Raw genomic sequence first — 55,750 nt, 5'->3', positions numbered from 1 at the left:
CCGCCTGTGGCCGGGCCTGCGCGAGACGTTCAAGTCCGGCAGCGCGGAAATCCCGTTGCAGGACATGATCGATCGCATGCTGTTCGCCGAGGCGCTCGAGACACAGAAATGCCTCGACGAGGGCGTGCTGACGTCGACCGCCGACGCCAACATCGGGTCGATCATGGGCATCGGCTTCCCCCCGTACACCGGTGGTAGCGCGCAGTTCATCGTGGGTTACGAGGGTGCGCACGGTGTCGGCAAGGAAGCCTTCGTGGCCCGGGCCAAGGAATTGGCCGCCAAGTACGGCGACCGCTTCTTGCCGCCGGCGTCGCTGAGCTAGCCCTGCGTCACGCGGGCGCAAAAGCCCCCGAAACAACGAGGTTTCGGGGGCTTCTGCGTGCTTGGCCGCGAAAGGCTAAGGGCGCCTTTGGAACAGGTAGTACCACGCCGAGGTCTTCTCGGCGCGGTCTAACTCGCGTTCGGCGCCTGCCGACAACAGCGCCCAGCTTTGCGTGAATCGTCGTTCCATCTCGGTGCGGTCGACTCCGCGCACCCCGACCCGACCGCCCGGGACGAACGCGACGATCAGCAACCTTGCGTCCGGTGCCGCCAGGGCGCTGATCTCACGGACGTAGGCGTCGCGGTCGGCGTCGCTCATGTTGTGCAGGCAGCCGTTGTCGACGATCAACTCGAAGTTCGCGCCGATGCCCGCCCGACTCAGCTGCGTGACGTCGGCCCGGAGGAAGTCGACGGCGGCGCCGGCCGCGCTTGCCTTGGCACGTGCCCGTTCGAGGGGCTTGGCCACGAAGTCGACCGCAGTGACCTGCCAGCCGTGTTGGGCGAGGTAGATGGAGCAGTCGCCGGTACCGCAGCCGACTTCCAGGGCCGCCCCGGCGGGGAGTGCGGCGGCCTCGCGCGTTCCCTCGACGAGATCCCGCAGGCTCTGCGCGAGCGGATGCCCATCCCATGGGGTGAAACCGATGCGGTAAAAGATCCGAAACAGCGTTTGTTTGGAAGCCATAGCTCACCCTAAGCCCGGCTGGTCATCCCTATCTGGAGGCAGCGGCGATGCGTCGCCATTCCTCCCGCGGGAATGCCCGGGGATCGGCCCGCAGCACCTGGACGCAGACGTGGTCGGCACCCGCGGAACGATGCTCGGCGACGCGACGCATGATGGCCTCTTCATCACCCCACGCGATGATCGCGTTGAACAGCCGATCGCTCACCTGCGACAGATCGTCTTCGGAGAAGCCGGCGCGCAGCAGGTTGTTGGCATAGTTGGGTAAGGCCAAATATGCCCGGAGCCATTCGGTTCCGATCTGGCGGGCCTCGTCGGCGCTGTCCGTCAGGATCACCGTCTGTTCCGGCAACAGCAATGGGCCCCGGCCCAAAGTCGAACGGGCAGAGGCGGTGTGCACAGGGGTAACGAGGTACGGGTGGGCGCCGCTGGCGCGCGTCGCTGACAGCGTCAGCATCTTTGGACCGAGCGCGGCAAGTACCCGGCGCGCGGTGGGAACCGGCCGCGGCGCGGCGTCCAAGCCGTCGAGGAAGGATGCGGTCGCCGCCAGCGGTTTGCGGTATCGCCCGGGCTGGCCGGCATCGATCAGCGGGGCGTGGCTGACACCGATCCCGAGCAGGAAGCGGTCGCCGTGCTCGGCGGTCAGGGTCGCGTAGGAGTCGGCGACATCGCCGGGCGAATGCATCCACAGATTAAGGATTCCCGTGGCGATGACGGTCCGTTTGGTCGCGCCGAGCAGATGCCCCACCGCGTCGAACACCGGCCCGCCGACGTCGGGTATCCACAGCGCCGGGAACCCCAGTTCGTCGAGTTCGGCTGCGGCCTCGGCGGATTCGGCCGGGTCGCCGTAGCGCAGTTGACTGCTCCAGATTCCAACGCCGGTCAGTTCCATGTGAAGCCTTCCGTTGGTGGCGTGCGCCTGCCGCGGTGGCTCATGGCCGCGGCTCTACAGGACATGCTGTCAGACGTCGCTTCCGGTGTATTCGGGCACCGGCATCGAATCGTGCATCCGGATGCCCTTTGTGTTGAGCCTGGCCACGGACCGCGACAGCGACCCGGGCATCGCCGAGATCAGCTGGGCTCCACGGGTCAACGCCCACACTCCAACTCGTGAACCGGGAATGATGCCCTTGGCGGCGGCGCGGGCGAAAGTCCGGCTGCGCTGCACCGGTTCGTGCATCCGCAGTTCGTAGGCGGCGAAGGCACGCAGATGATCGCCGTTCGCCTCGGCGAGTTCTCCGGCCAGCACGTAGGCGCCGAGGACGGCGAGGCTGGTGCTGCCGCCTACCGCGGGTCCCGGGCAGTATCCCGCGTCGCCGACCAGGGTGACTCGGCGCCGCGACCACCGGTCGGTGCGCAGTTGGGTGATCGAGTCGAAGTAGAAGGTAGGCGTTCGCTGTAGTTCTGCGAGCCAGCTGTCCACGTGATCGTGTATCCCGGCGAACGCCTCGCGCAGTAATTCCTTCTGCCGCAACGCATCGCGATGGTCATAGTCCAATTCCTCTTTGCTGCGAAACATGAACACCGCACGGGCGTCGTCCAGGTGGTCGGCCGTGTAAATCCCGGCGAAGCGGCCGACACCGACGTGAGCGACCATCTCGCCGGGTTCGACCAGCGCTTTGGGCGCTGACAACACCGCCAGATATCCGCCGAGGAAGCGCGTCAGGTTGGCGTCCTCACCGAAGGTCAGGCGCCGAACGTTGGAATGCAACCCGTCGGCGCCCACGATGACGTCGAAGGTACGCGCCGGCAAATGCTCGAATGTCACGGTGCCGTCGTGCTCGATCGCGGTGATCGAGTCACCGAACACGTACTCGACGTCGTCGCGGGCGGCCTCGTGGTAGATCTCGCTCAGGTCGTCGCGCATGATTTCCACGTGCGAGTCGGAGGTGGCGGCGTAGATCTTGGTGAGGTCGATCTCGATGGCCTTCGTCCGGCCTTCCCGGTACATCGTCAGGCGTTCCGTTCCGGTGGCCCGCGCCTCAATGTGCGGGAGGACGCCCATCTTCGTCGAGATTTCCATTGCGGGACGGAACAAGTCGACGGCGTGTCCACCAGTTTTGCGCAGCGTCGGTGCGCGCTCCACTACGGTGACGTCGAAGCCGTACCGGGTCAGCCAGTACGCCAGGACCGGGCCGGCGATGCTCGCACCCGAGATGAGTATCCGCATGATCACCTCCCACGCTTACTTAACGTTCGGTAAGCTTAACATCCCACTTACCTATCGGTAAGTCAGATAAACTCGCGCGGGTGAGCAGGCCCCGGTCGGACACCCGTGAGCGCATCCAAGAAGTCGCCCGCGAGCTGTTCTTGCAGCGAGGCGTGCAGCGCACCAGTCTGCAGGACATCGCGAACCAACTGGGTATCACCAAACCCGCGTTGTACTACCACTTTCCATCACGCGAAGACCTGGTGCGCAGCATCCTGGTGCCGCTGATCGACGAGGGTGAGCAGTTCGTCGCCGACCACGAGGGCCGCCGCCGCAACGATGCGCGCGAGCTGCTGGAGGGTTATTTCGATTTCCACTACCGGCACCGCCGGGACCTGGTGCTGCTGTTGACCGAGCTGTCGACGCTGATCGACCTCGACCTCATCGACACCGTGCTGGCGTGGCGTGAACGGCTGGCCAGGCTGGTGTTCGGCAAGAAGCCGACGCTCGCGCAGTCCACGCGGGCGGTGGTCGCGTTCGGTGGCTTGCAGGATTGCTGCGTGCAGTTTCCCGATGTGCCCCACGAAGAGCTACGCGAGAAGTCGGTTGCGGCCGCGCTCGACGCGCTGGGTGGCTGAGGGGCGGGCTACAGTTCCTGATATGCGCTTTGGTCTCTTCATTCCGCAAGGCTGGCGAATGGATCTGGTCGGCATCGAGCCCGCAAACCACTGGACGGTGATGCGCGACCTGGCCACCTATGCAGACCGCAGCGCCTGGGACTCGCTATGGGTCTACGACCACTTCCACACCGTGCCGGTCCCGACCGATGAGGCCACGCACGAGGCATGGTCGCTGATGGCCGCCTACGCGGCCACCACGTCGCGGATCAAACTCGGCCAGATGTGCACGGCGATGAGCTACCGCAATCCGGTCTACCTCGCCAAGGTCGCCGCGACCGCCGACATCATCTCCGGTGGCCGGGTTCAGATGGGTATCGGCGGTGGCTGGTACGAACATGAATGGCGCGCTTACGGTTACGGATTCCCGTCGGCGGGCATGCGGTTGGGCCGGCTCGACGAGGGCGTACAGATCATGCGTGACGCCTGGCGCGACGGCAAAGTCAGCTTCGACGGCAAGCACTACCAGGTTGACGGGGCGATTGTTGCGCCGAAGCCACTGCGGGACAACGGAATTCCGCTATGGATTGCCGGAGGAGGTGAGAAGGTGACGTTGCGCATCGCCGCCAAATACGCTCAGTACACCAACTTCACGCCAGAGCCGGAGGCGTTCGCGCACAAGTCGGAGGTGCTGGCCGAGCATTGCCGCAGCGTTGGCACCGACTTCCATGCGATCGTGCGTTCCGTCAACATCAACGCGATCGTCGGCAACTCCGAGGCCGACGTCAAAGACCGGCTGCAACGAGTCCGCGACCGTCTGGTCGGCTACGTGGGCGAGGCTTCTGCCGATGCGATGATCGCCGGCACCAGCGGACCGGACTCGGCGACGGGCACACCGGAACAGGTGATCGAGCGGCTCGCGAAGATCCGCGACCTCGGGTGCGAGTACGCCATCTGCTACTTCCCCGAGGCCGCCTACGACCGTTCCGGTATCGAGATGTTCGAAAGCCAAGTCATACCCGCGCTGACTTAGCCAACGTCCAATCCCCTGAAAGCCTCAGATATCGGTAGTCGTGTACCTGGTCTTGGCCGGCGGCGCGGCGAGCAGGGGAGGAAGCTGCGTCAGCTTGCCTTCGCCGGCGCGAAACGCGCGGTAGGCCTCGTCGTTTTCGACGGTCTCCCAGATCTCATAGATGAGCCAGTGCGCCTCGTCGTCCTCGTCGACAAGCACGTCCGTGCGGACATTGCCCTCGAACGCCCGAGTGTCCTGCAGCGCCCGGCCCATCAGCTCGCGCCCCGCGGCGACCTCGTCGGGCTTAAACCTGAGCTCAAGTATCACCGTGACCGTCATGGGCCCAACATATCTTCCGCACCCTCAAACCGCCGATGTCCTGGCCTTCCTCACTCAGATGAGAATGCGGTTTCCACTTTTCGGAAAGCTGTTATACGGTTCAGTGAGCAATATTCTGTTGGCGGATTGTGGACAATCCTGGAGGATCCCTCGATGCAGAAGGCACTAGCCCCCGAGATCTCTACCTGGCCCGCTGAGAGCCCGCAGCTGATCGGCAGCCGATGCCGCAGCTGTGCGGCCACCACCTTCCCGGTGCAGCAGTGGTGCCCGCGGTGCAGCGGCGGCGAGATGTCCGACGTGCTGTTGCCCCGCCGCGGGACGCTGGTGGCGTGGACCACCCAGGGCTTCCCGCCCGGAGCTCCCTATGCCGGCCCGACCGGCAAGGACTTCGTGCCGTTCGGTGTGGGGTTGGTCCAGCTCGGTGACGTTATCCGCGTGGAGGGCCGGTTGACCGAGAACGACCCGGCCAAGCTGCAGTTCGGCCAGGAAGTCGAACTCACCATGGTGCCGTTCACCACCGATGACGAGGGCGCCGAAATCATGACCTTTGCATTCCAGCCGGTCTGACGGACCCAGGAGGATTTGAGATGACCAACGATGTCGCCATCATCGGCGTGGGCCTCCACCCGTTCGGCAGGTTTGAGAAGACCGCGATGCAGATGGGCGCCGAAGCCATCCAAAGCGCGCTCACCGATGCCGGCGTGGAGTGGAAAGACATCCAGTTCGGTTTCGGGGGCAGTCACGAAGTGTCCAACCCGGACGCGGTGACCCGTTTGGTCGGGCTGACCGGCATCACTTTCACCAATGTCTTCAACGCTTGCGCCACCGCGGCCAGCGCCATTCAGCAGACCGCCGACACCATCCGGCTGGGCAAGTACGACATCGGCATCGCGATCGGCTTGGACAAGCATCCGCGGGGAGCGTTCACCGACGACCCCGCCAAGCTGGCGCTGCCGCAGTGGTACGCGCAGAACGGGCAGTTCGTTACCACCAAGTTCTTCGGGATGAAGGCCAACAAGTACCTGCACGACCACAACATCTCGCAAGAGACGCTGGCGCGGGTAGCCAACAAGAACTTCCGCAATGGCGCGCTGAACCCGAATGCCTTCCGGCGCAAGGAGATCTCCATCGAGGAGATTCTCAACTCGACTGTGCTCAACTATCCGCTGACGCAGTACATGTTCTGCGCGCCCGACGAGGGCGCCGCGGCCGTCATCATGTGCCGCGCTGACATCGCGCACAAGTTCACCGACAAGCCGGTGTACGTGCGCGCCTGTGAGATCCGCACCCGCACGTTCGGGGCGTACGAGGTGCATGCCACCTTCGCGCCGCTCGACGAGGACGTCTCCCCGACGGTGTACGCGTCCAAGGCCGCCTACGAAGCCGCGGGCATCGGGCCCGAGGATGTCGATGTCGCCCAACTGCAGGACACCGACGCCGGCAACGAGGTTATCCACATGGCCGAGACCGGTCTGTGCGCCGACGGTGAGCAGGAGAAGCTGCTGGCCGACGGCGCCACCGAGATCCACGGCTCGATCCCGGTCAACACCGACGGCGGGCTGATCGCCAACGGCGAACCGATCGGCGCATCGGGACTGCGGCAGATGCACGAACTGGTGCGGCAGTTGCGCGGCGAGGCGGGGGAGCGCCAGGTACCCGGCAACCCGCGCGTCGGCCTGGCCCAGGTGTACGGCGCGCCCGGCACTGCATCGGCGACCATCCTGTCGCTCTGATCGCCTGCGCCCCAGGCTAAATCGCCGGGCCCAGGAGGTCGTCCGCGTCGCGGATTATGTAGCCGTAGCCCTGCTCGGCCAAGAAGCGCTGCCGGTGCGCGGCGTACTCGGCGTCCAGGCTGTCGCGCGCCACCACGGAATAGAAGATGGCGCCCCCACCGTCGGACTTGGGCCGCAGGAGCCGGCCCAGCCGTTGTGCCTCCTCTTGGCGTGAGCCGAAGGTTCCCGAGACCTGCACTGCGACAGAGGCTTCCGGCAGGTCGATGGAGAAGTTCGCGACTTTGGACACCACCAGGGTGGACAACTCGCCGCGACGGAAGGCGTCGAACAGCTCCTCGCGTTCGTTGGTTCGGGTGGACCCCTGGATCACCGGGGCGTTCAGCTCGGCGCCGAGCTCGTCGAGCTGATCGAGGTAGGCGCCGATCACCAGGGTCTGCTCGCCGGGATGTTTCGCCAGGATCGATTTGACCACAGCGATTTTGGTGTGCACCGTCGAGCACAGCTTGTACCGCTCTTCGGGTTCGGCCGTGGCGTAGATCATCCGCTCGTTGTCGGTCATGGTGACCCGCACTTCGATGCACTCGGCCGGCGCGATCCACCCCTGCGCCTCGATGTCCTTCCACGGCGCGTCATAGCGCTTCGGGCCGATCAGCGAGAACACGTCGCCCTCGCGACCGTCCTCGCGGACCAACGTCGCTGTCAGGCCCAGACGCCGCTTGGACTGCAGATCCGCGGTCATCCGGAAAACCGGCGCCGGCAACAGATGGACCTCGTCGTAGATGATCAGTCCCCAGTCCCGGCTGTCGAAGAGCTCCAGGTGTCGATACTCGCCCTTGGTGCGGCGAGTGATCATCTGATACGTCGAGATGGTGACCGGCCGGATTTCCTTGCGCTCGCCGGAGTATTCGCCGATCTCGTCCTCGGTGAGCGACGTGCGCGCGATCAGCTCGCGCTTCCATTGCCGTGCCGCGACGATATTGGTGACCAGAATCAGCGTCGTCGCACCGGCTTTCGCCATGGCGGCCGCGCCCACCAGCGTCTTACCGGCACCGCACGGAAGCACCACCACCCCGGATCCGCCGGACCAGAACGAGTCGGTCGCCATCTGCTGATAGTCGCGCAGGTGCCAGCCGTCCTGGGCCAGGCTGATCGGATGTGCCTCGCCATCGACATAGCCCGCGAGATCTTCGGCGGGCCAACCGATCTTGAGTAGCATCTGCTTGACGCGGCCGCGTTCGCTGGCGTGAACGATGACGGTGTCGTCGTCGATCCGGGCGCCGAGCATCGGGGCAATCTTCTTGTTGCGCAACACCTCTTCGAGCACTGCGCGATCCAGGCTCACCAGTGTCAGGCCGTGCGCGGGGTTCTTCATCAGCTGCAAACGACCGTAGCGGGCCATGGTGTCGACGATGTCGACCAGCAGCGGCTGGGGCACCGCGTAGCGCGAGAAGCTGACCAGCGCGTCGACCACCTGTTCGGCGTCATGACCGGCGGCGCGGGCGTTCCACAGCGCCAGCGGCGTGATGCGGTAGGTGTGCACGTGTTCGGGTGCGCGTTCCAGCTCGGCGAACGGCGCGATGGCGGCGCGCGCCGCGCCGGCCAGCTCGTGGTCCACCTCGAGCAACACCGTCTTATCGGACTGCACGATCAACGGTCCGTCAGACATATTCAGCGCCACGCCTCCTGTTCTGTGTTCACGTCGGCAGGCATGCCAACCATTATCGGCCGGTGGCCGACACAACCGACGTGATGCGGTGGATGGCGAAGTCACGCAGCCGTCCGGACGCGGAGTCAAAGGCCACCAGCTGACCGCCCTTGATGGTGATGGGCGACACCACTCGCTGGGTGGCCACGCCGGCCGCATCCAGATAACCGATCACCAGGGTGTCTTGTTCCTTGGCCGCGCGCTGCAGCAGCGTCATCGCGACCGCGGGATCGACTCGGATATTGCCGAACGGTGCGGCGGTCACCTTGCGCAGCACCGCCACCACCGCGTTGAGGCTTTCGCTGTTGGGACGCCGCACCGGGCGATAGGGCCGGCGCTGCTGGGGTGCGGCCACCCGGGCGCCGCGCGGACGTACGTCGACGATGGCGCCGGAGGAATCCTCGGCCGCCGGAGCGAAGCCCGCGGCCCGCAAGGCGGCGAGGACCTCGCCGATCGGAGCCGGCGACACCGCGACCGTCGGCGCCAAGGCCCGCAACTGCACCCCTTCGGTCGCCGGTGCGGCCACGGCCTGGGCCAGCAGGGCGGGGTCCTCGCAACGCACGAACGACGCGGCCATGCCGATCCGCAGCTGCCCATGGCGGCGCGCAACATCGTCGATCAGGTAGGTAAGCCCTTGGGGCACTGGCGTTTTAGAATGCTTGGCGAACAGGGAATGCATCCAGTCGCTGGTCTTGCCGACATCGAGTGCGTGCCGGATCGACTGCTCGCTGACGCGGTACACCATTGCGGTGCCGGCCGATTCGACGGTGGCAACGACGGCGAGTTGCTCGGCCAGGTCGCGTTCCAATGGCCCGGGCACGACCACGGTCAGGTCCGCCTGCAGCAGGAAGTGGTCGACCGGTTTGGGCAGCGCCCGGTTCATCGCCTCGATCGCGACCTGTGGATCGTCGTCGTCCAGTAGCGCACGACCGGATCTGCTGATCGCGCCGCGGCCCACCAGACCCAGGGCGTTGCTCTCGGCGAGCAGGTCCCCGACGGGTCCGGGCTGCAACCGCTTGGCCCAGCGCGGACGCCGCCAGATCAGCGCCGCCGAGGCTTTCGCCGCGTTGACGCCGGCGCCGGGGGACAGCTCGGCCAGCATGCCGAGCAACAGCCGGCGATCCAGCGGTGCGGCCGTCGAGTACAGGCCGTCGGTGAGGGCCCCATAGGGTTTGGCGTCGGGCCCGCGACTGCCGATCAGCGCAGGCCGACCGGGAAGGTCGAGCCAGCTGCTGGCCAACAGCTGCCAGCGTTCGGCGACCGACATCGCGGTGTACCGGTCGGCGGTGATCGTCGGTGCCCAGTACGGTGCCTCGCCGGTCACCGGCTCGGGGTCGGGCATGCCGCTGGCGATCAATCCGGCCGCGGCCGCGACTTCCAGGATCAACCCCAGCCGAGGCTCGTCGATGCCGGTCACCTTGCTCAGCCGCTTGACATCGCGAATTCCCAGGCCGCCGCTGCGCAACTCGGAAACCGGTGTGCTGGACAGCGTTTCAAGCAGGACGTCGACCTCGTGGAGCAAGTCGATGACGGCCCCGGCGGCCACCGCGTCGGCGTCGTTGGCCGTGGTGGTCGATACCACCGGGTCGGGTGCGGTCAGCTGCATGGGGCCGGGCTGCTCGCCGCGCAGCACCTGCCCGACGTGGCGGGGCAGGATCACCGTCTCGGCGTCGATGCGCCGCAACAGGCCCATGGCCAGCAGCTGGGGCACCGGCCGGTCGGCGGGCGCGCCGGGCGCGGCGTCGCGGGTGCGGCCCATCGGGGAACCTTCGAGAAGTTTCTCCAACACGTCGAGCTGCGCCTGGTTGAGCCCGTCTATCAGGCCGGCGATCTGCTCGGCGCTGCGCGAGGTGTCCTCGAGAATGACCTGGCCCGGGTGCCACGGCATTCCCGTCGCGGCGTCGGCGGCCACGCGCAGCGCGGCCTCGCCCCAAACCAAGGCGCGTTGCCGGAGGTCGTCGACCGCGTCGAGGACGTCGGTTTCCGGGGCGCGGTCACCGATCAGCGCCAGCAGCTTCGCGGTGGGCACCGGCTCCGCGTCGGCCTGGAGCACCAGCAGCGCATCGAGTACGGCCAGCCGCAGGAAGTCCAGGTCGTCGGTGCCGGCCTTGATCGACTGGCGGGCCTGGGCGCGCGCGGCCAGTGCGGCGATGCTGCCGGGTGGGGGCTGGGCGAGGTCCGGCCGCAATTCCAACAGTCGGATCAGCCGCTCATCGGATAACTCGGCCAGCCACGACCCCAGCGGGATATCCGGGGTGTTGTCGGTCATTGCTGACCAGCGTAAAGCAGGTGGCGGTGCCCAGCAGACCTGAAGGGTCATCGCCTCACCGGCACGGTGACCAGCGGCGGCGGCGACGACGCGTCTCCGAAACTCCGGTCTTGCGCCGCGTGCTGTTGGGCCACCTGTCAGAATGGACCTCGTGGCTGACACTGCTGAGGGCAAAGCACGTAAAACCAAGTATGTCGACAACGGCTGGCCGACGACGGACCCCGACGACCACGCGGTCAGTGAACTCGTGACCGATCGCACGGGTGCTCTGTCGCCCTTCGGCGAGCTGGTGTTCCCGCTGCCCCCCACCGATCTGCCCTACCTGCACCCGGTCACCGTCGTCAATCGGTAGGCCGCCAGATGGCTAACGCCTCTGAGGACTCCAAAGCCTCGGCGAGCTGGGCGTCGGACGACGCCGGCTCGGGCGCCCTGTCACACCTGGACGACCATGGGGCGGCGCACATGGTCGACGTCAGCGAGAAGGTAGCCACCAAGCGGACCGCGGTGGCCGCCGGCGTCCTGCGCTCGTCGGCGCAAGTTCTGGCGCTGATCTCTACTGGCGGCCTGCCCAAGGGCGATGCGCTGGCCACGGCGCGGATAGCCGGCATTCAGGCCGCGAAGCGCACCAGCGAACTCATCCCGCTTTGTCATCAACTCGCGCTCACGGGGGTCGACATCGACTTCACCGTGCGGGAGTCTGAAATCGAGATCATCGCAACGGTGCGAAGCACCGACCGCACGGGGGTGGAGATGGAAGCGCTGACGGCGGTCAGCGTCGCGGGCCTGACGCTCTACGACATGATCAAGGCGGTGGATCCGGCCGCACGAATCGACGACATTCGCGTGCTGCGCAAGGAAGGCGGCAAAACCGGAAGGTGGGCGCGCCCATGAGCACTCGTTCCGCCCGCATCATCATCGCCTCGACCCGCGCGTCGTCGGGAGTGTACGACGACCGCTGCGGCCCGATCATCGCCGAATGGCTGGCGGATCGCGGCTTTTCGACCCAAGAGCCGCAGGTGGTTGCCGATGGGCCGCCGGTCGGCGACGCGCTGCGCACCGCGATCGACGCCGAGGTCGACGTCGTCATCACCTCCGGCGGCACCGGCATTTCGCCCAGCGACAGCACACCCGACCACACCGTGGCCGTCGTCGACTACATGATTCCGGGGCTGGCGGAAGCCATCCGTCAGTCGGGCCTGCCGAAGGTGCCGACGTCGGTGCTGTCGCGCGGGGTGTGCGGTGTGGCCGGCCAGACCCTGATCGTCAACCTGCCTGGTTCGCCCGGAGGGGTGCGCGACGGCCTCGGGGTGCTCGCCGATGTGCTGGACCACGCACTCGACCAGCTCGCTGGCGAAGATCACCAGCGATGACGCTCGTCGTGCGCGCCGCCATGACCGCGCACCCGATTTCACTGGCCGAGCATGAAGAGTTGGTCGGCCATCAGTCGGCCGGGGCCATCGTCGGGTTCGTAGGCATGATCCGCGACCACGACGGCGGACGGCGGGTGGTGCGGCTGGAGTACTCCGCGCATCCGTCGGCCGACCAGATCATCGCCGATGTGGTGGCCGATGTGGCCGAGCAGTCCAGCGGCGTGCGTGCCGTCGCCGCCAGCCACCGCATCGGCGCGCTGCGCATCGGAGAGGCGGCGCTGGTGGCGGCCGTCGCGGCCGACCACAGGCAGGCGGCATTCGCCACCTGCGCGCACCTGGTGGACACCATCAAGGCGCGGCTACCGGTGTGGAAGCACCAATTCTTTGCCGACGGAACCGAAGAGTGGGTGGGCTCGGCCTGACGCGCTCGGCACGCCGGCCACCGGAAGGGTGCGCCGTGCCCGACACGCCCCGAAAAGGAGGGGTTTCGGGGGCGTGCGGGGGGTTAGCGGTGTGTGTCAGGCGTTAGGTGACGGCTGAGCGAGAGCGTCCAGCGCGTCGTTTCCTTGCACGTCCTGGGCCCGGATCGCGTCCCACAGCTCCATGAGGTAGTTAGCTTCAGAAACATGCTGCGGCATGCCTTCCGGTACGAAACCGTGGAAGTCCGTGTCCACGACCGGCGGTGCGTCCACCGGAGGTGCGGGCGGCATCGCGTCGGCCGGCGGCGGGGCGTCGGCCGGGGGTGCCGGCGGTAGGTCCACGGGAGGCGCGGGCGGGACGGCGTCCGCCGGGGGAGCCGGCGGCAGGTCCGCCGGGGGAGCGGGAGGCGCGTCCTGCGGTGCCCACCGGTCAAACGAGGCCAGTTGCACTGGAGCGGGCGGGGGCGGCGGAGGAGGAGCGTCCGCGGGCGGGGCCAGCGGCGCCGGGGCGCCGTTGAGGCCGGGCGCGTCCAGGCCGGCCGGCGCTGGCACGTCGCGATGGGTGGGACCCGACAGGGGGCCACCGCACACGGGCCAGGCGCCACGGCCCTGGGTGGCGAGCACCCGCTCCGCGACGGCGATCTGCTGTTCCCTACTGGCGAGTTCGGCCGACGGGGCGTACTGGCCCCCGCCGTGTGCGGCCCAGGTGCTTGCGCTGAATTGCACGCCACCGTGGTAGCCGTTGCCGGTGTTGATGCCCCAGTTACCGCCGGATTCGCAATGGGCTACCTGATCCCATTCACCGTCGGTGGCCGCGGCCGCTTGGCCGGCAAGGGCGATGCTGCCGCCACCAAGAACCGCGCCGGTGAAGGCGATCTTGGCGACGCTGATGTTTGAACTGCTGGGCTTGCGGTGACGTCCACTCATACGCGCCGGTTTATTCCTCTCTCGTCACGCGCCTGCGAGGTCAGCTGTCGGGTTCGGGTTGGAGAGGCCACCCGGCCGACGAGGTCTCAAACGAGACGACGTCGACTTCACCCCTAGGAGCCGCGAGCGGCCCCAATCCGATCACGGTGGACCGGTGGGTCCCCCGTCTCCATCCATGTATTTCGGAGGCCCCCGCCTATTGGATGGAGCTCGGCGCGATAGGGAGGGGAGGTCCGCCAATCGGGATGGCTGGCGAGCCTTCGGAGACGGTAACCGTTTCTGTTGGTCGCGTCACGTCTGGCGAAACCTGGCGTTTCCCTCTCAGTCATCCGCGAAAACCGCAGGAACACATAGTGTTTGCGCAGGTCGTAATGCGCGATATCGGAGCGTGATCGCGCCGTTATCGTTCCGTTACGTGAGATATGTCACAGTTTCAACCGCCAGAAAAGGGCGGCAGGACGTCGATCGTGTCACCGGACTGCAACGCCGCGGTCTCGTCGCGGACGGCGATCCCGTCCCGCAGATACGAGCACCGGGTCAAAACGGTGGCCAGGCGAGACCCTCGAACGGCGAGCCGCTCGACGAGTTCACCGACCGTGGTGCCGGGGCGCAGCACCACGGCCTCCGAATCGACGCCCGCGGCCGCTCGGGCGGCCGCGAAGTAGCGCACCGTCACCTGGATTCCATGGGCTTGGACAGGGGTCTGTCCCATGGGACTAGCCACCGATCGCGCTCATCGGGCGGTCGGGCTGGATGAAATTCGGATCGTTGATGCCGTGACCGGCGGGCTTGCCCCACATCGCGGTGCGCCACGCCGCCTCGATCGCGTCGTCGGGCGCACCGCCGCGCAGCAGCCCGCGCAGGTCGGTCTCCTGTTCGGCGAACAGGCAGCTGCGGATCTGGCCGTCGGCCGTCAAGCGGGTGCGGTCACACGCCCCGCAGAAGGCATGCGAGACCGATGCGATAACCCCGAATTTGCTGCTCGGCGTGCCCGGACCGGTGTCGACCAGCCAGAGCTCTGCGGGGGCCGATCCGCGCGGCGCCGGGTCGGGCCGGAGCCGAAAGTGCAGGCGCAACGCGGCCAGCACGTCGTCGGCGCTGAGCGCAGCGTCCCGTCGCCATTGGTGCCCGGCATCCAGCGGCATCTGCTCGATGACGCGCAACTGGTAGCCGTGCTCGAGGCAGAACCGCAACAGCCCCACCACGTCCTCGCGGCCGGTGCCGGGATCCAGCACGGCGTTCACCTTCACCGGCGTCAGGCCGGCCTTGTTGGCGGCGGCCAGGCCGTCCAGCACGTCGGCGAGCCGGTCGCGACGGGTGATGGCCGCGAAATTCTGGCGATCCACGCTGTCCAACGAGACATTGACCCGATCCAGGCCGGCCGCGGCGAGCCCGGTGGCGCGCCGCGCCAGCCCGATACCGTTGGTGGTCAGCGAGATCTCGGGGCGGGGCTGCAGAGCGGCGGCCGCGGCGACCACCTCTTCGAGGTGGCGCGCCAGCAGGGGTTCGCCGCCCGTGAACCGCACGCTGGTCACGCCCAGCCGGGTGACCGCGATGCGCATCAGCCTGGCCAGCTCGTCGGCACCCAGCAGTTGCTCGCCCGGCAGCCAGTTCAGGCCTTCCGCCGGCATGCAATAACTGCACCGCAGGTTGCAGCGATCGGTCAGCGAGACCCGCAGATCGGTGGCGACCCGCCCATAGGTGTCCACCAGCGGGCCGGTGGCCGGCGCATCCGCGGGAACGGTCGGGCCGTCGTCGCGGCTCGGCACCGACGGGAAGCCCAGCGTCGTCAGGGTCATGCGGCCGCCGGCGGCGCGTAGTGAGTCGGCGAGCCGATCGGGACAATCTCCTTGCCCAGCGGCATCAACGACACCGGAATCAATTTCAGGTTGGCCAGCGCCAGCGGAATGCCGACGATCGTGAGCGCCATCGCCGCCGCGCTGACCAGATGGCCGATCGCCAGCCACACGCCGAACAGCACCACCCAGATGACGTTTCCGACCAGGACGCCGGACCCCGCCGTCGGCTTGTCCACAATCGTGCGGCCGAACGGCCACAGCGCGTAGGAGGCGATGCGCAGCGACGCGAAGCCAAAAGGAATGGTGATGATGAGCACGAAGCTGATGATCGCCGCAGCCAGGTATCCGACGGCCATCCACAGGCCGCCGAAGACTAGCCAGATGACGTTAAGGATCAGGCGCATATCTCCTCCGCGGTTATTACCAAGCGTACCGAGTGCCCGATAACGGGGGTGCTCGTTACCCGGGCATCCGAGTAGGATCAGACTCCTAATACGGCGTCCTGCGCAGGCGGGACGCTTATTGTGTTGCCTATTTCTATTGATTCGTTAGACAAGCAGGTGAGACCAGTGCCGACGGGCAAGGTGAAGTGGTACGACGCTGACAAGGGCTTCGGCTTCCTGTCGCAAGAGGACGGCGAAGACGTGTACGTTCGCTCGTCGGCGTTGCCCGCTGGGGTCGAGGGCCTCAAGGCGGGCCAGCGTGTCGAGTTCGGCATCGCCTCCGGACGGCGCGGACCGCAAGCGTTGAGCCTCAAACTGATTGAGCCGCCGCCCAGCCTGACCAAGACGCGTCGCGAGGTGCCCGCCGAGCACAAGCACAGCCCCGACGAGCTGCACGGCATGGTCGAGGACATGATCACGCTGCTGGAAAGCACGGTGCAGCCAGAGTTGCGCAAGGGTCGCTACCCGGACCGCAAGACTGCCCGCCGGGTGTCCGAGGTGGTCAAGGCCGTCGCCCGGGAGCTCGACGCCTGACGCTGACACCCAGCCTCCCGCGTTAATGTGCGGCCCACGGGCATCAACTGGCGCGCAGCTGACGGCGTGGCGAGCGTCGAACGGGGTACTCCGCCCTCACGACTAGCAAGGAGGCTGCATGGCACAGCAGGCGCAGGTCACCGAGGCACAGGCGAGAGCTCTCGCCGAGGAGTCACGCGAAACGGGGTGGGAAAAGCCATCTTTCGCCAAAGAATTGTTTCTTGGTCGTTTTTCGCTGGAGTTGATCCACCCGTTTCCCACACCATCGGAGTCTGACGAGGACCGCACCCGTGCGTTTCTCGACCGGCTACGGGAATTTCTGGGCACCGTGGATGGCAGCGTCATTGAACGCGATGCGCAAATTCCTGATGAGTACGTGAAGGGTTTGGCCGACCTGGGCTGTTTCGGGATGAAAATACCGTCCGATTACGGCGGCCTGAATATGTCGCAAGTCGCCTACAACCGGGCTCTGATGATGGTGACGAGCGTTCATCCCAGCCTCGGCGCATTGCTGTCGGCTCATCAATCGATCGGCGTGCCCGAGCCGCTCAAGCTTGCCGGGACACCCGAGCAGAAACGGAAGTTTCTGCCGCGGTGCGCAGCTGGGGCCATATCGGCATTTCTGCTGACGGAACCCGATGTCGGGTCCGACCCGGCACGCCTGGCCTCGACGGCGACACCGGTCGAGGACGGGAAGGCCTACCAACTCGATGGCGTGAAGTTGTGGACCACCAACGGCGTGGTCGCAGAGCTGTTGGTGGTGATGGCCCGGGTACCCAAGGCCGACGGACATCGAGGTGGCATCAGCGCCTTTGTCGTCGAGGCCGATTCGCCGGGCATCACCGTGGAGCGACGCAACAAATTCATGGGGCTGCGCGGCATCGAGAACGGTGTGACCAGGCTGCACAAGGTTCGGGTCCCGAGCGATAACCTGGTCGGCCGAGAAGGCGACGGCTTGAAAATCGCGCTGACCACGCTCAACGCCGGACGGTTGTCAATTCCCGCCAGCGCGACGGGTTCGTCGAAGTGGGCGCTGAAGATAGCGCGCGAATGGTCGGGTGAGCGTGTGCAGTGGGGCAAACCACTGGCCGAACACGAGGCGGTGGCAAGCAAGCTCTCCTTCATCGCCGCGACCAACTACGCCCTTGACGCGGTACTCGAACTGTCCGCCCAAATGGCCGATGAGGGCCGCAACGACATCCGCATCGAGGCGGCGCTGGCCAAATTATGGTCCAGCGAGATGGCCTGCCTGATTGCCGATGAGGTGATGCAGATTCGGGGTGGGCGGGGATATGAGACCGCAGAGTCGCTGGCCGCGCGCGGCGAACGTGCGGTGCCGGTCGAGCAGGCGTTACGGGACCTGCGGATCAATCGCATCTTCGAAGGATCCAGCGAGATCATGAGGCTACTCATCGCTCGCGAAGCGGTCGATGCCCACCTTTCGGCGGCCGGTGACCTCGCCAAGCCCGACACCGGCTTGCGACAGAAGGCCGCCGCGGCTGTCGGGGCGAGCGGATTCTACGCAAAGTGGTTGCCTCAGCTGGCCTTCGGCGAAGGGCAGCGGCCGCGGGCCTACCATGAATTCGGTCCGCTGGCATCACACCTTCGCTTTATCGAACGCTCCAGCCGCAAGCTGGCACGCAACACCTTCTACGGGATGGCACGTTGGCAAGCCAAACTGGAGCAGCGGCAGGGCTTCCTCGGACGCGTCGTAGATATCGGTGCCGAGCTGTTCGCGATGTCCGCGGCGTGCGTGCGCGCGGAGTCACAACGCACCGTCGATGCGGCGGTTGGTCAGCAGGCGTACGAGCTCGCCGAAACGTTCTGCCAGCAAGCGGCCTTGCGGGTGCAGACGCTGTTTGACGCGTTGTGGGACAACACCGACGGCAGCGATGTTCAGCTCACCCGCAACCTGCTTCAGGGGCGCTACAGCTGGCTTGAGGACGGGATCATCGATCAGTCCGAGGGCACCGGGCCGTGGATCACTGACTGGGAAGAGGGTGCGTCGGCCGAGACCAATTTGGCTCGGAGATTCCTCACGACCTGAGGCGTGCGGTCGAAACCAGAGTCGCTCAAGGCCGAATCCGGAGATCGCTCGGCAATGAATCGATGTTGAGCGACTATGGGAGATATGGCTTCCTATATTGCTCCGGCAGGCGAATTCACCCGCGACACCAACTACATCACCACCCGCATCACTGACGATGGGCGCGACGGGTATCCGGTCGAGCCCGGGCGGTACCGGCTGATCGTCGCCCGGGCGTGCCCGTGGGCGAACCGCGCGATCATCGTCCGCCGCCTACTGGGTCTGGAAAATGTTCTCTCCATTGGTTTTTGCGGCCCAACCCACGACGAGCGCAGTTGGACGTTCGATCTCGATCCGGGCGGCGTCGACCCCGTGCTGAAGATTCCGCGGCTACAGGACGCCTACTTCAAGCGTTTCCCGGACTATCCCAAAGGCATCACGGTCCCGGCGATCGTCGACGTCGGAACCGGCGCGGTGGTCACCAACGACTTCGCGCAGATGACCCTGGATCTCTCGACGGAATGGAAGGCATACCACCGCGACGGGGCACCCGAGCTGTATCCAGAACAACTGCGCGCCGCGATCGATGAGGTGAGCAAGAAGGTCTACACCGAGATCAACAACGGCGTGTACCGGTGCGGGTTCGCCGGTTCGCAGCAGGCCTACGAAGCGGCCTACGACCGGTTGTTCACCGCCCTGGATTGGGTGAGCGAACGGCTGAGCAATCAGCGATTCCTGGTGGGCGACACCATCACCGAGGCCGACGTGCGGTTGTTCACCACCCTGGCCCGCTTCGACCCGGTGTATCACGGGCATTTCAAGTGCAATCGCAGCAAATTGAGCGAAATGCCGGTGCTGTGGGCCTATGCGCGCGACCTGTTCCAGACACCCGGATTCGGTGACACCGTCGACTTCGTCCAGATCAAGCAGCACTACTACATCGTGCACGCCGACATCAATCCCACCCGGATCGTGCCCAAGGGTCCAGACCTGGGCGGCTGGCTATCCCCGCACGGGCGAGAAAGCTTGGGCGGTAAGCCGTTCGGGGCGGGAACACCGCCCGGTCCGCCGGTCGAAGGTGAACGCGTACCCGCCGGCCACGGGGCCTGAGCCTTGGCGAACGTCGACTTGTTGCGCAAAATTAGGCGGATTTGCCCAACAAACGCCACGCTCGACGGTTAGAGCGGACAGCCTCCAGCAAGCAGGGCGCTGCGGGCACGTGCCACGACGACGTGGGGCCGGTGTCGAAGCAGGTCAGCGCTGACCCGGACAATCCTCCAGCCCCTTGCCTCGAGTTCTGCCAGCCGATCGATGTCTCGGGTCCGCTGCGCGGGATCGGTCCAGTGGTGCGCGCCGTCGAATTCCACGCCGACCTTCCAGTCCTCCCAACCCATATCAATGCGCGCCAGCACCGTGCCCCACTGGTTGACCACTTCGATCTGGGTCTGTGGTCGTGGCAATCCGCTGCCCACGAGAAGTAAGCGAGTCTTGGTCTCGCAAGGTGATTCCGCGCCTCCGTCGGCGAGCAGCAGGACCCGTCGCAACTGCACCAGTCCGCGTGCTCCGCGGTGGCGGTTGGCCAGTAGTTCGACGTCAGCCAGCTTCAAGTCGGATGCGTGCATGAGCGCATCGAGCCGAATCACCGCTGTAGTCAAGCCCTTTCGCCTGGCCAAATCAAATGCCGTGCGTGCGGGCGTGGTAAGGCGTATCCCGTGGCACACGGTCGTCTCATCGTCGTCGAGGGTGTCGCTGTGCAAAATGATGCCGCGTGCCTTGTCTTGGCTGGGTCGGTTGAGCTCCGCGGGCAGCCAGTCGTCGATCCACGCCGTCCGGTGCAGTGCGGCAGCGGACAGGCCCGCCAGTGTCGCGGTCCGCCCAGACCACAGCCAGGCGGCAATCGCCCGGGTCACGGCGGTCAATGTCGCCGCGCGAGGGATGTAGACGTTGCGATGGACCATCTCGAAATCGTTCCGCAATTGGTGTGGTGTGAGCAGGCCGGCTGCCAGCGCTTCGGTTCCTCTAAATGGCCAGTCCAGCGATCGCATGCCGACACATTGCCCGGCCGCACCGACATCCTCGGGCGAGCGCGGAGTTATTGCGCCCACGGGACTCGCATTCGCACCACAAGTCGACGTTGGGCGCAGAGAGGGGTTTAGTACGCCAGCCGTATCGACCATTCCGCGTGCGGCACATCGCGCAGCTCGCCTGCGGGATCAACCGCCAACGTCAGCAACTGCACGACGATTCCGGCCAAACGCCCGCGCTGCGGGTCGACGGACGGGATCGTTACCGCGAACCGGGTGCCCGGCCGGAAGATGGTGCTGGCGGTGTTGGTTGGGTCGTCGTATACCTGCAGCAGGCGCCAGGGCGCCCGGTAAATTGCATCGGGCACCGAGAGCTGAATCGGGTAGCGCTCGCTGACCTTCAACTCGCCCTGGTTCTGCGGCGTCTCGCACTCTTCGAGGTTGAGCACGTTGCAGTACAGGTAAGGCCCCACCCGGGTCAGGTGACCGTGTGAATATGCGCTGATCTCCGGGTGCCGCGGTCCGGAGCCGCCCACCAGCAACCAGGTGCCGACGCCGGCGCCCACGCACAGCACAGCCACCAGGCAGGCGAGCAGCACGGCCACACCCCGCTTGCTTCCGGGTTTCACTCGGCAACCACCGCCGAAGCGCCGACACCGCGACGCTTGCCCTCCTGCTCGACCATGATTGGCCTATTTCCTCCCAGGCCGGGAATCAGTGAGTTGCCGCGGAAGCTGACCAGGGTCTGCGCCAAACCCAAAATGAGCAGCGCAGTGACCGCGGTAAAACCGACCCACAATTCGGTGTACACCAACACCCCCAGCGCGCCGCCGAGGACCCAGGCCAACTGCAGCGTCGACTCGGAGCGCCCGAAGCCCGATGCGCGGGATTCCTCCGGCAGGTCGTTCTGCAGCGACGCATCCAGGGACGCCTTCGCGATCGCGCTGGCCCCCGACGTGACCAGGGTGGCGATCACGGCCAGCACCAGGTTGCCGGCGACGGAGGCGGCCAGCGCGACCGCGCTCACCGCCACCGTGCAGCGCACCACCAGCACGGCGGGCCGGCCCAGCTTCAGGCGCGCACTGGTGAAGTTGCCGGCGAAATTGCCGATCCCGGCCGCCGCGCCGATCACCCCGAGCATCGCGACCTGGGCCCAGCCATTGGCCTGATGGGCCTTGGCGACGAATGCGGGATATAGGAACAAAAAGCCCACCATGACCTTGATGGTGCAGTTACCCCACAGCGAGGTGATGATGTTGCGGCCCAACGGCTGCCGGAGCGCCCCGCTGACTTCCTTGTGCCAGCTGCGCCGCAGCGGTTCACTGTCCTGGCGATAGCTCAGGGTGGCGGGGACCTCACCGGCGGTCACCTCGACCCAGCGCGGTATCCGCATGGCCAGCAGGGCGCCGGCGATCGTCACCGCTATCACCACGAACAACGCCCCGGGCAGCTTGAACAGGTGGGTACAGACGAACTCGACGCCACCCGCAATCGCACCGCCGACGATCGTGCCGCCCAGTAGACCGAACATGGTCAGCCGGGCGTTCACCCGCACCAGGTCGATGGTCGGCGGCATCACCCGCGGTGTCACCGCGCTGCGCAGCACGCTGAACGACTTCGAGAAAACCATCATCGCGAGCGCGCACGGATAGAGCACCCACGACGGGAAACTGCCGCTCGCGCCGTCGTAGTTCATGACCAGCAGCACGGCCAACGCGGTGCGAAGGGCGAACGACGCGGCCAGGGCGACGCGACGGCCGTGCTGCAGCCGGTCCAGCGCCGGACCGATCAGCGGTGCGATCACCGCGAACGGCGCGATGGTGATCAACAGGTACAGCGCGACCCTGCCCTTGCTCTCGCCGGTTGCCGCGGCGAAGAACAAGGTGTTGGCCAGCGCGACGGCCATCGCGGCGTCCACCGCAAAGTTGGCTACCACGGGCCACGTCAGCGCCGTCAGACCTGACTTGTCCGCGCCGTCGGCGGTCGCGGCGCGCTGCACCATCCAGTACATCCGCGAACCCATCTCGCGGCTGCGCAGTGCGGCGGCGCGGGTGACGGTGATCCGCTCGCCGGCGGCCGGAGGACGAGACGCCCCGCCGCTGTTGCGTTCCGGCTCCGGCTGGTGGTCCAGGGGGGGCAGATAGCGGTTGGCGCTCGGCATCGGCGACGGGCGGGTGCGACGGTCGGCGGCACCTCCGGCGGGGTAATTCGCCGCGCCCGGATGCTGGGAGGCAGCGCCGTCGCGGGGCGGGCGGCCCGGCTGAGAGGCCACCCGGCCCGGATTGTTTTGCCGCCGTCCAGACACGTTCCGATTCTCCCCTATGCCGCCTGGATGCGTCTGCAGGTAACGGGGCGTGGCTCGTCAACCTAGTATTGGAAACGCAATGCAGAAAGAAGACAGCGTGACCCGACCCATCGAGGAGCCCACCGTGGACTACGCCGTGGCGACCGTGGGCGACTGGCCCGAGGGGTTGGCGGCGGTGCTCACGGGCGCGGCAGACCAGGCCAGGGCCGCCGTCGTGGAGTTCAGTGGGCCGGAGATGGTCGGCGACTATCTGGGCGCCGGCTACGAAGACGCGAGCACTGCCACCCACCGGTTCCTGGCGCATTTACCCGGCTACCAGGGATGGCAATGGGCGGTTGTGGTGGCCGCCTATCCGGGCGCCGACCACGCCACCATCAGCGAGGTGGTGCTGGTGCCAGGGCCGACGGCATTGCTGGCGCCCGAATGGGTGCCGTGGGAGCAACGGGTGCGGCCCGGGGACCTGAGCCCCGGTGACCTGTTGGCGCCCGCCGCGAACGATGCTCGGCTGGTTCCCGGCTACACCGCCAGCGGGGATCCCCAAGTCGATGAGACCGCGGCGGAAATCGGGCTGGGCCGGCACTGGGTGATGAGCGCCGAGGGCCGCTCGGAGGCGGCCGGACGCTGGCGCACCGGCGACCACGGCCCCGACTCGCCGATGGCGCGATCCACCAAGCGGGTATGCCGCGACTGCGGCTTCTTCCTGCCGCTCTCGGGTTCCCTGGGTGCGCTGTTCGGGGTGTGCGGCAACGAATTGTCGGCCGACGGGCACATCGTCGACAAGCTGTACGGCTGCGGTGCCCACTCGGACACTCCGGCCCCGGCGGGCACCGGGTCGCCGGCCTACGAGCCGTACGACGACGGCGTATTGGACGTCACCCAGGCACCGGTCGAGCCGTCCGGGCCGCCTCCGGAGGCGTCGGAGGCGGCAGAAGCACTGCCGGAGCCCGAGGCCGCGGAGCCCCAGCCCGAGACTCCGGGCGAAGCGGCAGCCGAGACGCAGACCGAGGGGTCGGAAGTCGCCGCCGAGCATGTGTCCGAGGCGCCGGAGTCCGACCAGCAGCCGCAGACCGAGACGCCCAACTAGCCGCTTTCGGCGGCGGCCTTGATGCGCGCCAGGGAGGCGTTCATGCCGTCGAGCAATTCGCGTTCGAAGTTGGTGGTCCCGCCGAAGAGCGCATTCACCGACAGATTCGAAAACGCCGTGACGCCGTTTTCGGCGTGACGGCTCTCGATCAGCCGGGTCCCCTCGCCCCTGGGCTCGAGCTCATAGCTCCAGATGGTGTTGTTGGCGTCGACACGGAACGCGAGTTTGCGGTCGGGGACGACCTCGACGACCGTGCAGGTGGTCGGCCAGAACATCCGCTTGCGGCGGTTGAGGTTCAGGGTCCGGGTTCCCTGACGCACTGGGCCGAAAGGCTTCATCCACCGGCACTGCGGACTCCACTGCGGCATTCGGCGCAGATCGGAAATCAGTTCCCACACGGCGGCCACCGGTGCGTCGATATCGACATGCGCTTGCAACAGCGGGGCTACCATCGCTCCTCCAGGTCTGCGAATTACTTGTGGTCGAGGAAATTTTCCAGCCCGGCCTGAGCGCCGCGCGCACCGCGACGGGCCGCGGCGAGCTGCAGCAAGAAGATGCTCGTGCCGAGTACCCCCACGCCCAGCCCGGCCAGGGCAACCGGACGCCAGCTCTGCAGCGAGGGCACCAGGAAAGCGGCGGCCACCGCGATCAGCCAACCCAGCGCGCCGAGCGCGATGAATGGCCACGCGCGCAGCAGCGCAGCCGGCAGCGGCGGTGCGGTGCGGTCGCGAGCGGGTTCGGCAGACATCGCGATCAACATAACCCCTCGTCGGGGTAAGGCGGCGGCGCACCCACTTGCCGAAAGGGATGATCGAACCCGTGAGCAAAGCGGGATACCCGGGCGGATAAGCGTTTCGATGAAAAAGCCCGTTGCTTAGCAAAAAGGATCAGCACCCGTCGTTCGCGGGTTCGTGTCCCGGTTTCTGAAGCTGCCGTGTAACCTCGCGCCATGCCTGACAGCGAAGCGCGGCTGGCCAGCGACCTGTCACTGGCAGTTATGCGGCTGGCCCGCCAACTGCGGTTTCGCAACCCGTCGTCGCCGGTGTCCTTGTCCCAGTTGTCGGCTCTGGCGATGTTGACCAACGAAGGCCCGATGACACCCGGCGCCCTGGCGATTCGCGAACGGGTCCGGCCGCCGTCGATGACCCGGGTGATCGCGTCGCTGGCCGAGATGGGGCTGGTGGACCGCGCGCCGCACCCGGTCGACGGCCGGCAGGTGCTGGTCTCGGTCTCCGAGCCTGGGGCCGAGCTGGTCAAGGTCAACCGCCGTGCTCGCCAGGAGTGGCTGGCCAAGCGGCTGGCGACGCTGAACAGCGAACAACGCGACACCCTGCGCAACGCGGCCGATCTGATGCTGGCCCTGGTCGACGAAGGCCCGTGAGCCACACCACCGAAGCCGTGAATGATCATTGACGTTGACGACCCCGACGATCCGAGGCTCGACGATTTCCGCGACCTGAACAGCGTCGACCGTCGTCCAGATCTGCCGTCCGGCAAGGGGCTGGTGATCGCCGAGGGTGTGCTGGTGGTGCAGCGCATGCTCGCGTCACGCTTCCGCCCGCATGCCCTGCTGGGCACCGACCGCCGGCTCGCCGAGCTCGACGATGACCTGGCCGGCGGCGCCGTGCCGTTCTACCGGACCTCCGCCGATGTCATGGCCCAAGTGGTCGGCTTCCACCTCAACCGCGGCGTGCTGGCGGCCGCCCGGCGAGTGGCCGAACCCAGCGTTGCCGAGGTGATCGCCGGGGCCCGCACCGTGGCGGTGCTCGAAGGGGTCAACGATCACGAGAACCTGGGTTCGATCTTCCGCAACGCGGCGGGCCTCGGTGTCGATGCGGTGGTATTCGGCAGCGGCTGTGCCGACCCGCTGTACCGCCGCGCGGTCCGGGTGTCGATGGGCCACGCGCTGCTGGTGCCGTTCGCGCGTGCAACCTTTTGGCCCGCCGCTCTCAAAATATTGCAGCACAACGGTTTTCGACTGATGGCGATGACCCCGCAAGGCACTGCGTGCGCCTTGCCGGACGCGATGACGGCCGCGCGCGACGAACGCGTCGCGGTGTTGGTGGGCGCCGAGGGGCCGGGACTGACACCGGCCGCCCTGCGGTTGAGCGACGTGCGGGTGCGTATCCCGATGTCGCGGGGCACCGACTCGCTCAACGTCGCGACGGCGGCGGCGTTGGCGTTCTACGAGCGGGCGCGCTCGGCGACGAGAGGCGGCGATGGACAGTCAGACTAGGCTCCGGCTGATGAGAGACGAGTCCGTCCCCTGGGCAACGGGTTTGACGGTGACCGGATTCGTTGCGGCGGTCACCGCGGTCGCGATCGTGGTGCTCAGTCTGGGGCTGGTTCGGGTGCACGCGCTGCTGGCCGTCGGGCTCAACATCGTGGCCGCCGGGGGACTGGCACCGACCTTGTGGGGGTGGCGGCGCACCCCGGTGCTGCGCTGGTTCGTGCTGGGTGCGGCGCTGGGCGTCGCGGGAGCCTGGGTGGTGCTGCTCGCCTTGACGGCCGCGGGTCACACATAGCGGCGATCGCGAGCCCGGCATAGCCGGACGAAGCGGGTCGCGCTTAGCGCTGTCCGCCCGAGCGCACGCCGAGCAGCACGTCTTCCCACGCTGGAATGACCGGCTTGCCCCGGCGGGTGTGCACGGGCTTGTCGTCAGGCTCCGCGGCCACCGGTGCTTCCGCGACGGGTGGCCTCGTGGGCTCTTCGAAGTCGACGTGGGCGACCCGGGCCACCGGGCGCAGCGGACGTTCGAAGCTGGGGTCGATCAGCGCGCTGGCCGCGTCGTCGATGGCGGTGACCGTTCCGCCGTGGGCGCCCGGGGAGAAGCAGAAATGCGCGAGGTTGTCGGAACGGCCGACCTTCCACGCGAGCTGCACCGTCCAGCGGTTGTCTTCGTTGCGCCAGGCGTCCCAGCTGAGTTTGTCGTGGCTGAGACCCCGGGACACCAGCGCGGCGCTGACCGTCTCCAGCAGTGTCAGCACGGAGGGACCATCGGCCAGCATCGGGTGTGCGGCAGTTGCCAGCTCCGCGGCGCGGAACCGTTCCAACAGCACCGGGTGGGCAAACCGGCGGATCCGCGACACCTCCGAGCCGGACGCCGCGGCGACCTGCTCGACGGAGGCGCCCGCGCGGATTTTGGCCTGAATTTCTTTGGGACTCAGCATGTTGGCGACTTCAATCTCGAGCTGCGGCTGCTCAGAGGACAGGGCTGCGTCGCGCAACAGAGTTCGGAGGCGGTCGTCGGCCGCCAGCGTGAACTGCTCCGCGGGATCGTCACCCTCGCAGATGACATATTTGCTGTCGGCATCCAGCCCAACCACTTTGAGTTCCCGCATGGTTATCTCCTCGCAGGCTCCGTGCAGGTCAGCGACGGACCCATCACGTGCGCACTGTAGTCCAGCAACCGCCCATCATCTGTGCTGACACGCTGTGCGGTTGCGCGTTGATTGCCAGCCGGTTACAAGCGCTCGACGACCCAATCGATGCATTGGGTGAGCGCGCTGACGTCGTCGGGTTCCACCGCTGGGAACATTCCCACCCGCAGCTGGTTGCGGCCGAGTTTGCGGTACGGCTCGGTGTCGACGACGCCGTTCGCCCGCAAAATCTTCGCAACGGCCGCGGCATCGACCTCGTCGGCGAAGTCGACGGTGCCCACCACCTGCGAGCGCAGCCTCGAGTCGGTGACGAATGGCGTGGTGTAGGACCGCTCCTCGGCCCAGGAGTACAGCCGGCCCGACGAGTCCGCGGTGCGTTTGACAGCCCAGTCCAGCCCGCCCTTGCCCAGCATCCAGTCGACCTGCTCGGCCATCAGCGCCAGGGTGCCGACCGCCGGGGTGTTGTACGTCTGGTCCTTCAGGCTGTTCTCCACCGCGATGGGCAGCGACAGGAAGTCGGGAACCCAGCGGCCGGAGGCGGCGACGGACTCGACGCGGGCCAGCGCCGCCGGGCTCATGATGGCCAGCCACAGGCCACCGTCGCTGGCGAAATTCTTCTGCGGAGAGAAGTAGTAGGCGTCGGTCTCGGCGATGTCGACCGGCAGCCCGCCGGCTCCCGAGGTCGCGTCGATGACGATCAGCGCGTCGCCGGAATCTGCGGGCCGGCCGATGGGCACCGCGACGCCGGTGGACGTCTCGTTGTGTGCCCAGGCGATGACATCCACCGAGGGGTCGCTCTGCGGCTCAGGGGCGCTGCCGGCGTCCGCCTTGATGACGACGGGATCGCCGATGAAGGGGTTTTTGGCGACCGCGGAGGCGAATTTGGAGCTGAACTCGCCGAAGGACAGATGCAACGAACGCTTGTCGATCAGGCCGAAGGCCGCGGCATCCCAGAACGCGGTAGCGCCGCCGTTGCCCAGAATGACCTCGTAGCCGTCGGGCACGGAAAACAGGTCGGCAAGCCCGGACCGGAGTCGGCCCACCAGATTCTTGACCGGCGCCTGCCGGTGCGAGGTGCCGAACAACGGGGCGGCGGCCGTGGTCAGCGCCTGGAGTTGTTCGGGCCGGACCTTCGACGGGCCGCAGCCGAAGCGGCCGTCGCGGGGTTTGATGTCAGCGGGGATCTCGAGCTGGTCAGCCATGCTCATCAGGGTAGTGAGCCGAGCTGACGGGTCGGTGCGGCGGCCCGTCCGCGGGCCCCTGCCACCGGGGCAAAAGGCCTGCTGGGGTGCGGGCAGGCGTTGGCCACGTGTGATCTGGGGCATAAAAAATCCATGACCACCGGTCAGGTCACAGTGCCCGGATGGGGTCTAGGAAATATCCGGTACCTGCGGTACTGTCTGGACACAGCACGTCCAAATGTAAACCTCGTTGGGGAGGCCTGGATATGGCTCGGACGCGATTAGTCCGGCGTTGGCGAAGCAACATGGAAGTGCGCGACGACGCCGAATACGTCAACATGCTTGCCACACTGTCCGAGGGGTCAGTGCGGCGCAACTTCAATCCGTACACCGACATCGATTGGGATTCGCCAGAATTCGCTGTCACGGAAAACGATCCGCGGTGGATTTTGCCGACGACCGACCCGCTGGGTCACCACCCCTGGTATCTCGCGCAGTCGGACGAGCGCAAGATCAAGATCGGGATGTGGCGCCAGGCCAACGTGGCCAAAGTGGGACTGCACTTCGAATCCATCCTGATCCGCGGACTGATGAACTACACGTTCTGGGTGCCCAACGGGTCGCCGGAATATCGGTACTGCCTGCACGAGTCGGTTGAAGAGTGCAATCACACGATGATGTTCCAGGAGATGGTCAACCGCATCGGCGCCGACGTGCCGGGCATGCCGCGGGTTCTCAAGTGGCTTTCGCCGTTGGTTCCGCTGGTGGCCGGCCCGCTGCCGGTGGCGTTCTTCATCGGCGTGCTCGCCGGCGAGGAGCCCATTGACCACACGCAGAAAAATGTTCTGCGCGAAGGCAAGTCGCTGCACCCCATCATGGAGCGGGTGATGGCCATTCACGTGGCCGAGGAGGCCCGCCACATCTCGTTCGCCCACGAGTTCCTGCGCAAGCGGGTGCCGGAATTGACCAAGAGGCAGCGATTCTGGACCGCGCTGTACCTGCCGCTGACCATGAAGGCGCTGTGCCGCGCAATCGTGGTGCCGCCCAAGGCGTTCTGGCGCGAGTTCGACATTCCGCGTGACGTGAAGAAGGAACTGTTCTTCCGCTCGCCGGAATCGCGTAAGTGGCTCAGCGACATGTTCGGTGACGTGCGGATGCTGGCTTATGACACCGGCCTGATGGAGACGCGCTCGGCGCGGTTGATGTGGCGGTTGTGCAAGATCAACGGAAAGCCGTCGCGTTACCGCAGCGAGCCGCAGCGCCAGCACCTGGCCGCGGTCCCGGCCGCCTAATAACTGCGAGATCCTTTATGCCGCACGTTATTACCCAGTCGTGCTGTAACGACGGGTCCTGTGTTTTCGCGTGCCCGGTGAATTGCATTCACCCGACACCGGACGAGCCCGGATTCGCCACCTCGGAAATGCTCTACATCGATCCGGTGGCCTGCGTGGACTGCGGTGCCTGTGTGAGTGCATGCCCCGTCGGCGCGATCGCACCCGACACCCGGCTGGACTCCAAGCAGCTGCCCTTCATCGAGATCAACGCCTCCTTCTATCCGGACCGGCCGAAGGACGAGAAGCTGCCGCCGACGTCGAAGCTGGCCCCGGTGATTCCGGCCGCCGAGGTGCGCGCCCGCCGGAGGCCGCTGACCGTGGCCATCGTCGGATCGGGGCCCGCGGCGATGTATGCCGCCGACGAACTGCTGACGCAGCAGGGCGTCTGCGTCAACGTCTTCGAAAAATTGCCGACGCCTTATGGTTTGGTGCGGGCCGGGGTGGCGCCCGATCATCAGAACACTAAGAGGGTCACCCGGCTTTTCGACAAGGTCGCCGGTGATCGCCGGTTCCGGTTCTATCTCAACGTCGAGGTCGGCAAGCAGCTGAGCCACGCGGACCTGCTGGCTCACCACCACGCCGTGCTGTACGCCGTCGGTGCGCCCGATGACCGCCGGCTGGACATCGCAGGCATGGGCCTGCCGGGCACCGGTACCGCAACCGAAATGGTCGCGTGGATCAATGGGCATCCCGAGTTCGCCGATCTGCCAGTCGATCTCAGCCACGAGCGGGCGGTGATCGTCGGCAACGGCAACGTAGCCCTCGATGTTGCCCGGTTGCTGACCTCGGACCCCGACGACCTGGCCCGCACCGACATCGCCGACCACGCCCTGGCGGCCTTCCGGGGCTCGGCGGTGCGCGAGGTGGTGATCGCCGCCCGGCGCGGCCCCGCCCAGTCGGCGTTCACGTTGCCCGAGCTGATCGGGCTCACCGCCACCTCCAAGGTGGTGCTCAGCGCGGCCGATCATCAGCTGGTGGCGGCCGATCTCGCGACCGCTTCGGATGCGTTGACCAAGCGCAAGCTGGAAATCTTGAGCACGCTCGACGACGATTCGACGCCGTCATCGCGGCCGAGGGTCAGGCTGGCTTATCGGCTTACTCCCAACCGCGTGCTGGGGGAGCATCGCGCCACCGGTATGGAGTTCTCGGTCACCGGCACCGAAGAGACGCGCCTTCTGGAAACGGGTCTGGTGCTGACATCGATTGGCTACCGCGGCAAGCCGATTCGCGATCTTCCCTATGACGAATCGTCGGCCGTCGTGCCGAACGACGGGGGCCGCGTCGTCGAGCCCGCCTCCGGTGAACCGGTGCCCGGGGCATACGTCGCGGGCTGGATCAAGCGGGGACCCAGTGGCTTCATCGGCACCAACAAGTCCTGCTCGTTCCAGACCGTGCAGTCCCTGGTCGCCGATTTCAACGCCGGCAAGCTGACCGATCCGGTCGCCAAACCCGAGGCGCTGGCCAGCCTGGTGCACGCCCGTCAGCCCGACGCGATCGACGCGGCGGGATGGCGCGCCATCGACGCCGCCGAGATCGCGCGCGGCAGCGATGAGGGCCGGCCCCGCAACAAGTTCACCGACGTGTCCGCCATGCTCGCGGCAGCAGCCGCCGCAGAGCCGGCGCCGCCACCGCGACGCCGGCTGCTGGATCGGCTGCTCGGCTAGCTGGCTCCCTGCCCGGACATCGCCGCCGTGATCTCTTCCATGCTGACCTCGCGGACCGGCTGCCCCAGTGACCAGTGGTGGCCGAAGGGGTCGGCGACCATGCCGTATCGGTCGCCCCAGAACTGGTCGTCCAGCGGGGTCACCACCGTGGCACCCGCGTCCAGCGCGCGCTGGAAGCTGGCGTCGACGTCGGGGACCGTCAGGTGGATCGTGACGGGGGTGCCGCCCAGCGACGTCGGCGTCATCGATTTACCTCCACACATTTCGGGGAAGTCGTCGTTGAGCATCACCGTGAAGCCGTTGATGCGCACGGCGGCGTGCACCAGTTTGCCATCGGGGCGCGGCACGCGCCCTATTTCCTGTGCCCCAAAAGCCTTGACGTAGAAGTCGATTGCCGCGGCGGCATCGTCGACCACGAGGTGCGGGGACAGTGCCGGTTCAATGTCGATCGCCATGCTGGTTCTCCTTGCTGTCGGTTCCCTCTTCTGCCCGGGGGGCGGGAAGATTCATGACTTCTGACTGTGTCGCCGACGAAAACTCATCGCGACGACAACCATTAGATAGCCGGGTACCGACAACCGGGCGGCTCAGGCGTTGGTGAGACTGCGGTCCCAGCCCTCGACGGATTCCGGGCTGCGCGGGGCGGGGCCCACGTAGATGGCCGACGGCCGGACCAGCTTGCCCAGCCGTTTCTGCTCGAGAATGTGGGCGCACCACCCCGCGGTGCGGCCGCAGGTGAACATCGCCGGCATCATGTTGGCCGGTACCCGGGCGAAGTCCAGCATGACCGCTGCCCAGAACTCGACGTTGGTCTCGATCGCCCGGTCCGGACGGCGCTCGCGCAGCTCCGCTAACGCCGCCTGCTCCAGCGCGACGGCCACCTCGTGGCGCGGCGCGCCCAGCCGTTCGGCGGTAGCCCGCAGCACGCGGGCCCGCGGGTCCTCCGCGCGGTAGACCCGGTGCCCGAATCCCATCAGCTTGTCGCCGCTGTCCAGGATCTTCTTCACCAGGCCACGCGCGTCGCCGGTGCGTTCGACCTCTTCGATCATCGGCAGCACCCGCGCCGGCGCCCCGCCGTGCAGCGGGCCGCTCATCGCTCCGATCGCCCCGGACAAGGCCGCGGCCACGTCGGCGCCGGTCGAGGCGATCACCCGTGCGGTGAACGTCGAGGCGTTCATGCCGTGCTCGGCGGCCGAGACCCAGTAGGCGTCAATCGCTTCGACGTGCCGTGGGTCGGGCTCGCCCTGCCACCGCGTCATGAAACGGGCGGTGACCGTTTCGCATTCGTCGATGATTCGCTGCGGGACGGCAGGCTGGTAGATGCCGCGCGCGGACTGTGCGACGTAGGACAGCGCCATCACCGAGGCCCGAGCCAGCTGGTCGCGGGCGACGGTCTCCTCGGTGTCCAGCAGCGGCTTGTACCCCCAGATCGGGGCCAGCATCGCCAAGCCCGCCTGCACATCGACGCGGACGTCGCCGGTGTGGATGGGCAGCGGAAACGGCTCGGCGGGCGGCAGCCCGTGGCCGAACTTGCCGTCGACCAGCAGCGCCCACACGTCGCCGAAGGTGACCTGCTGGGTCACCAGATCTTCGATATCGACACCGCGATAGCGCAGCGCACCGCCGTCTTTGTCCGGTTCGGCAATTTCGGTGGTGAAGGCGACCACGCCTTCGAGGCCGGGGACGAAGTCTTCGGGGACCACAGTCATACCGAAAATTCTCGCACCCCCTGATCGAGCCGACGCTACCGGCCGGTAGCAAGCGCCGGTAGCGTTGAGGCGATGGCAGGACCAGACGACGAGCACCTGCAAAGAATGCGTGTGGAGTACGGGTCAGTGGAAAAAGACGGCAGTGCAGATCTCGACGCGGATTGGCTCAGTGACGGCTGGGTGTCGTTGTTGCGCAAATGGATCGACGACGCCGAGCGGTCGGGTGTCGCCGAACCCAACGCGCTGGTGCTGGCTACCGTCACCGCGGACGGCAAGCCGGCGAGCCGATCGGTGTTGTGCAAGAGCGTGGACGAGACCGGAATCACTTTTTTCACCAACTACGACTCGGCCAAGGCCGAGGATCTCGCGGCGACGGCGTACGCCTCGGCGACGTTTCCCTGGTATCAGCTCGGCCGTCAGGTCCACATCCGCGGGCGGGTGAGCACGGTCAGCGCGCAGGTCACCGAGGACTACTGGTCCAAGCGGCCGCGCGGGTCGCAGCTGGGCGCCTGGGCGTCGCACCAATCGCAACCGATCGCGTCACGAGCGGCCCTGCTCGACCAGCTGAGCGAGGTGACCGCCCGCTTCGCCGACCGCGAGCAGGTCCCCGTCCCGCCGGGCTGGGGCGGCTATCTCATTGCTCCGGAGCTGGTTGAGTTTTGGCAGGGCCGGGAAAACCGATTGCACAACCGCATCCGCATCACCGGCGATCGAGTGGAGCGCCTGCAGCCCTGACTCGCTGACGATGCGCGTTCGCGGCGGCGTGAAGGGATCGATTGCTGGCGTGACCAGCAGACTCGACCCCGGGCAGGCGCCTTATCCGCATAACGACTACCTTTTGCAGTAAGCACCAAGTCAGCAGCCATATCAGCCAGAGCGCAAAGGGGTTCTCGTGGCAGACACCGACGACACCGCCACTTTGAAGTACCCGGGGGGCGAGACCGACCTGCAGATCGTCAACGCCACCGAGGGCGCTGACGGCATTGCGCTGGGCTCGCTGTTGTCCAAGACCGGCTACACCACGTTCGACAACGGCTTCGTCAACACCGCCGCGTGCAAGAGTTCCATCACCTACATCGACGGCGACGCTGGCATCCTGCGCTACCGCGGCATCCCGATCGAGCAGCTCGCCGAGAAGTCGACCTTCATCGAGGTGAGCTACCTCTTGATCTACGGCGAACTGCCCGACAAGGAGCAGCTGGCCGACTTCACCAAGCAGATCCAGCTGCACACGATGCTGCACGAGGACCTCAAGCGATTCTTCGACGGCTTCCCGCGTAACGCCCACCCGATGCCGGTGTTGTCGAGTGCCGTCAACGCGCTCTCGGCCTACTACCCCGATTCGCTTGACCCGATGGACACCGAGGACGTCGAGCTGTCGACGATCCGGTTGCTGGCCAAGTTGCCGACCATCGCGGCCTATGCCTACAAGAAGTCGGTCGGCCAGCCCTTCCTTTACCCGGACAATTCGCTGTCGCTGGTGGAGAACTTCCTGCGCATGACGTTCGGGCTGCCCGCTGAGCCCTATGAGGCGGATCCCGAAATCGTTCGGGCGCTGGACATGCTGCTCATCCTGCACGCCGACCACGAGCAGAACTGTTCGACGTCGACGGTCCGGCTCGTCGGGTCGTCGCAGGCCAACCTGTTCACCTCCATCTCCGGTGGCATCAACGCGCTGTGGGGGCCGCTGCACGGCGGCGCCAACCAGGCGGTGCTCGAGATGCTCGAGAAGATCCGCCAAAGCGACGACGACGTCAACGAATTCGTGCGTAAGGTCAAGGACCGCGAAGCCGGCGTGAAGTTGATGGGCTTCGGTCACCGCGTGTACAAGAACTACGACCCGCGCGCCCGCATCGTCAAGGAGCAGGCCGATAAGATCCTGGCCAAGCTCGGCGGTGACGACGACCTGCTGGACATCGCCAAGCAACTCGAAGAGGCGGCGCTCACCGACGACTACTTCGTCGAGCGCAAGCTCTATCCCAACGTCGACTTCTACACCGGCCTGATCTACCGGGCGCTGGGCTTCCCGACCCGGATGTTCACCGTCCTGTTCGCGCTGGGCCGCCTGCCCGGGTGGATCGCGCACTGGCGCGAGATGCACGACGAAGGCGACAGCAAGATCGGCCGCCCGCGCCAGATCTACACCGGCTACACCGAGCGCGACTACGTCACCATCGACGCGCGCGAGTAGCAAGTAGTCGGATTCGCAAGCGCGGCAATCGCATCCGCTATGTGAACGAGGCCAGCACCGCCATCGCGGCGTTATGCCCGCCGATGCCCGACACCGCCCCGCCCCGGCGTGCGCCGGAGCCGCACAGCACGATCCGTTCGTGCGTGGTGGCCACACCCCATCGCCGTGCCGGGGTGTCCAGCGGGTCGTCGTCTTCGGTGAACGGCCACGACAGGCCGCCGTGGAAGATGTTGCCCGCAGTCATACCCAGGGTGCGGTGCAAGTCCAGCGTGGTCGTCGTCTCGATGCAGGGCCTGCCGTGCGCGTCGCTCATCAGAACCTCTTGAATCGGTTCGGCCAGAACGGAATTCAGCGACGCCAGTATGCCGTCGGTCAGACGGTCGCGCAGGGCGCCAGAGTAGGTGCCGTCGAACAGCGAGTGCGGGGTGTGCAAGCCGAACACCGTCATCGTCTGGGCGCCCGAGCCGCGTAGGTCGGCCGACAGGATGCTCGGGTCGGCCAGCGAGTGGCAATAGGCCTCGCAGGGCAGCGGATTCGGGATCTGCCCCGTGGCCGCGCGCGAATACGCCGCGTCCAGCTGGGTCCAGGTTTCGTTGACGTGGAAGGTCCCGGCGAATGCGTGCTCGGGTCTCACGTTCTGGTCGCGCAGCCGGGGCAGCCTCCGCAGCACCATGTTGACCTTGACCTGCGCGCCCTGGGCCGGGGCCGCAGGTCGTTCGCCGAGAAGGCCGGCCAGGACCGTCGGTGTGACGCCGGCGAGAATGACCCGTGCCCGGATCCGATGCTCTTCGTGGGCGGCGCGATAGCGCACCTCGCCGGTGGGATCGACTGCGTAAACCTCGGCGCCAGTGGTGATTTCGGCCCCGTAGCCGACTGCCGCCGCCGCCAGGGCAGTCGTCACCGCGCCCATCCCGCCGATCGGGACGTCCCAGTCTCCGGTGCCACCGCCGAGCACGTGATACAGGAAGCAGACATTCTGCGTCAGCAAAGGGTCATCGAGGCGGGCGAACGTGCCGATCAGTGCGTCGGTCGCGATCACCCCGCGCACCACGTCGTTGCGCACCGCGTCGGCGATGGCGTGTCCGATCGGGTCCTCGATCACCGCGTGCCACGCGGCCGCCGCGCGGCGGTCGCCGCCTCCCACCACCTGCCGGCGAGCGCCCTCGCGGGTGCGCAGCGGCTCGAGCAATGTCGGCCACAGTCGTTCGGTGACCAGCCGGCAGCGTTGGTAGAAGTCGGCGAACCCCTGCGCATCCCCAACGGCCCCGATGCCGGCGAAGGTGTCACCGGGCGACCCGATCAACAGCCCGCCGCGGCCGCCGGTCGCGGGGTCGGGTGTGTACGACGAAAACGGCCGCCGGGCCAACCGCACGTTGGCGCCCAGATCCTTCACGATTCGTGCAGGCAACAGGCTTACCAGGTAGGAGTAGCGCGATAGCCGAACGCCGACACCGTCGAAAGCCTGCGTCGAGACCGCCGCGCCGCCAATGTGGTCGAGCCGTTCCAGCAGTCGCACCCGCAGACCCGCGCGGGCCAGGTAGGCGGCCGCCACGAGGCCGTTGTGACCGCCTCCGATAACTAAGCCGTCGACTTGGCTTGCGTGGTCGCTCAGCTCAGGTAGCCCTCGACCTCGTCGGGCGGACGCACCTCCGCCTCTCGCGGGTCGCCGCCGGTCTCGCGTAGCGCCCGGCGCTGCCGCAGCAGATCCCAGCACTGGTCGAGTTCCACCTCTACCCGCCGGAGACGGTCATGTTCTTCCGACGTGTCGATGTCCCCGCGCTGCAGCTGGGCCCGCAGCGCTTTCTCCTCGGCGACCAGGTCACGAATGACTGCCAGCGTGTCATTGTCGATCGGTTTACTGCCGTTGGCCATCGCTCCAGTGTGCCCGACTCGGGAGGGAGTGAATCGGTAGGTTGCAAATCGCCTGCAAGCGCGGGCGACATGAGGGGGGCCATCGTGAGCCGCCCTGGTCTGGTTCAGCGAGAAGTCCGCGGACAAGCCGGTTCACGCCATGGCGCGACAGCTCAGTCAACCCCCGGCGGCGATAGAGCGCTAGCTGGGGCCCGGGAGTCGTAGCACCAGCCGCGCCCCACCCAGGGGGCTGTTCTCCAGCGCCGCCGTCCCACGGTGCAGCTGGGCCTGTTGGGCAACCAGCGCCAAGCCCAGGCCCGACCCGGAATGGGAGGCCGTCGATCCACGGGAGAACCGATTGAACACCACTCGGCGCTCATCCTCGGGCACACCGCTGCCGTTGTCGTCGATGGCGATCTCCACACCGGCGCGCGAGCTGACCGCCGACAGCTGGACCTGGGTGGCACCGCCGTGCTTGACGGCGTTGGCGATCGCGTTGTCGACGGTGAGGCGCAACCCGGCCGGTAACCCGACGATGATGCAGGTGGGTGACGGCACCAGCGAAACTTCGACCCCGGGATAGATCCGGGTGGCGTCATGGGCCGCGCGGTCGAGCAGGTCGGTGATGTCGACGGGCACGTGATCGTCAGCCGTGGACAATTCGCCCTGGGCCAGCCGTTCGAGGGCGGTCAACGTGGCCTCGATCCGCGACTGGGTGCGGATGACGTCGCCCAGCACCTCTTTGCGCTGTTCGTCCGGCATGTCCAGGGTGGACAGCACTTCGAGGTTCGTGCGCATCGCGGTCAACGGGGTGCGCAGTTCGTGCGAGGACACGGCGGCGAAGTCGCGGGCCGACGCGAGCGCATCCTTGGTCCGGTCCTGTTCGGTCCAGATGCGCTGCAGCATGCCCCGCATGGCTTCAGCGATCTCGACGGCCTCGCTGGCGCCGCGCACCGAAACCTGCGGGCGCTCGTCGGCGTCGATCGAGCGGGCTTGCTGGGCAAGACGTTTGAACGGTCGCACCGCGAAAGCCGCCAGGAGCCAGGCGAATACCGCTGCCGCACCGATCGATAGCGCGCAGATCAGGATCACCCGGCGATGCAGGTTGTTGGTCTGGGCAATCGTGTCGTCATAGGTCGCACCGACCGCCACCGTCGTCGGCTGCGGCGTGCGGACCTCCAGGGTCCGCACCCGATAGCGCACGCCGTTGATGTAAGTGTCGGCATAGCCCACATCCAGCGGCGGCAAAGTGATATGCGAGTTGGACCCGACCTGACCCTCACGCCGGACCGTGATGACGGTGTCCTGGTCGTTGGGGGTACGCGGGATGTCGTCGAGTCCACGCGGCAGGAAGGGGATGGCGAAACCCGCCGCCTCGTCCAGCCGGCGATCCAATCGTTCCTTCCAGGCGCTGGTGATGCCGAACCACACGACGGCGCCCGCGATGACCACCACGATGGCGGTGCCGATGGCCGTCGCGACCGCGACCCGCGCCCGCAACGATGGCGTACGGCTCGCAATCCGGGACAGGAAGTTCATTGCCGGTCGACCTGCTTACTGCATGCGCAGTACGAATCCCACTCCGCGGACAGTGTGCAGCAGCCGGGGGCCACCGTTCGCCTCCAGCTTGCGGCGCAGATATCCGATGAACACGTCCACGACGTTGGTGTCGGCGGCGAAGTCGTAGCCCCACACCAGCTCGAGCAGCTGTGCGCGGGACAACACCGCCGTCTTGTGTTCGGCCAGCACCGCCAGCAGGTCGAATTCCCGCTTGGTGAGGTCGACGTCGACGCCGTTGACCCGGGCACGCCGTCCCGGGATATCGACTTCCAGCGGCCCGACCATGATGGTTTCCGAGGAGGACGTGGCGGTGGCGCCGCGGCGGCGGAGCAGCGCCTTGACCCGCGCAACCAGCTCGGCCAACACGAAGGGTTTGACCAGGTAGTCGTCGGCTCCGGCCTCTAGGCCCGCCACCCGATCGTCGACCGAGCTGCGGGCGGACAGGACGCAGACCGGGACGTCGTTGTCCATGGCGCGCAGCGCCGTAACGACGCTGACGCCGTCCAGCACCGGCATGTTGATGTCGAGCACAATCGCGTCCGGGCGGGTCTCGGTGGCGCTGCGCAACGCCTCGGCGCCGTCGACCGCCGTCGACACCTCGAATCCGGACAGCCGCAGACCGCGTTCGAGCGACGCGAGCACATCTGAATCGTCGTCGACGACCAAGACCCGCGGTGAGCTAGCTCCAGTGTCCATGCCGCCCATTTTGCCTGATTGTCGGCTATGGCTGTGGGAGGCTGCACCGCTGCATTACCCGGCCGCGTCGTCTCGGCGCGAGACACAACCACGCGCACGTACGTCGGCGTGTCGTGTGCGTGGCTTATGTGTCGCCATATCCGCGGCGGCGCAGCGCCTCTCGAACTCTGCCGGCAACGGCTTCGGGCCGATCTTCAACGACCACACGGACGACGATCCATCCGCAATCGGCCAACGCGTGGAGTCGGCGAATATCTCGCACGTACTGGCGCCGGCTCGCGCGATGCTGGTCTCCGTCGTACTCGACCGCCACTTTGAAGCGATCCCAGCCCATGTCGAGCACCGCCACTGTCCGGTAATGCATGACCACTGGTATCTGAGTTTCGGGCTCCGGCAGTCCCGCGCCGACGATCAGCAATCGCAGCCAGGTCTCCTTCGGAGATGCCGCACCTGCATCGATCAGCGGCAGTGCCCTTCGCAGCTGCTGCAGGCCCCGCGCGCCGTGGTGCCGCTTGGCCAACAGCAGCACGTCCTCGACGGAGAACGGCGCGGCGCGCATCAGTGCGCCAAATCAGCTCGACCGGCTCTTCGTCGTCGATCCAATCCGCGCCGTGCAGTGCCGCAGCGGCCAACCCACCGAGCACGCCACGTCGCCGCGACCATAACCACGCCGCTTCAGAACGTATGCGGAGCGAAGGTGTTGTGTGATGGGCCAGATAGATGTCGGGGTAGATGGCACGGAAACCGGTAAGCAGCTGATACCGGGTCAGTTTCCCCTGGCGCAAATCTTCGCTGCCCACGACGACGTCGTCCATGTGTGTAAGACGCGATGTGCGGGCGAAGGGTTTAGCGAGACATAAACCACGCGGACGTAAGTCGGCGTGTCGTGTGCGTGGCTTATGTGTCGCGCCGGGGCTCGGGCAAACCGACGTTGCGGTAGCGCCGTAATCGGCTGGCCAGCCGCTCGGCGGCGGGCAGCTCGCGCAGCGCGTACACCTCGGTGGCGATGGCCCGCGACAATCGCTGCGCGAACTCGACCGGCTCGTCGGCGGCAGCCTCTCCCTGGCCGGTCCCCCCGACAGCAGCACCCGATCGGTGGCGCCGTGCCGCAGCAACAGCCCCACCCCGGGCCGGTCGGGCCGTCGCCGCCACCACCGAGTCCCACGCCGCGACGTCGGGCGTCGATTCGGCTGGCGCCGATGCGGGCAGCGGCTCGGGAGGGTCGGCGATGACGGTCATGGCGCGGTCCAGGGTGCGGCGCAGCTCATCGAACCGGACGACGCCATCGATCACCCCATGCCGCTGGAGATTCTCCGCGGTCTGCACGCCCTCGGGGAAGGGCTCGCCGTAGAGGAGCTGGTACACGCGCGGGCCGAGGAAGCCGATCAACGCGCCCGGCTCGGCGACCGTCACATGGCCCGGCGAGCCCCAGGACGCGAACACCCCGCCCGTGGTCGGATTGCGGCAGATAAACCAGGTAGGGCAGGTGCGCTTGTCTGTGCAGCCGGACGGCCGCGGCGATCTTCACATCTGCAGAAACGCGACGGTGCCCTCTTGCATGTGGGTGCCGCCGGAGCTCGGCGAGGCGAGCAGCGGCAACCCCTCGGCCGTCGCCCGCTGCACCGCGGCGGTGATCCGCTCGGCCGCGGCAACCCCGATCGACCCGCCCAGGAAGCCGAACTCGCAGACCACCACCGCGACCCGGCGCCCGAAGACGCGCCCCTGGCCCGTGAGCACCGATTCGTCCAGGCCTGTCGCCGCCCGGGCGGCGGCGAGCTCTTGGACGTAGGACGCGGTGACCGGCACGCCGAGCGGTTCGCTGTCCCAGCGGATGAAGGAATTTTCGTCCAGCACCGCATCGCGCAGTTGACCAGCCGTGATACGACTCACGTGACGAGGCTATATAGGAGGCTATATAGGGTGGCTGCCATGATCGGTGTTACCCAGGCCGAAGCCGTCATGACCATCGAGCTGCAGCGTCCCGAGCGCCGCAACGCGTTGAACTCCCAGCTGGTCGAGGAGCTGCGCGAAACTTTTCAGAAGGCCGGCGACGGCTCGATCCGGGCGATCGTGCTGACCGGCCAGGGGACGGCGTTCTGCGCCGGCGCGGACCTGAGCGGCGACGCCTTCGCCGCCGACTATCCCGACCGTCTCATCGAGCTGCACAGGCTGATGGACACCACGCTGATTCCGCTGATCGGCGCCATCAACGGCCCGGCCATCGGTGCGGGCCTGCAGCTGGCCATGCGCTGCGATCTGCGGGTCGTCGCACCGGAGGCATTCTTCCAGTTCCCGACATCGAAATATGGTCTGGCTCTTGATAACTGGAGTATCCGTCGGCTGTCCTCGCTGGTCGGCCACGGCCGGGCCAGCGCAATGCTGCTCACCGCCGAGAAGCTGACCGCCGAAACGGCGCTGAACTGCGGGATGGCCAACCGCATCGGGACACTCGCGGACGCACGTGAGTGGGCCGCCGAGATCGCCGGCCTGGCGCCGCTGGCCATCCAGCACGCCAAGCGGGTGCTCAACGACGACGGCGCGATGGCGGACCAATGGCCCGAGCACAAGGAACTCTTCGACAAGGCCTGGAGCAGCCAAGACGTCGTCGAAGCCCAGGTCGCCAGGATCGAGAAGCGGCCGCCGAAGTTCCAGGGGGCCTGACAAAGATGCGAGGGACGCTAAGGCTGGTCGCCGGTACGGCATCGCTGGCGGCCGGTGGTTGGCTGGTGCGAGCGCTGCACGGCGCGCCGGATGCGCTCGGCGCCCATCCCGCCTCGATCGCGGCGGTGGCCGCCGGGTCGCCGCACTACCGCGACGGCGTGTTCGTCAACCTCGAGGCCGCCTCCGAAACCAAGTTGGACCGCGAGCAACTGCGGCTGGTCGCGTGGGAGCTGATCGGCAACCGGAGCGGAAGCCGGCCGAAGGGGCCGATTCCGCTGGCGTCGCCGGGGATCCTCGACGCCGGCCCGAGCCGGCTGGCCGTCAGCTGGTTCGGCCATTCCACGGCGCTGCTGGAGATCGACGGTTACCGGGTGCTCACCGATCCCGTATGGAGCGACCGGTGTTCGCCGTCGGACGTCGTCGGCCCGCAGCGGCTGCATCCGCCGCCGCTCCAACTCGAGGCGCTGCCGGCCATCGATGCGGTGGTGATCAGCCATGACCATTATGACCACCTCGACATCGACACGGTCAGGGCGCTGGCCCGCACTCAGCGTGCACCGTTCTTCGTACCGCTCGGCATCGGGGCCCACCTTCGCCGGTGGGGGATACCCGAGCAGCGCGTCATCGAGCTCGACTGGCATCAGAGCGCCAAAGTCGACGAGCTGGAGGTGGTGTGCGTGCCGGCGCGGCACTTCTCGGGACGCTTTCTCGACCGCAATACGACGCTATGGGCGTCGTGGGCGTTCGTCGGCCCGACGCATCGCGCGTACTTCGGCGGCGACACCGGCTACACCAAGAGCTTCGAGCAGATCGGCGCCGATCACGGGCCCTTCGACCTGACGCTGCTGCCCATCGGGGCCTACAACACTGCGTGGCCCGACGTACACATGAACCCCGAGGAGGCGGTGCGGGCGCATCTGGACGTCACCGACGGCGGACTGCTGGTGCCGATCCATTGGGGCACTTTCCGATTGGCCCCGCACCCGTGGGCGGAACCGGTTGAGCGCCTGCTCGCCGCCGCCGCCCCGGAGCGGGTGAAGGTGGCGGTGCCGCTGCCGGGTCAACGCATCGATCCCGCGGCACCGGAGAAATTCGACCCCTGGTGGCGGCTGTAGATTCACCCGGCGCGCATCGTCACCGCGTTAGGGTTCGCGGATGACCAAACGCACGGCCGCGGCCGCCCTCACCGCGGCGCTGCTCGGGTTGACGGGATGCGGGTCCGCGCAGCCGACAGCGGGGCCGCCGTCCACACTGTCTGACGCCCCGCCCAACCAGGTCTCCGGCGTGGCGATCCCCGCCGGTCGCATCGACGAGGCCGTCGCCAAGCTGGACGGACTGGTCGGTGACCTGATGAAAAGCACCGGCATCCCGGGAATGGCCGTAGCCGTCGTGCACGGTGGAAAGGTGTTGTACACCAAAGGTTTTGGCATAAAGGATGCCGGCAAGGGGCGGGGCCGGGATAACCAGGTGGACGCCGACACCGTCTTCCAGCTGGCCTCGGTGTCCAAATCGGTGGGCGCGACGGTAATCGCCCACGAGGTCAGCGACAACGTCGTCGCGTGGGACACGCCCGTCGCGTCCAAGCTGCCGTGGTTCACCCTGAATGATCCCTACGTCACCGGCCATGTGACCGTCGGCGACCTGTATTCGCATCGCTCCGGGTTGCCGGACCATGCCGGTGACAAGCTCGAAGACCTGGGCTACGACCGCCGACAAACGCTCGAGCGGCTCAAGTACCTGCCGTTGGATGCCTTCCGAATCAGCTACGCCTACACCAACTATGGGATCACCGCCGGTGCCGAGGCGGTGGCGGCCGCGGCGGGCAAGCTTTGGGAGGACCTGTCCGACGAGGTGCTCTACCGCCCGCTGGGAATGGCGTCGACCAGTTCGCGGTTCGCCGACTTCATCGCCCGGCCCAACCATGCGGTCAACCACATCAAGATCGATGACAACTGGCAGGCCCGCTTCCAGCGCGACCCGGATCCCCAGTCGCCGGCGGGCGGCGTGAGTTCATCGGTGAACGACATGGCGCGCTGGCTATTGATGTTGCTGGGCAACGGAACCTACAACGGCCACCGGATCACGTCGCCGGAAGCCCTGCTGCCTGCCACCAGCCCGCAAATCGTGTCATCGCCCGCCAAAGCGGCGCAGGCGCGCACCGGATTTTACGGATACGGCTTCAACTCCTCGGTCGATTCGTCGGGACGCACCGAGTACAGCCATTCCGGCGCTTTCGATTTGGGCGCGGCCACCAACTTCGTGGTTTTGCCCTCTGAGGATTTGGGCATTATCGCGCTGACCAACGCCGCGCCCTACGGCATCCCGGAAACGCTCACCGCCGAATTCATGGACCTCGTCCAGTACGGTCAGATCCGCGAGGATTGGGGACCCTTGTACAAGAAGGCGATCGGCTGGCTGAACAACCCGGTCGGCTCGCTGGCCGGCAAGCAGCCCCCGGCCAACCCCGCCCCGGCCAGACCGCTCAGTGACTACGTCGGCAGCTACGCCAGCGACTACTGGGGACCGGCCGTGGTGACCGAACACGACGGCGCGCTGCAACTGGCAATGGGGCCGAAAAACCGGACGGCCACCCTCACCCACTGGGACGGCGATACCTTCACCTTCGCGCTGACCGACGAAAATGCTCCACCCGGAACGATTTCCAAAGCTGTTTTTGCGGGCAATGCGCTGAACTTGGAGTATTACGACTCGAACAAGCTGGGAACCTTCGCGCGATGACTCTTGCACACGCCTCTGGCCTGACCGACGCCGAAGTGGCGCAGCGGGTGGCCGACGGCAGGAGCAACGCGGTACGGGAACGCGCCACCCGCAGCATCACCGATATCGTCCGGGCCAACATCTTCACCCGGATCAACGCGATCCTGGGGGTGTTGCTGCTGATCGTGCTCGCGACGGGCTCGGTGATCAACGGGATGTTCGGGCTGTTGATCATCGCCAACAGCGTCGTCGGCATGGTTCAAGAAATCCGGGCCAAGCAAACGCTGGACAAGCTCGCCATCGTGGGGCAGGCGAAACCCTTGGTGCGCAGGCAATCCAGAACCGAAGCGGTGTCGCCCGGTGAAGTGGTGCTCGACGACATCGTCGAGCTGGGCCCCGGAGATCAGGTCGTCGTCGACGGCAAGATCGTCGAGGAGGCGAACCTGGAGGTCGACGAGTCGCTGCTGACCGGGGAGGCCGACCCGATCGCCAAGGCCGTTGGCGACGCGGTGATGTCGGGCAGCTTCGTCGTCGCGGGGAGCGGCGCCTACCGCGCCACCAAGGTCGGCCCGGACGCGTACGCGGCCAAGGTCGCCGAGGAGGCCAGCAAGTTCACCTTGGTGAAATCCGAACTGCGTAGCGGCATTAACCGCATCCTGCAGTTCATCACCTACCTGTTGGTGCCCGCCGGACTGCTGACCATCTATACGCAGCTGTTCACCACGCGCGCGGACTGGCGGCAGGCCGTGCTGCGCACGGTCGGCGCACTGGTGCCCATGGTCCCCGAAGGGCTGGTGTTGTTGACCTCGGTCGCGTTCGCCGTCGGGGTCGTGCGACTCGGTCAGCGCCGGTGCCTGGTGCAGGAGTTGCCCGCCATCGAGGGACTCGCGCGCGTCGACGTGGTCTGCGCGGACAAGACGGGCACCCTCACCGAGAGCGGCATGCGGGTCGCGACCGTGGACGATCTCGACCACTCGGGGGAGGGGGAGCGGATCGCCGACGTGCTGGCCTCGTTGGCCGCCGCCGATCCCCGACCCAACGCGAGCATGCGGGCCATCGCCGAGACCTATCACCGGCCCCCCGGCTGGACCGCCACGGCGACAGCACCTTTCAAGTCGGCCACCAAATGGAGCGGCGTCTCCTTCCAAGACCACGGCAATTGGGTGTTGGGGGCTACGGACGTGTTGCTCGAGCCGGCGTCGGCGGCGGCCGAACAGGCCGAGCGGCTCGGCGCGCAGGGGCTACGGGTCCTGCTGGTCGGCGCGGGTGACGTCGCCGTCGACCACCCCGACGCGCCGGGCCGCGTCACCCCCGTCGCGTTAGTGGTCCTCGAACAGAAGCTGCGCCCGGACGCGCGCGAGACGCTGGATTACTTTGCCGAACAGGGCGTTTCGGTCAAGGTGCTGTCCGGGGACAACGCGGTTTCGGTCGGCGCCGTCGCCGACAAGCTCGGGCTGCGCGGCGAAACGATGGACGCGCGCCGATTGCCCTCGGAATCCACGCAATTGGCCGACGCGCTGGACACCCACACCACCTTCGGCAGGGTGCGGCCGGACCAGAAACGCGCCATGGTGCACGCCCTGCAAACACACGGGCACACCGTCGCGATGACCGGCGACGGCGTCAACGACGTGCTAGCCCTCAAGGATGCCGACATCGGTGTCGCCATGGGCGCAGGCAGCCCGGCAGCGCGCGCCGTCGCGCAGATCGTATTGCTGGACAACAGATTTGCGACGCTGCCTTACGTCGTCGGCGAGGGCCGGCGGGTGATCGGCAACATCGAGCGCGTCGCCAACCTGTTTCTGACCAAAACGGTGTACTCGGTCCTGCTGGCGTTGCTGGTGGGCGTCGAATGCCTGCTCGCGAAACCGCTCAAAGCCGACCCGCTGCTGTATCCGTTCCAGCCCATCCACGTCACCATCGCGGCCTGGTTCACCATCGGCATACCGTCGTTCATCCTGTCGCTGGCGCCCAACAACGAACGCGCCCACGCGGGCTTCGTGCGCCGGGTCCTCTCGTCCGCGCTGCCCTCCGGACTGATCGTCGGGACCGCGACGTTCGCCTCCTACCTGCTGGCCTATCACGGTCGTCACGCCAGCTTCGCCCAACAGGATCAGGCGTCCACGGCGGCCCTGATCACGTTGCTGATGACGGCGCTGTGGGTGCTGGCGGTGGTGGCCCGACCGTACCAGTGGTGGCGGGTGGCGCTGGTAATCGCTTCAGGCCTGGCCTATGTCGTGATTTTCAGCCTGCCGCTGGCGCGTAAGGCGTTCCTGCTCGACCCGTCCAATGTCGCGGTGACGTCCACCGCGCTGGGCATCGGTGTGCTGGGCGCCGCCGCCATCGAGACCACGTGGTGGATCCGCGCCAAAGTGCTGGGCGTGCAGCCGCGGTTGTGGCGCTGAGCGCGCCCAACTCACCCGCAGTGGCTTGTCGCCGGCCAAGTACGATGCCGGGAAAAGGGAGGGCGCATGGGTTTCCTGGACAAGGCAAAAGACCTGTTGTCGCAGAACACCGACAAGGTCGAGATGGCGATCGACAAGGCCGGCGAGTTCGTCGACGAGAAGACGCAGGGCAAGTACACCGACACCATCCACCAGGTGCAGGAGCAGGCCAGGAAGGCCACCGGCGCTGCAGACTCCGGCGACCAGCAGAACTGAGCGATGGCGAAGCTTTCCGGATCCATCGATGTCCCGCTGGCACCCGAGGTGGCCTGGCAGCACGCCTCCGATCTGTCCCGGTATAAGGACTGGCTGACCATTCATCGGGTGTGGCGCAGCATCCTGCCCGACGAGATAGAAAAGGGTACGGTCGTCGAGTCGATCGTCGAGGTCAAGGGCATGTACAGCCGGATCAAATGGACGGTCGTGCGCTACAAGCCGCCCGAGGGCATGACGCTCAACGGCGATGGCGTCGGCGGGGTCAAGGTCAAGCTGATGGCCAAGATCGCGCCCAAGGACGACGGCTCCATCGTCAGCTTCGACGTGCACCTGGGCGGGCCGGCGCTGTTCGGTCCCATCGGCTTGATCGTCGCCGCCGCCCTGCGGGGCGACATCAACCAATCGCTGGAAAACTTCGTCACGGTGTTCACCCGAGTCGACCCGAGCACGAACGGCGGCGGTGGGGCTCATCGCTGATCGCCGGCGCCGATGAGTTTTAGGCTTGGCAGCGGTCGATAAGTGTGAAGCCCTTTCCTTCGGGGCCAGGACACCACCACCAGGAGGTCACCGTGCCTATCCGTGACTGCGCCCCGCTGGGCGCTCCATGCTGGATCGATCTGACCACGTCCGACGTCACCCGCGCCCGGGAGTTCTACGGCACGGTCTTCGGCTGGACATTCGAGTCCGCCGGACCCGAGTACGGCGGCTACGTCAATGCCGCCAAGGACGGCCACCCCGTGGCAGGCATCATGGCCAACCGGCCCGAAGCCGAGGCGCCCGACCACTGGGCCACCTACTTCCACACCGCCGAGATCGACACCACACTCGCCGCCGTGACCGGGGCCGGTGGCTCGGTGTGCATGGCGATGGAGGTGCCCGCCAAGGGCCACATGGCTGTGGCGACCGACCCCGCGGGCGCGGTGTTCGGACTGTGGCAGCCGCTGGGCCACCGCGGCTTCGAGCTCATCGGGGCAGCGGGCGCCCCGGTGTGGCACCAGCTGACCACACGCGGCTACGGCGCGGCCCTCGACTTCTACCGCGACGTCCTTGGATGGCAGACCGAGCCCGTCTCCGACACCGACGAATTCCGTTACAGCACGGCGCGATTCGGTGACGAGCAATTGCTCGGCGTAATGGACGGCGCCGCATTCCTGCCACAGGACATCCCGTCGAACTGGGTGATCTTCTTCGGCGCCGAGGACGTCGATAAGACCCTGCGGCTGATCGCCGACAACGGCGGCACGGTGGTGCGCGACGCCGAGGACACCCCCTACGGACGGCTGGCCGCGGCGGGCGATCCGACGGGTGCGGTCTTCAATCTGTCCTCGCTGCAGACCTAGCGCCTCGTCTCCGACGCCGGGCTGGGGGGCACCGCCCCCCTTGCGGGGGACACCCTGGCGGTGCCATCGGCGATCGGCGCCACGCTAGGGGGACGCTCGCTCACGTCGGCCGGCGTCGGGGTCCGTTAGTCTCGCTACCATGACTCGCCGACTGCGCCCCGGTTGGCTGGTGGCGCTTTTCGCCGTCATGGTGTCGGCCAGCGCATGGCTGCCGTGGCTGCGGACGGGTGTTAATGGTGGGGGCTGGGCCAACGCCATCGGCGGCGCCCACGGCAACCTGGAGCTGCCCCGGGGGTTCGGTGCGGGTCAGCTCATCGTGCTGTTGGCCTCGACCCTGTTGGTGGTCGGCGCGATGATGGGTCGCGGTTTGTCGGTGAAGATCACTTCGGTTGCCGCACTGCTGATTTCGGTGCTGATCGTGGCGCTGACGGTCTGGTACTACAAGCTCAACGTCAACCCGCCGGTGTCGGCCGAATACGGGCTGTACGTCGGCGCGGGGGCCGCCGTCTGTGCGGTCGCGTGCTCGCTGGTGGCCGTCATCGTCGCCTTGGCTTCCGGACGGTCCGGCCGCTGAACCGTCAGGCCGACGGGAATTCGTGTTTTCCCGAGGCGCTGCTGTTCTCGGGCTCGTTGACACCGAATACGAAGGGCGCGAACACGATTTCGCGCCCATCCGGGTCGCGGAAGGTGGCCGCACCCGTGGCCTCCCAGTAGGGGTGCTGTTCGACGGGCTCGATGCCCGCATCGCGCAGGCGCGTAAGGGCTGCTTGCTGCGCCTGCCGCTCGGGAAAGTACAGACACAGCTGGTCGTGATGGTCCACTGCGACGGCTTCGACGGCCTCCACGATTTCCATGGTGAGATTCCAGCTGGGCAATCCGAAGATGGCGCCGTTGCTTCCGTAGCTGTCCCCGAACGTCTCGTAGAGCGGCAGCCCCACCAGATCGCGGTAAAAGTGCACGGTTTCCGCGAAATGTGAGGAGCGGCGCGCGAAACGGATGGCGCCGATCTGCGCCAGTCGCAGCGGCCAGTGCGTCTTGTGGTGGTGGTGTTTGTCGGCGCTCATCACAGTCCGATCGCGTTAGCGGCCGAGTCGGTGGTGTCCCAGCGCCGCAATTGGGCACCGGGCGCCCACGTCGAGTGGGTGCCGCTGGAAATGCGTTCGGGCAGTTGCAGTTTGCACACCGGGCCGTCACCGACCCGGGCGGCGTCGAAGACCAGGCAGTAGGAGGCGTCGGTGTTCATGTCGGTGGTAAGGGTGACCAGGTAGCCGTCGTCTTCACCGGTGGCGCCCACGCGCGGCGCCATCGCGGTCTCGCTGCCGTAGACGCCCTCACCGAACGAGAACCCCTCTTCGGTTCCGGTGCGCAGGTCATGTTTGACCAGGCCGTCGAACAAGAACCAGCCGGGCTTGCCGGTGGCAGCATAGGTGTAGCGGTAGTCGCCGCCGGCGCACTCGGGATTGATGGTGCCGAACTCGGTGATGGACTCCGAGAGCCGCTCTTCTCGTACCGCCCCGGTAACCAGATTGAATCGCCATCGGTGCAGCCGAGCCTGCAGGCGATCCAGGGCGAGGAAGCGAAATAGCTTGTCCCACTTAGTTCCTCCGGTATCAAGCGGGGACGGATCACCTTCGAAGAAGCCGTCGAGCACGATCTCGTCGCCGTCCTCGTAGGCGTTGGTGAAGTGCAGCACGAAGGTGGGGTCGGCCTCGAACCAGCGAATGTCTTCGGTGCCGCCACGGCGCGGGATCACCGCGAACCGCGACGGGATGTCGGGATAGAAGCGCGGCAGGTGTACGTCGTGCTCGAGCAGCTGGGGATCCCAGAACAATGGGAAATCGTTGAGGATGGCGTAGTTCTCGGTAAACGCCATGTCGTGGGGGAGACGCGGTCCGGGTAGCGGGATGTCGACATAGTGCGTCAGCTCGTTGCGGTTGTCGACCACGCCGTAGTGCATGTACGGCTCTTGCTTGCTGTAGTTGAAGAACAGCAGTTCACCGGTTCTGTTGTCTACCTTGGGATGTGCGGACACACCCCAATCGGCCGGAAAGCTGCCGTTCCAGGACTCCTTGCCCAGCGTGTCTGCCGAGTACGGGTCGATCCGGTACAGGTCGCCGCACTGGTAGAAGCTGGTCAGCGCGATTCCGCGGTGGACGATGACGTCCGTGCTCGACGCGTCCTTCATCTTCGTACGCGCGCCCCACCCTTGATCACGGCGGGCCAGTTGCACGGGCTCGGCCAGACCCGGCCACAGCGGCTCGCCGGCCTCGTTCTCGGCCAGTAAACCGTCGGTGCGGATGAATCGGTTGCGGTAGAAGGCCTTTCCGTCACGGAAGCCGACCACGTGCACCATCCCGTCGCCGTCGAACGGGTGATAGGTCTTCAGCGCCGGGTGCAGTGGGTTCTCGGTGTTGCGCAGGTAGACGCCGTCCAGATCGCGGGGGATCTCACCCTCGACCGCGAGGAGGTCGTCGGCGTCCCACTCGGTGCTCTGGGGGCGCCACGGTCCGGTGCGGTACGGGTGCTCGTCGTCTTCGGGCAGCGTGGAGAGGTACTTGCCGACGATCTCAACGTCCATGGTCAGATGCCTTCGGTGCCGCTGACGACGAAACTCACTGTGGTGGCGGTGCTGCCGCCGAAATTCAGGGTGCCGAAGGTCTGGGCGCCATCGACTTGATACTCCCCGGCGGCGTCGCTGACCTGCTTGGCCGCGTCGAGCAGCATCCGCACGCCGGAGGCTCCGACCGGATGTCCGCCGCCGATCAGCCCGCCGCTGGGGTTGATCGGCAGCCGACCTCCGATCTCGATCTCGCCGTTCTCGATTGCCTTCCACGATTCGCCCGGGCCGGTCAGCCCGATGTGGTCGATCGCCAGGTACTCGCTGGGGGTGAAGCAGTCATGCACTTCGAATCCGTCGACATCGTCGAGGCTGCGCTGTGCGCGACGCAGCGCGTCGAGTACGGCGGCCCGCACATGGGGCAGGACGTACGGGTCGCCGTCAGCGCGATCCAGTTTCTGTCGCAGACCCAGCCCGACCGTGCGATGGCCCCACCCGTCGATCCGGGCGATCGTGCGCGCATCGGGATGATCGCGCAGATAGGTGTCGTTGACGAGGACCAATCCCGCGCCGCCATCGGTCATTTGGCTGCAGTCGAATCGGCGCAGTCGGCCTTCGGTGATGGGGTTGGTCGCGTCGTCGTCGATGATCGGGTCGGGGACGGTCCATTCCCGGGTTTGGGCGTTGGGGTTACGCCGCGCGTTTGCGAAGTTCAGCTGTGCGATGGCCCGCAGGTGCGCGTCGTCCAGGCCGTACCGCCGGTCGTACTCGTCGGCCACTTGGGCGAACATGGATGGCCACAGGTAGCGGGCGTCGGCCCCCTCGTGCCCGGTCCACGCGGCCGCACCCAGATGCTGGGCGGCGGTGTCGCCGGGGACGGTCTTCTCCAACTCGATGCCCACCACCAGCGCGGCGTCGTAGGCGCCCGATCGCAGATCGGCCATTGCCGAGAGCGCCGCCACGCTGCCAGAGGCGCAGGCCGCCTCGTGCCGCGAAGCGGGTGTATCCCAGAGGCCATCGCACACCGTGGCCGGCATCGCTCCGAGGTGGCCCTGGCCCGCGAACATCTCGCCGAAGGCGTTGCCGACGTGCACCACCTCGACGTCGGCCGCATCGACCCTGGCCGCGGTGAGCGTTGCGGTGACGACCTCGGCGGTCAGCGCGGCGAAGTCGCGGCCTTCTTTGGTGAGGTTGCGAGCGAAATCGCTTTGGTAACCACCGAGAATCCACACACCGGCCGAGTCATCCATACGCCGACGGTACTCTCGCACGGCTGGGTTGTTCAGGCCTATCGGCGACCCGATGCGGACCGGTGTAGGTCGGCAAAAGGGCCCAAGAGAGGGCGGCCCCGTCGGCTCTCGGGCTGAACCGACGGGACCTAGACGGGTGCGAAGGCCGGCCCACGCACACGCCTCTTCTGGATCATTGCCACCGATGAGGGTCGACAAACATGCTGACCCCATCTCGTTTGAATGACACGCCGTCGGCGCTACGCCGGGCGATCGATGATTTGTGTTTTGCGCGTGTGCAATAGAGCCTTTCGACGGTTGCACGGATGCGAGCTGAGCTGCGGCAATGTGGTGCGCTTGTACCGATTCGAATCGACGGCTCGCCGCCGCTGCTCGGCCGAGACACAGCCTGCCGCGCCAATCGTCTGCGGTCGGCGGTTTGTGTGCCGCCCAGCAAACTGGCGATGTCGCTTGCCTCGGCACCCGCAACCGCCGCGCCGATGCCGCGAGGCCGGTGATGAAGTGCCCGCCGCACAGCAACAAGCCGGCGGGGGCCAACGTTCAACACCTGTCGGTGGTGCCGGTCTGTGGTCCATCCTGGCACCGCGCGGGTCAGGTAGCCCAATTCGGGGCCGACGCCGGCAAAGCTGCTAACGCTTTCCATCTGCTCATATGGATGGTGAGCTAATCGTCCGACGGTGCGGCCTAGGCGGGTAGCGCTGCGTTGCGACACGGTCACGGATGGATACCTATCAACTCATCACTGGTCACATTTGCCCCGCAGATCACTATCGTCACATGGGCCAGCTAAGGGACGTCAACGCGGTGTCCTACCCCTCGAAAGGTGCTACATGTCGGCGTTTCTGCGAAGTGTGTCGCTATCGATGGCGTCGGCGGCCGCGATCGGATTCGTCCTCGTGGTGGGGCCCGCGCCAATTGCACACGCCACACCGTGCGGGGCACCCGAGGCGAACGTGGATCCTCCCGCTGCGCCCCCGGCCATGCCGGCGCCCCAGCCCGTCGTGCAGCCGCCGACTGGGCGCCGGCCCACGCATACGAATGACCAGGCGCCGCTACCGAGGCTGGGCCCACTGATCTCGTCATTGCTCAAGCCGACCGCTCCGGGCCGGCAGTACTCCGCGCCGCTGCACCCGCAAGCCGAGGTGCTGCCACCCGGGCCCAATCCGCCCGCGCCCGGCGTTCCGCTACCACCTAACGCAAACCAGCTGCGCCCCAACGCCGCTCCGATTCCACAACCGCAGCCGCAGCCGCAACCCGAGCCTGGACCGCCGCCTCCTTCGATCGCGGGGGCTCCGACGTCGCTCGTCGACTGGGTGACCGGACCGAACGGCCCAAACAAGACCCTGCAACGTTTCAGCATCTCCGGTACCGACCTCGGGATTGCCTGGGACAACGGTGATCCCGCCAACCGTCAGGTACTGATGGCCTTCGGTGACACCTTCGGCTATTGCAAGGTGCACGGCCAGCAGTGGCGTTACAACACCCTGTTCCGCAGCAACGATCACGATCTGTCCAAGGGCATTCACATCGCCGACGGTGTGGCGAACGACAGGTATTCCGGCTCACCGGTGTGGGCGCCCGGGCTTTCCAAGCAGGTCGTCAACACCATTCACAAGGCCGCGCACGAGACGGGCATCATTCCCACTGCGGCGATGTCCATGGGCAGAACCCAGTACATGAGTTACATGTCCATCCGCCAGTGGGGCCGTGACGGCGAATGGTCGACGAACTACTCGGCGATCGCCAGGTCCAACGACAATGGCCAGAACTGGGGGATCTTCCCGACGACCGTTCGCACGGCCTCGCCGGATGCCATTCCGGGAGCGGGGTTTACGCCGGGAAATGAGAATTTCCAAATGGGCGCGTTCATGAAGGGGAACGACGGTTACCTCTACCAGTTCGGCACGCCGTCAGGACGCGGCGGCGCGGCTTTTCTCTCGCGAGTGCCGCCGAATCAATTGCCCGACTTGACCAAGTACCAGTACTGGAACGGCGACAATGGCGGCCATTGGGTGGCGAACAACCCGGGCGCGGCCACACCGATCTTCCCGGGGCCGGTCGGCGAAATGTCCGCTCAGTACAACAGTTATCTCAAGCAATACCTGGTGCTGTACACCAACGGCGGCAGCAACGACGTGGTGGCACGTACCGCGCCGACGCCGCAGGGGCCATGGAGCCCCGAGCAACCGCTGGTGTCGTCTTTCCAAATGCCCGGCGGGATCTATGCGCCGATGATCCATCCCTGGTCGTCTGGACGAGACCTGTATTTCAACCTGTCGTTGTGGTCGGCATACGACGTGATGCTGATGCACACCGTGTTGCCGTAGAGCCGTTGCCGGCGAACAACGACGGCCGAGGGAGCGGCGCTTTCGCTCGCAGACGCCCGGGGGGATGCGGGCGTCTGCGGCGTTAGCTTGCCGGGGAGGTAAACACCGCAAAGTCAGTTAGCTGGCGGCTGAAGGCTTTTCAGAGGACTGTCGTCGCCGACTTGCGTCAGTGCCGGCTACGGCGGGGGCAGCGGAATCCACCGCTTGCCATCCGTTGTCCAACCGCAGGGCAAATAGTTCCAGTGCGCCGGCGGATTGGAGTCGAAACTCAGGCATTTCGGTGTGTAGAACGAAGGGCCGGGAGGAGGTGGTGTCGGCTGGTTCTCAGCGCGTGCGATAGCCCCGCTGAGCATCACGGCTCCAACGGCCATCAGTGTCGCGACTGACTTTCGCATCGCAGGCTTGGCAAGTCTTTGTGCCTTGACGAAGCGACGGGCGCTACGTTTCTTCCCTCACACGCACGGCATCGATGCTAGTCCTCTTTTCCGCGCTTTGTGGGACTTGACCTTCTCCCGCCGACCTAGGTCGCCACACGCCGGGCGAAGGTCACGCGGCTCGGCCGGCCGCCGCGCCGCGGGCAATTCCCTTCATATTCGGTCCAATTGAAACCGCCGGAAAGGTTCTTGTTGGCGACCCGCCCTTCGTGGCCTCTTTTCTCGACCATCCGTACGCAAACGAGAGCGGTGGCATCGCACCGACCGAAATGCGCCATACGCTCGCGCGAATCGATCACGGAGGTGCCACGCCGTGCGACGGGCGCAGCAGCCCTCGTCCCACTTAGGCCGGTTCGATGAACGTTCCGGTGGCGGGTTGTGTCCCAATCGGTTAGCTCGCGGGTTTTCCAGCAGCGCATCCGTTACGTGCACCGACGGTAGGAGCCCCCGCAGTTCAGTTAGCCAGCTTCCGCAAAACGCA

The 55,750-nt window shown here is 66.8% G+C and carries 55 protein-coding genes, 3 pseudogenes and 1 riboswitch (1 of these 59 cut by a window edge); of the genes and pseudogenes, 29 read left to right on the top strand and 29 right to left on the bottom strand.

Translation table 11 applies throughout. The features are described 5' to 3' along the window. Positions 1–322, top strand: partial view of a 3-hydroxyacyl-CoA dehydrogenase NAD-binding domain-containing protein gene (locus VFW69_RS19290; RefSeq protein ID WP_526503541.1) — the 3' portion only. 1,823 nt of this gene lie to the left of the window's left edge; 322 of the gene's 2,145 nt are visible here — the last part of the coding sequence; its start codon lies beyond the left edge, outside the window; it ends in the stop codon at positions 320–322. 75 nt (positions 323–397) lie between these two features. Here VFW69_RS19290 and VFW69_RS19285 read toward each other — a convergent pair whose 3' ends face one another. The 3 genes from VFW69_RS19285 to VFW69_RS19275 form a co-directional block, all read right to left on the bottom strand. Then, the gene (locus VFW69_RS19285) at positions 398–1,003 is read right to left on the bottom strand and encodes a class I SAM-dependent methyltransferase (RefSeq protein ID WP_526503539.1); all 606 of its coding nucleotides are present in this window, start codon (positions 1,001–1,003) and stop codon (positions 398–400) included. Positions 1,004–1,031: 28 nt separating this feature from the next. Then, the gene (locus VFW69_RS19280) at positions 1,032–1,892 is read right to left on the bottom strand and encodes an LLM class F420-dependent oxidoreductase (protein ID WP_526503537.1); all 861 of its coding nucleotides are present in this window, start codon (positions 1,890–1,892) and stop codon (positions 1,032–1,034) included. Positions 1,893–1,961: 69 nt separating this feature from the next. Beyond that, positions 1,962–3,170, bottom strand: coding sequence for an FAD-dependent oxidoreductase (locus VFW69_RS19275; protein ID WP_526503535.1), 1,209 nt, complete (start codon positions 3,168–3,170; stop codon positions 1,962–1,964). A gap of 80 nt (positions 3,171–3,250) precedes the next feature. Between VFW69_RS19275 and VFW69_RS19270 the strand changes: the two genes are divergently transcribed. Together VFW69_RS19270 and VFW69_RS19265 are read left to right on the top strand one after the other, a co-directional pair. Next, positions 3,251–3,787 carry a TetR/AcrR family transcriptional regulator gene (locus tag VFW69_RS19270; RefSeq protein WP_526503533.1) on the top strand — a complete coding sequence of 179 codons (537 nt, stop codon included), beginning with the start codon at positions 3,251–3,253 and terminating at the stop codon, positions 3,785–3,787. Positions 3,788–3,809: 22 nt separating this feature from the next. Continuing rightward, positions 3,810–4,799, top strand: coding sequence for an LLM class F420-dependent oxidoreductase (locus tag VFW69_RS19265; RefSeq protein WP_526503531.1), 990 nt, complete (start codon positions 3,810–3,812; stop codon positions 4,797–4,799). 24 nt (positions 4,800–4,823) lie between these two features. Here the strand turns inward: VFW69_RS19265 and VFW69_RS19260 are convergent, their stop codons facing one another. After that, a complete protein-coding gene (locus VFW69_RS19260; RefSeq protein WP_526503529.1) occupies positions 4,824–5,117 on the bottom strand; it encodes a putative quinol monooxygenase in 294 nt (97 codons plus the stop codon). A 153-nt stretch (positions 5,118–5,270) separates the two neighbouring features. Here VFW69_RS19260 and VFW69_RS19255 point away from each other — a divergent pair, with 153 nt between their 5' ends. Continuing rightward, positions 5,271–5,684: a Zn-ribbon domain-containing OB-fold protein gene (locus tag VFW69_RS19255; protein WP_526503527.1), complete on the top strand. Its 414-nt coding sequence runs from the start codon at positions 5,271–5,273 to the stop codon at positions 5,682–5,684. A 20-nt stretch (positions 5,685–5,704) separates the two neighbouring features. Further along, complete coding sequence (locus VFW69_RS19250) at positions 5,705–6,850, top strand: thiolase family protein (protein WP_526503525.1); 1,146 nt, start codon at positions 5,705–5,707, stop codon at positions 6,848–6,850. Positions 6,851–6,866: 16 nt separating this feature from the next. On the opposite strand, the gene VFW69_RS19245 is transcribed toward VFW69_RS19250, so the two are convergent. Both VFW69_RS19245 and VFW69_RS19240 read right to left on the bottom strand, forming a co-directional pair. Next, positions 6,867–8,516, bottom strand: a complete 1,650-nt coding sequence (locus VFW69_RS19245) for a DNA repair helicase XPB (protein WP_526503523.1) — start codon at positions 8,514–8,516, stop codon at positions 6,867–6,869. A 52-nt stretch (positions 8,517–8,568) separates the two neighbouring features. Next, positions 8,569–10,824 (bottom strand): helicase-associated domain-containing protein, encoded by a 2,256-nt coding sequence (locus VFW69_RS19240; protein ID WP_526503521.1) that lies wholly within the window; start codon positions 10,822–10,824, stop codon positions 8,569–8,571. 151 nt (positions 10,825–10,975) lie between these two features. On the opposite strand from VFW69_RS19240, the gene VFW69_RS19235 reads away from it, so the two are divergent. Genes VFW69_RS19235 through VFW69_RS19220 form a run of 4 tightly spaced genes read left to right on the top strand, consistent with a single transcriptional unit; the run spans position 10,976 to position 12,616 of the window. Further along, on the top strand, positions 10,976–11,176 hold the full coding sequence (locus VFW69_RS19235; protein ID WP_526503519.1) for a hypothetical protein: 201 nt from the start codon (positions 10,976–10,978) through the stop codon (positions 11,174–11,176). 8 nt (positions 11,177–11,184) lie between these two features. Continuing rightward, the gene (gene moaC / locus VFW69_RS19230; RefSeq protein WP_526503517.1) at positions 11,185–11,715 is read left to right on the top strand and encodes a cyclic pyranopterin monophosphate synthase MoaC; all 531 of its coding nucleotides are present in this window, start codon (positions 11,185–11,187) and stop codon (positions 11,713–11,715) included. Next, positions 11,712–12,194: a MogA/MoaB family molybdenum cofactor biosynthesis protein gene (locus VFW69_RS19225; protein WP_526503515.1), complete on the top strand. Its 483-nt coding sequence runs from the start codon at positions 11,712–11,714 to the stop codon at positions 12,192–12,194. Before moaC ends, VFW69_RS19225 begins: the two co-directional genes overlap by 4 nt. Further along, complete coding sequence (locus tag VFW69_RS19220; protein ID WP_526503513.1) at positions 12,191–12,616, top strand: molybdenum cofactor biosynthesis protein MoaE; 426 nt, start codon at positions 12,191–12,193, stop codon at positions 12,614–12,616. Before VFW69_RS19225 ends, VFW69_RS19220 begins: the two co-directional genes overlap by 4 nt. Before the next feature lie 96 nt (positions 12,617–12,712). Here VFW69_RS19220 and VFW69_RS19215 read toward each other — a convergent pair whose 3' ends face one another. The 4 genes from VFW69_RS19215 to VFW69_RS19200 form a co-directional block, all read right to left on the bottom strand. After that, a complete protein-coding gene (locus VFW69_RS19215) occupies positions 12,713–13,540 on the bottom strand; it encodes a transglycosylase family protein (protein WP_526503511.1) in 828 nt (275 codons plus the stop codon). Between the two features lie 13 nt (positions 13,541–13,553). Beyond that, positions 13,554–13,738, bottom strand: a riboswitch (cyclic di-AMP (ydaO/yuaA leader). 235 nt (positions 13,739–13,973) lie between these two features. Continuing rightward, entirely contained in the window at positions 13,974–14,252 is a 279-nt protein-coding gene (locus VFW69_RS19210) for a MoaD/ThiS family protein (RefSeq protein WP_526503509.1), read from the bottom strand. A gap of 4 nt (positions 14,253–14,256) precedes the next feature. After that, positions 14,257–15,339 (bottom strand): GTP 3',8-cyclase MoaA, encoded by a 1,083-nt coding sequence (gene moaA / locus VFW69_RS19205; protein ID WP_526503506.1) that lies wholly within the window; start codon positions 15,337–15,339, stop codon positions 14,257–14,259. Beyond that, on the bottom strand, positions 15,336–15,743 hold the full coding sequence (locus tag VFW69_RS19200) for a YccF domain-containing protein (RefSeq protein ID WP_526503504.1): 408 nt from the start codon (positions 15,741–15,743) through the stop codon (positions 15,336–15,338). Before VFW69_RS19200 ends, moaA begins: the two co-directional genes overlap by 4 nt. A 165-nt stretch (positions 15,744–15,908) precedes the next feature. Between VFW69_RS19200 and VFW69_RS19195 the strand changes: the two genes are divergently transcribed. The 3 genes from VFW69_RS19195 (at position 15,909) to VFW69_RS19185 (ending at position 19,452) form a co-directional block, all read left to right on the top strand. Further along, positions 15,909–16,316 carry a cold-shock protein gene (locus VFW69_RS19195; protein ID WP_526503502.1) on the top strand — a complete coding sequence of 136 codons (408 nt, stop codon included), beginning with the start codon at positions 15,909–15,911 and terminating at the stop codon, positions 16,314–16,316. Between the two features lie 118 nt (positions 16,317–16,434). Then, a complete protein-coding gene (locus tag VFW69_RS19190) occupies positions 16,435–18,363 on the top strand; it encodes an acyl-CoA dehydrogenase family protein (RefSeq protein WP_526503500.1) in 1,929 nt (642 codons plus the stop codon). Between the two features lie 84 nt (positions 18,364–18,447). Continuing rightward, a complete protein-coding gene (locus VFW69_RS19185; RefSeq protein WP_526503498.1) occupies positions 18,448–19,452 on the top strand; it encodes a glutathione S-transferase family protein in 1,005 nt (334 codons plus the stop codon). Positions 19,453–19,520: 68 nt separating this feature from the next. Here the strand turns inward: VFW69_RS19185 and VFW69_RS19180 are convergent, their stop codons facing one another. The 3 genes from VFW69_RS19180 to VFW69_RS19170 all read right to left on the bottom strand — a co-directional run bounded on the left by VFW69_RS19180 (position 19,521) and on the right by VFW69_RS19170 (position 22,638). Further along, complete coding sequence (locus VFW69_RS19180) at positions 19,521–20,387, bottom strand: endonuclease domain-containing protein (RefSeq protein ID WP_526503496.1); 867 nt, start codon at positions 20,385–20,387, stop codon at positions 19,521–19,523. 107 nt (positions 20,388–20,494) lie between these two features. After that, positions 20,495–20,995: a DUF2771 family protein gene (locus tag VFW69_RS19175; RefSeq protein ID WP_526503494.1), complete on the bottom strand. Its 501-nt coding sequence runs from the start codon at positions 20,993–20,995 to the stop codon at positions 20,495–20,497. Then, positions 20,992–22,638, bottom strand: coding sequence for an MFS transporter (locus VFW69_RS19170; protein ID WP_526503559.1), 1,647 nt, complete (start codon positions 22,636–22,638; stop codon positions 20,992–20,994). The genes VFW69_RS19175 and VFW69_RS19170 overlap by 4 nt, the downstream gene beginning before the upstream one ends. A 112-nt stretch (positions 22,639–22,750) precedes the next feature. Here VFW69_RS19170 and VFW69_RS19165 point away from each other — a divergent pair. After that, a pseudogene (locus VFW69_RS19165) lies at positions 22,751–23,563 on the top strand (DUF3027 domain-containing protein); the annotation flags it as partial. A 188-nt stretch (positions 23,564–23,751) separates the two neighbouring features. On the opposite strand, the gene VFW69_RS19160 reads toward VFW69_RS19165, so the two are convergent. After that, entirely contained in the window at positions 23,752–24,207 is a 456-nt protein-coding gene (locus VFW69_RS19160) for an SRPBCC family protein (protein ID WP_526503493.1), read from the bottom strand. Positions 24,208–24,227: 20 nt separating this feature from the next. Continuing rightward, complete coding sequence (locus VFW69_RS19155) at positions 24,228–24,503, bottom strand: DUF2530 domain-containing protein (protein ID WP_526503491.1); 276 nt, start codon at positions 24,501–24,503, stop codon at positions 24,228–24,230. A 201-nt stretch (positions 24,504–24,704) separates the two neighbouring features. On the opposite strand from VFW69_RS19155, the gene VFW69_RS19150 reads away from it, so the two are divergent. The 3 genes from VFW69_RS19150 to VFW69_RS19140 are packed head-to-tail and all read left to right on the top strand — an operon-like array spanning position 24,705 to position 26,280. Continuing rightward, a complete protein-coding gene (locus tag VFW69_RS19150) occupies positions 24,705–25,136 on the top strand; it encodes an Rv0880 family HTH-type transcriptional regulator (protein ID WP_526503489.1) in 432 nt (143 codons plus the stop codon). A 21-nt stretch (positions 25,137–25,157) separates the two neighbouring features. Then, entirely contained in the window at positions 25,158–25,991 is an 834-nt protein-coding gene (locus VFW69_RS19145; RefSeq protein ID WP_526503487.1) for a TrmH family RNA methyltransferase, read from the top strand. A 10-nt stretch (positions 25,992–26,001) separates the two neighbouring features. Beyond that, positions 26,002–26,280 carry a DUF2537 domain-containing protein gene (locus VFW69_RS19140; RefSeq protein WP_526503485.1) on the top strand — a complete coding sequence of 93 codons (279 nt, stop codon included), beginning with the start codon at positions 26,002–26,004 and terminating at the stop codon, positions 26,278–26,280. Between the two features lie 43 nt (positions 26,281–26,323). Here the strand turns inward: VFW69_RS19140 and sepH are convergent, their stop codons facing one another. Further along, a complete protein-coding gene (sepH, locus tag VFW69_RS19135; RefSeq protein WP_526503483.1) occupies positions 26,324–27,097 on the bottom strand; it encodes a septation protein SepH in 774 nt (257 codons plus the stop codon). A 122-nt stretch (positions 27,098–27,219) separates the two neighbouring features. Further along, positions 27,220–28,338, bottom strand: coding sequence for a phosphoserine transaminase (gene serC / locus VFW69_RS19130; RefSeq protein ID WP_526503481.1), 1,119 nt, complete (start codon positions 28,336–28,338; stop codon positions 27,220–27,222). Between the two features lie 245 nt (positions 28,339–28,583). On the opposite strand from serC, the gene VFW69_RS19125 reads away from it, so the two are divergent. Further along, positions 28,584–29,609, top strand: coding sequence for a diiron oxygenase (locus VFW69_RS19125; protein ID WP_526503479.1), 1,026 nt, complete (start codon positions 28,584–28,586; stop codon positions 29,607–29,609). A gap of 17 nt (positions 29,610–29,626) precedes the next feature. Then, the gene (locus VFW69_RS19120) at positions 29,627–31,315 is read left to right on the top strand and encodes a 4Fe-4S binding protein (protein ID WP_526503477.1); all 1,689 of its coding nucleotides are present in this window, start codon (positions 29,627–29,629) and stop codon (positions 31,313–31,315) included. Here the strand turns inward: VFW69_RS19120 and VFW69_RS19115 are convergent. Together VFW69_RS19115 and VFW69_RS19110 are read right to left on the bottom strand one after the other, a co-directional pair. After that, positions 31,312–31,770 (bottom strand): VOC family protein, encoded by a 459-nt coding sequence (locus VFW69_RS19115; RefSeq protein ID WP_526503475.1) that lies wholly within the window; start codon positions 31,768–31,770, stop codon positions 31,312–31,314. The genes VFW69_RS19120 and VFW69_RS19115 overlap by 4 nt on opposite strands. Positions 31,771–31,902: 132 nt before the next feature. Then, entirely contained in the window at positions 31,903–33,024 is a 1,122-nt protein-coding gene (locus tag VFW69_RS19110) for a citrate synthase/methylcitrate synthase (protein ID WP_526503473.1), read from the bottom strand. A gap of 72 nt (positions 33,025–33,096) precedes the next feature. On the opposite strand from VFW69_RS19110, the gene pdxH reads away from it, so the two are divergent. Both pdxH and VFW69_RS19100 read left to right on the top strand, forming a co-directional pair. Next, positions 33,097–33,759, top strand: a complete 663-nt coding sequence (gene pdxH, locus VFW69_RS19105) for a pyridoxamine 5'-phosphate oxidase (protein WP_526503471.1) — start codon at positions 33,097–33,099, stop codon at positions 33,757–33,759. 157 nt (positions 33,760–33,916) lie between these two features. Next, positions 33,917–35,215 (top strand): citrate synthase, encoded by a 1,299-nt coding sequence (locus VFW69_RS19100; RefSeq protein WP_526503469.1) that lies wholly within the window; start codon positions 33,917–33,919, stop codon positions 35,213–35,215. A 37-nt stretch (positions 35,216–35,252) separates the two neighbouring features. Here the strand turns inward: VFW69_RS19100 and VFW69_RS19095 are convergent, their stop codons facing one another. From VFW69_RS19095 to VFW69_RS19070, 6 genes and pseudogenes are all read right to left on the bottom strand, one after another. After that, positions 35,253–36,827: a phytoene desaturase family protein gene (locus VFW69_RS19095; protein WP_526503557.1), complete on the bottom strand. Its 1,575-nt coding sequence runs from the start codon at positions 36,825–36,827 to the stop codon at positions 35,253–35,255. Continuing rightward, positions 36,824–37,087, bottom strand: coding sequence for a DUF2630 family protein (locus VFW69_RS19090; RefSeq protein ID WP_526503467.1), 264 nt, complete (start codon positions 37,085–37,087; stop codon positions 36,824–36,826). The genes VFW69_RS19095 and VFW69_RS19090 overlap by 4 nt, the downstream gene beginning before the upstream one ends. Positions 37,088–37,267: 180 nt before the next feature. Then, positions 37,268–38,605: a sensor histidine kinase gene (locus tag VFW69_RS19085; protein WP_526503465.1), complete on the bottom strand. Its 1,338-nt coding sequence runs from the start codon at positions 38,603–38,605 to the stop codon at positions 37,268–37,270. A 15-nt stretch (positions 38,606–38,620) separates the two neighbouring features. Continuing rightward, positions 38,621–39,331, bottom strand: coding sequence for a two-component system response regulator PrrA (gene prrA, locus VFW69_RS19080; protein ID WP_526503463.1), 711 nt, complete (start codon positions 39,329–39,331; stop codon positions 38,621–38,623). A 115-nt stretch (positions 39,332–39,446) separates the two neighbouring features. Continuing rightward, positions 39,447–40,137: pseudogene (locus tag VFW69_RS19075) on the bottom strand (endonuclease domain-containing protein). Between the two features lie 82 nt (positions 40,138–40,219). Then, a pseudogene (locus VFW69_RS19070) lies at positions 40,220–41,059 on the bottom strand (carboxyl transferase domain-containing protein). 192 nt (positions 41,060–41,251) lie between these two features. Between VFW69_RS19070 and VFW69_RS19065 the strand changes: the two are divergent. The 8 genes from VFW69_RS19065 (at position 41,252) to VFW69_RS19030 (ending at position 49,275) form a co-directional block, all read left to right on the top strand. Then, a complete protein-coding gene (locus tag VFW69_RS19065) occupies positions 41,252–41,983 on the top strand; it encodes an enoyl-CoA hydratase (protein ID WP_526503461.1) in 732 nt (243 codons plus the stop codon). A gap of 5 nt (positions 41,984–41,988) precedes the next feature. Beyond that, on the top strand, positions 41,989–43,098 hold the full coding sequence (locus VFW69_RS19060; RefSeq protein WP_526503459.1) for an MBL fold metallo-hydrolase: 1,110 nt from the start codon (positions 41,989–41,991) through the stop codon (positions 43,096–43,098). Positions 43,099–43,138: 40 nt separating this feature from the next. Beyond that, on the top strand, positions 43,139–44,722 hold the full coding sequence (locus VFW69_RS19055; RefSeq protein WP_526503457.1) for a serine hydrolase domain-containing protein: 1,584 nt from the start codon (positions 43,139–43,141) through the stop codon (positions 44,720–44,722). Beyond that, on the top strand, positions 44,719–47,106 hold the full coding sequence (locus tag VFW69_RS19050; RefSeq protein ID WP_526503455.1) for a cation-translocating P-type ATPase: 2,388 nt from the start codon (positions 44,719–44,721) through the stop codon (positions 47,104–47,106). The genes VFW69_RS19055 and VFW69_RS19050 overlap by 4 nt, the downstream gene beginning before the upstream one ends. Positions 47,107–47,172: 66 nt before the next feature. Next, positions 47,173–47,361 carry an Rv0909 family putative TA system antitoxin gene (locus VFW69_RS19045; RefSeq protein ID WP_526503453.1) on the top strand — a complete coding sequence of 63 codons (189 nt, stop codon included), beginning with the start codon at positions 47,173–47,175 and terminating at the stop codon, positions 47,359–47,361. A gap of 3 nt (positions 47,362–47,364) precedes the next feature. After that, positions 47,365–47,838: a type II toxin-antitoxin system Rv0910 family toxin gene (locus VFW69_RS19040; protein WP_526503451.1), complete on the top strand. Its 474-nt coding sequence runs from the start codon at positions 47,365–47,367 to the stop codon at positions 47,836–47,838. 92 nt (positions 47,839–47,930) lie between these two features. Further along, positions 47,931–48,701, top strand: a complete 771-nt coding sequence (locus tag VFW69_RS19035; protein WP_526503449.1) for a VOC family protein — start codon at positions 47,931–47,933, stop codon at positions 48,699–48,701. A gap of 139 nt (positions 48,702–48,840) precedes the next feature. Next, the gene (locus tag VFW69_RS19030) at positions 48,841–49,275 is read left to right on the top strand and encodes a hypothetical protein (protein WP_526503447.1); all 435 of its coding nucleotides are present in this window, start codon (positions 48,841–48,843) and stop codon (positions 49,273–49,275) included. 4 nt (positions 49,276–49,279) lie between these two features. Here VFW69_RS19030 and VFW69_RS19025 read toward each other — a convergent pair whose 3' ends face one another. Genes VFW69_RS19025 through VFW69_RS19015 form a run of 3 tightly spaced genes read right to left on the bottom strand, consistent with a single transcriptional unit; the run spans position 49,280 to position 52,508 of the window. Then, on the bottom strand, positions 49,280–49,765 hold the full coding sequence (locus VFW69_RS19025; protein ID WP_526503445.1) for a VOC family protein: 486 nt from the start codon (positions 49,763–49,765) through the stop codon (positions 49,280–49,282). Then, positions 49,765–51,279 carry a carotenoid oxygenase family protein gene (locus VFW69_RS19020; protein ID WP_526503443.1) on the bottom strand — a complete coding sequence of 505 codons (1,515 nt, stop codon included), beginning with the start codon at positions 51,277–51,279 and terminating at the stop codon, positions 49,765–49,767. The genes VFW69_RS19025 and VFW69_RS19020 overlap by 1 nt, the downstream gene beginning before the upstream one ends. 2 nt (positions 51,280–51,281) lie before the next feature. Beyond that, positions 51,282–52,508: an acetyl-CoA acetyltransferase gene (locus VFW69_RS19015; RefSeq protein ID WP_526503441.1), complete on the bottom strand. Its 1,227-nt coding sequence runs from the start codon at positions 52,506–52,508 to the stop codon at positions 51,282–51,284. A gap of 830 nt (positions 52,509–53,338) precedes the next feature. Between VFW69_RS19015 and VFW69_RS19010 the strand changes: the two genes are divergently transcribed. After that, positions 53,339–54,835 carry a DUF4185 domain-containing protein gene (locus VFW69_RS19010; RefSeq protein ID WP_526503439.1) on the top strand — a complete coding sequence of 499 codons (1,497 nt, stop codon included), beginning with the start codon at positions 53,339–53,341 and terminating at the stop codon, positions 54,833–54,835. A 176-nt stretch (positions 54,836–55,011) separates the two neighbouring features. Here VFW69_RS19010 and VFW69_RS19005 read toward each other — a convergent pair whose 3' ends face one another. Next, complete coding sequence (locus VFW69_RS19005) at positions 55,012–55,230, bottom strand: hypothetical protein (RefSeq protein WP_526503437.1); 219 nt, start codon at positions 55,228–55,230, stop codon at positions 55,012–55,014. Positions 55,231–55,750 lie beyond the last annotated feature (520 nt).

Source organism: Mycobacterium sp. (assembly GCF_036273375.1).
Taxonomy (GTDB): Bacteria; Actinomycetota; Actinomycetes; order Mycobacteriales; family Mycobacteriaceae; genus Mycobacterium.
Note: the sequence above shows the minus strand (reverse complement) of the source record. Positions and strands in the feature narration are given on the sequence as shown.

Coding starts and splice junctions, on each gene's coding strand:
- VFW69_RS19285 (WP_526503539.1), bottom strand. CDS start 1,003: ATGGCTTCCAAACAAACGCTGTTTCGGATCTTTTACCGCATCGGTTTC.
- VFW69_RS19280 (WP_526503537.1), bottom strand. CDS start 1,892: ATGGAACTGACCGGCGTTGGAATCTGGAGCAGTCAACTGCGCTACGGC.
- VFW69_RS19275 (WP_526503535.1), bottom strand. CDS start 3,170: ATGCGGATACTCATCTCGGGTGCGAGCATCGCCGGCCCGGTCCTGGCG.
- VFW69_RS19265 (WP_526503531.1), top strand. CDS start 3,810: ATGCGCTTTGGTCTCTTCATTCCGCAAGGCTGGCGAATGGATCTGGTC.
- VFW69_RS19260 (WP_526503529.1), bottom strand. CDS start 5,117: ATGACGGTCACGGTGATACTTGAGCTCAGGTTTAAGCCCGACGAGGTC.
- VFW69_RS19255 (WP_526503527.1), top strand. CDS start 5,271: ATGCAGAAGGCACTAGCCCCCGAGATCTCTACCTGGCCCGCTGAGAGC.
- VFW69_RS19250 (WP_526503525.1), top strand. CDS start 5,705: ATGACCAACGATGTCGCCATCATCGGCGTGGGCCTCCACCCGTTCGGC.
- VFW69_RS19245 (WP_526503523.1), bottom strand. CDS start 8,516: ATGTCTGACGGACCGTTGATCGTGCAGTCCGATAAGACGGTGTTGCTC.
- VFW69_RS19240 (WP_526503521.1), bottom strand. CDS start 10,824: ATGACCGACAACACCCCGGATATCCCGCTGGGGTCGTGGCTGGCCGAG.
- moaC (WP_526503517.1), top strand. CDS start 11,185: ATGGCTAACGCCTCTGAGGACTCCAAAGCCTCGGCGAGCTGGGCGTCG.
- VFW69_RS19225 (WP_526503515.1), top strand. CDS start 11,712: ATGAGCACTCGTTCCGCCCGCATCATCATCGCCTCGACCCGCGCGTCG.
- VFW69_RS19220 (WP_526503513.1), top strand. CDS start 12,191: ATGACGCTCGTCGTGCGCGCCGCCATGACCGCGCACCCGATTTCACTG.
- VFW69_RS19215 (WP_526503511.1), bottom strand. CDS start 13,540: ATGAGTGGACGTCACCGCAAGCCCAGCAGTTCAAACATCAGCGTCGCC.
- VFW69_RS19210 (WP_526503509.1), bottom strand. CDS start 14,252: ATGGGACAGACCCCTGTCCAAGCCCATGGAATCCAGGTGACGGTGCGC.
- moaA (WP_526503506.1), bottom strand. CDS start 15,339: ATGACCCTGACGACGCTGGGCTTCCCGTCGGTGCCGAGCCGCGACGAC.
- VFW69_RS19200 (WP_526503504.1), bottom strand. CDS start 15,743: ATGCGCCTGATCCTTAACGTCATCTGGCTAGTCTTCGGCGGCCTGTGG.
- VFW69_RS19190 (WP_526503500.1), top strand. CDS start 16,435: ATGGCACAGCAGGCGCAGGTCACCGAGGCACAGGCGAGAGCTCTCGCC.
- VFW69_RS19185 (WP_526503498.1), top strand. CDS start 18,448: ATGGCTTCCTATATTGCTCCGGCAGGCGAATTCACCCGCGACACCAAC.
- VFW69_RS19180 (WP_526503496.1), bottom strand. CDS start 20,387: ATGCGATCGCTGGACTGGCCATTTAGAGGAACCGAAGCGCTGGCAGCC.
- VFW69_RS19160 (WP_526503493.1), bottom strand. CDS start 24,207: ATGGTAGCCCCGCTGTTGCAAGCGCATGTCGATATCGACGCACCGGTG.
- VFW69_RS19155 (WP_526503491.1), bottom strand. CDS start 24,503: ATGTCTGCCGAACCCGCTCGCGACCGCACCGCACCGCCGCTGCCGGCT.
- VFW69_RS19150 (WP_526503489.1), top strand. CDS start 24,705: ATGCCTGACAGCGAAGCGCGGCTGGCCAGCGACCTGTCACTGGCAGTT.
- VFW69_RS19145 (WP_526503487.1), top strand. CDS start 25,158: ATGATCATTGACGTTGACGACCCCGACGATCCGAGGCTCGACGATTTC.
- VFW69_RS19140 (WP_526503485.1), top strand. CDS start 26,002: ATGAGAGACGAGTCCGTCCCCTGGGCAACGGGTTTGACGGTGACCGGA.
- sepH (WP_526503483.1), bottom strand. CDS start 27,097: ATGCGGGAACTCAAAGTGGTTGGGCTGGATGCCGACAGCAAATATGTC.
- serC (WP_526503481.1), bottom strand. CDS start 28,338: ATGGCTGACCAGCTCGAGATCCCCGCTGACATCAAACCCCGCGACGGC.
- VFW69_RS19125 (WP_526503479.1), top strand. CDS start 28,584: ATGGCTCGGACGCGATTAGTCCGGCGTTGGCGAAGCAACATGGAAGTG.
- VFW69_RS19120 (WP_526503477.1), top strand. CDS start 29,627: ATGCCGCACGTTATTACCCAGTCGTGCTGTAACGACGGGTCCTGTGTT.
- VFW69_RS19115 (WP_526503475.1), bottom strand. CDS start 31,770: ATGGCGATCGACATTGAACCGGCACTGTCCCCGCACCTCGTGGTCGAC.
- VFW69_RS19110 (WP_526503473.1), bottom strand. CDS start 33,024: ATGACTGTGGTCCCCGAAGACTTCGTCCCCGGCCTCGAAGGCGTGGTC.
- pdxH (WP_526503471.1), top strand. CDS start 33,097: ATGGCAGGACCAGACGACGAGCACCTGCAAAGAATGCGTGTGGAGTAC.
- VFW69_RS19090 (WP_526503467.1), bottom strand. CDS start 37,087: ATGGCCAACGGCAGTAAACCGATCGACAATGACACGCTGGCAGTCATT.
- VFW69_RS19085 (WP_526503465.1), bottom strand. CDS start 38,605: ATGAACTTCCTGTCCCGGATTGCGAGCCGTACGCCATCGTTGCGGGCG.
- prrA (WP_526503463.1), bottom strand. CDS start 39,331: ATGGGCGGCATGGACACTGGAGCTAGCTCACCGCGGGTCTTGGTCGTC.
- VFW69_RS19065 (WP_526503461.1), top strand. CDS start 41,252: ATGATCGGTGTTACCCAGGCCGAAGCCGTCATGACCATCGAGCTGCAG.
- VFW69_RS19060 (WP_526503459.1), top strand. CDS start 41,989: ATGCGAGGGACGCTAAGGCTGGTCGCCGGTACGGCATCGCTGGCGGCC.
- VFW69_RS19055 (WP_526503457.1), top strand. CDS start 43,139: ATGACCAAACGCACGGCCGCGGCCGCCCTCACCGCGGCGCTGCTCGGG.
- VFW69_RS19050 (WP_526503455.1), top strand. CDS start 44,719: ATGACTCTTGCACACGCCTCTGGCCTGACCGACGCCGAAGTGGCGCAG.
- VFW69_RS19045 (WP_526503453.1), top strand. CDS start 47,173: ATGGGTTTCCTGGACAAGGCAAAAGACCTGTTGTCGCAGAACACCGAC.
- VFW69_RS19040 (WP_526503451.1), top strand. CDS start 47,365: ATGGCGAAGCTTTCCGGATCCATCGATGTCCCGCTGGCACCCGAGGTG.
- VFW69_RS19030 (WP_526503447.1), top strand. CDS start 48,841: ATGACTCGCCGACTGCGCCCCGGTTGGCTGGTGGCGCTTTTCGCCGTC.
- VFW69_RS19025 (WP_526503445.1), bottom strand. CDS start 49,765: ATGAGCGCCGACAAACACCACCACCACAAGACGCACTGGCCGCTGCGA.
- VFW69_RS19020 (WP_526503443.1), bottom strand. CDS start 51,279: ATGGACGTTGAGATCGTCGGCAAGTACCTCTCCACGCTGCCCGAAGAC.
- VFW69_RS19015 (WP_526503441.1), bottom strand. CDS start 52,508: ATGGATGACTCGGCCGGTGTGTGGATTCTCGGTGGTTACCAAAGCGAT.
- VFW69_RS19010 (WP_526503439.1), top strand. CDS start 53,339: ATGTCGGCGTTTCTGCGAAGTGTGTCGCTATCGATGGCGTCGGCGGCC.
- VFW69_RS19005 (WP_526503437.1), bottom strand. CDS start 55,230: ATGCGAAAGTCAGTCGCGACACTGATGGCCGTTGGAGCCGTGATGCTC.